56 protein-coding genes (2 of these 56 only partly in view) are annotated in these 57671 nt (G+C 68.4%); 19 read left to right on the forward strand and 37 right to left on the reverse strand.

Annotated features, from left to right (window positions below; translation table 11 throughout):
* On the reverse strand, positions 1–88 hold the 5' portion of the coding sequence (locus tag ACWF0M_RS22570; RefSeq protein WP_452237649.1) for a hypothetical protein. It extends 425 nt beyond the left edge of the window; the window shows 88 of its 513 coding nt (coding positions 1–88); it begins with the start codon at positions 86–88; its stop codon lies beyond the left edge, outside the window.
* A gap of 121 nt (positions 89–209) precedes the next feature.
* On the reverse strand, positions 210–986 hold the full coding sequence (locus tag ACWF0M_RS22575) for a sulfite exporter TauE/SafE family protein (protein ID WP_452237650.1): 777 nt from the start codon (positions 984–986) through the stop codon (positions 210–212).
* 104 nt (positions 987–1090) lie between these two features.
* On the opposite strand from ACWF0M_RS22575, the gene ACWF0M_RS22580 reads away from it, so the two are divergent.
* Positions 1091–1474 carry a YciI family protein gene (locus ACWF0M_RS22580; protein WP_452237651.1) on the forward strand — a complete coding sequence of 128 codons (384 nt, stop codon included), beginning with the start codon at positions 1091–1093 and terminating at the stop codon, positions 1472–1474.
* A gap of 2 nt (positions 1475–1476) precedes the next feature.
* Entirely contained in the window at positions 1477–2688 is a 1212-nt protein-coding gene (locus ACWF0M_RS22585) for an RNA polymerase sigma factor (protein WP_452237652.1), read from the forward strand.
* Here the strand turns inward: ACWF0M_RS22585 and ACWF0M_RS22590 are convergent.
* From ACWF0M_RS22590 to ACWF0M_RS22675, 18 genes are all read right to left on the reverse strand, one after another.
* Entirely contained in the window at positions 2652–4028 is a 1377-nt protein-coding gene (locus ACWF0M_RS22590) for an FAD-binding oxidoreductase (RefSeq protein WP_452237653.1), read from the reverse strand. The genes ACWF0M_RS22585 and ACWF0M_RS22590 overlap by 37 nt on opposite strands.
* A 112-nt stretch (positions 4029–4140) precedes the next feature.
* Positions 4141–4485, reverse strand: coding sequence for a hypothetical protein (locus tag ACWF0M_RS22595; RefSeq protein WP_452237654.1), 345 nt, complete (start codon positions 4483–4485; stop codon positions 4141–4143).
* A gap of 244 nt (positions 4486–4729) precedes the next feature.
* The gene (locus ACWF0M_RS22600; RefSeq protein WP_452237655.1) at positions 4730–6493 is read right to left on the reverse strand and encodes a proline--tRNA ligase; all 1764 of its coding nucleotides are present in this window, start codon (positions 6491–6493) and stop codon (positions 4730–4732) included.
* Positions 6494–6606: 113 nt separating this feature from the next.
* Positions 6607–7905 carry a M14 family zinc carboxypeptidase gene (locus ACWF0M_RS22605; protein ID WP_452237656.1) on the reverse strand — a complete coding sequence of 433 codons (1299 nt, stop codon included), beginning with the start codon at positions 7903–7905 and terminating at the stop codon, positions 6607–6609.
* A 91-nt stretch (positions 7906–7996) separates the two neighbouring features.
* Positions 7997–8821 (reverse strand): GNAT family N-acetyltransferase, encoded by an 825-nt coding sequence (locus ACWF0M_RS22610; protein ID WP_452237657.1) that lies wholly within the window; start codon positions 8819–8821, stop codon positions 7997–7999.
* A 107-nt stretch (positions 8822–8928) separates the two neighbouring features.
* On the reverse strand, positions 8929–10197 hold the full coding sequence (locus tag ACWF0M_RS22615; protein ID WP_452237658.1) for an MFS transporter: 1269 nt from the start codon (positions 10195–10197) through the stop codon (positions 8929–8931).
* A 17-nt stretch (positions 10198–10214) separates the two neighbouring features.
* The gene (locus tag ACWF0M_RS22620; RefSeq protein ID WP_452237659.1) at positions 10215–10697 is read right to left on the reverse strand and encodes an N-acetyltransferase family protein; all 483 of its coding nucleotides are present in this window, start codon (positions 10695–10697) and stop codon (positions 10215–10217) included.
* Positions 10694–11329: a VOC family protein gene (locus ACWF0M_RS22625; protein WP_452237660.1), complete on the reverse strand. Its 636-nt coding sequence runs from the start codon at positions 11327–11329 to the stop codon at positions 10694–10696. Before ACWF0M_RS22625 ends, ACWF0M_RS22620 begins: the two co-directional genes overlap by 4 nt.
* The gene (locus ACWF0M_RS22630) at positions 11326–11490 is read right to left on the reverse strand and encodes a ribbon-helix-helix domain-containing protein (RefSeq protein ID WP_452237661.1); all 165 of its coding nucleotides are present in this window, start codon (positions 11488–11490) and stop codon (positions 11326–11328) included. Before ACWF0M_RS22630 ends, ACWF0M_RS22625 begins: the two co-directional genes overlap by 4 nt.
* Positions 11491–11683: 193 nt before the next feature.
* Positions 11684–12016, reverse strand: coding sequence for a thioredoxin (gene trxA / locus ACWF0M_RS22635; RefSeq protein ID WP_452237662.1), 333 nt, complete (start codon positions 12014–12016; stop codon positions 11684–11686).
* Positions 12013–12375 (reverse strand): MerR family transcriptional regulator, encoded by a 363-nt coding sequence (locus ACWF0M_RS22640; RefSeq protein ID WP_452237663.1) that lies wholly within the window; start codon positions 12373–12375, stop codon positions 12013–12015. Before ACWF0M_RS22640 ends, trxA begins: the two co-directional genes overlap by 4 nt.
* Positions 12376–12435: 60 nt before the next feature.
* The gene (locus ACWF0M_RS22645) at positions 12436–14049 is read right to left on the reverse strand and encodes a thiamine pyrophosphate-binding protein (RefSeq protein WP_452237664.1); all 1614 of its coding nucleotides are present in this window, start codon (positions 14047–14049) and stop codon (positions 12436–12438) included.
* Positions 14046–14822 (reverse strand): cyclase family protein, encoded by a 777-nt coding sequence (locus ACWF0M_RS22650; protein WP_452237665.1) that lies wholly within the window; start codon positions 14820–14822, stop codon positions 14046–14048. The genes ACWF0M_RS22645 and ACWF0M_RS22650 overlap by 4 nt, the downstream gene beginning before the upstream one ends.
* A gap of 84 nt (positions 14823–14906) precedes the next feature.
* Positions 14907–15455, reverse strand: a complete 549-nt coding sequence (locus ACWF0M_RS22655) for a nucleosidase (RefSeq protein WP_452237666.1) — start codon at positions 15453–15455, stop codon at positions 14907–14909.
* 2 nt (positions 15456–15457) lie between these two features.
* On the reverse strand, positions 15458–16606 hold the full coding sequence (gene ispG / locus ACWF0M_RS22660; protein WP_452237667.1) for a flavodoxin-dependent (E)-4-hydroxy-3-methylbut-2-enyl-diphosphate synthase: 1149 nt from the start codon (positions 16604–16606) through the stop codon (positions 15458–15460).
* Positions 16607–16612: 6 nt separating this feature from the next.
* Entirely contained in the window at positions 16613–17920 is a 1308-nt protein-coding gene (locus ACWF0M_RS22665; RefSeq protein ID WP_452237668.1) for a M50 family metallopeptidase, read from the reverse strand.
* The gene (gene dxr, locus ACWF0M_RS22670; protein WP_452237669.1) at positions 17917–19128 is read right to left on the reverse strand and encodes a 1-deoxy-D-xylulose-5-phosphate reductoisomerase; all 1212 of its coding nucleotides are present in this window, start codon (positions 19126–19128) and stop codon (positions 17917–17919) included. The genes ACWF0M_RS22665 and dxr overlap by 4 nt, the downstream gene beginning before the upstream one ends.
* Before the next feature lie 17 nt (positions 19129–19145).
* Positions 19146–19979 carry an FHA domain-containing protein gene (locus tag ACWF0M_RS22675; protein ID WP_452237670.1) on the reverse strand — a complete coding sequence of 278 codons (834 nt, stop codon included), beginning with the start codon at positions 19977–19979 and terminating at the stop codon, positions 19146–19148.
* An 81-nt stretch (positions 19980–20060) separates the two neighbouring features.
* On the opposite strand from ACWF0M_RS22675, the gene ACWF0M_RS22680 reads away from it, so the two are divergent.
* From ACWF0M_RS22680 to ACWF0M_RS22695, 4 genes are read left to right on the forward strand one after another with little or no spacing between them, the layout of a single operon-like run.
* Positions 20061–20753, forward strand: a complete 693-nt coding sequence (locus ACWF0M_RS22680) for a type 1 glutamine amidotransferase (RefSeq protein WP_452237671.1) — start codon at positions 20061–20063, stop codon at positions 20751–20753.
* 21 nt (positions 20754–20774) lie between these two features.
* A complete protein-coding gene (locus tag ACWF0M_RS22685; protein ID WP_452237672.1) occupies positions 20775–21350 on the forward strand; it encodes a DUF1707 SHOCT-like domain-containing protein in 576 nt (191 codons plus the stop codon).
* A gap of 35 nt (positions 21351–21385) precedes the next feature.
* Complete coding sequence (locus ACWF0M_RS22690; RefSeq protein ID WP_452237673.1) at positions 21386–22549, forward strand: acyl-CoA dehydrogenase family protein; 1164 nt, start codon at positions 21386–21388, stop codon at positions 22547–22549.
* Positions 22550–22590: 41 nt separating this feature from the next.
* Positions 22591–23022, forward strand: coding sequence for a group II truncated hemoglobin (locus ACWF0M_RS22695; protein ID WP_452237674.1), 432 nt, complete (start codon positions 22591–22593; stop codon positions 23020–23022).
* On the opposite strand, the gene rny is transcribed toward ACWF0M_RS22695, so the two are convergent.
* The 6 genes from rny to recA form a co-directional block, all read right to left on the reverse strand.
* The gene (rny, locus tag ACWF0M_RS22700; protein ID WP_452237675.1) at positions 23023–24762 is read right to left on the reverse strand and encodes a ribonuclease Y; all 1740 of its coding nucleotides are present in this window, start codon (positions 24760–24762) and stop codon (positions 23023–23025) included.
* An 86-nt stretch (positions 24763–24848) separates the two neighbouring features.
* Positions 24849–25037 carry a hypothetical protein gene (locus ACWF0M_RS22705; RefSeq protein ID WP_452237676.1) on the reverse strand — a complete coding sequence of 63 codons (189 nt, stop codon included), beginning with the start codon at positions 25035–25037 and terminating at the stop codon, positions 24849–24851.
* Between the two features lie 517 nt (positions 25038–25554).
* A complete protein-coding gene (locus ACWF0M_RS22710) occupies positions 25555–25989 on the reverse strand; it encodes an antitoxin (RefSeq protein WP_452237677.1) in 435 nt (144 codons plus the stop codon).
* Positions 25990–26456: 467 nt separating this feature from the next.
* Complete coding sequence (locus tag ACWF0M_RS22715; protein WP_452237678.1) at positions 26457–26849, reverse strand: MmcQ/YjbR family DNA-binding protein; 393 nt, start codon at positions 26847–26849, stop codon at positions 26457–26459.
* 23 nt (positions 26850–26872) lie between these two features.
* Positions 26873–27367, reverse strand: a complete 495-nt coding sequence (locus ACWF0M_RS22720) for a regulatory protein RecX (protein WP_452237679.1) — start codon at positions 27365–27367, stop codon at positions 26873–26875.
* Between the two features lie 1621 nt (positions 27368–28988).
* On the reverse strand, positions 28989–30062 hold the full coding sequence (gene recA / locus ACWF0M_RS22725) for a recombinase RecA (protein ID WP_452237680.1): 1074 nt from the start codon (positions 30060–30062) through the stop codon (positions 28989–28991).
* Between the two features lie 250 nt (positions 30063–30312).
* Between recA and ACWF0M_RS22730 the strand changes: the two genes are divergently transcribed.
* The 3 genes from ACWF0M_RS22730 to ACWF0M_RS22740 all read left to right on the forward strand — a co-directional run bounded on the left by ACWF0M_RS22730 (position 30313) and on the right by ACWF0M_RS22740 (position 33999).
* Complete coding sequence (locus ACWF0M_RS22730) at positions 30313–31104, forward strand: hypothetical protein (RefSeq protein ID WP_452237681.1); 792 nt, start codon at positions 30313–30315, stop codon at positions 31102–31104.
* A 61-nt stretch (positions 31105–31165) separates the two neighbouring features.
* Positions 31166–31726 carry a GrpB family protein gene (locus ACWF0M_RS22735; protein WP_452237682.1) on the forward strand — a complete coding sequence of 187 codons (561 nt, stop codon included), beginning with the start codon at positions 31166–31168 and terminating at the stop codon, positions 31724–31726.
* A 167-nt stretch (positions 31727–31893) separates the two neighbouring features.
* Positions 31894–33999 (forward strand): MMPL family transporter, encoded by a 2106-nt coding sequence (locus ACWF0M_RS22740; protein ID WP_452237683.1) that lies wholly within the window; start codon positions 31894–31896, stop codon positions 33997–33999.
* 31 nt (positions 34000–34030) lie between these two features.
* Here the strand turns inward: ACWF0M_RS22740 and ACWF0M_RS22745 are convergent, their stop codons facing one another.
* Together ACWF0M_RS22745 and ACWF0M_RS22750 are read right to left on the reverse strand one after the other, a co-directional pair.
* Entirely contained in the window at positions 34031–34225 is a 195-nt protein-coding gene (locus ACWF0M_RS22745) for a DUF3046 domain-containing protein (RefSeq protein WP_130379664.1), read from the reverse strand.
* Positions 34222–35376, reverse strand: a complete 1155-nt coding sequence (locus tag ACWF0M_RS22750) for an LppM family (lipo)protein (protein WP_452237684.1) — start codon at positions 35374–35376, stop codon at positions 34222–34224. The genes ACWF0M_RS22745 and ACWF0M_RS22750 overlap by 4 nt, the downstream gene beginning before the upstream one ends.
* Before the next feature lie 122 nt (positions 35377–35498).
* On the opposite strand from ACWF0M_RS22750, the gene ACWF0M_RS22755 reads away from it, so the two are divergent.
* The 3 genes from ACWF0M_RS22755 to ACWF0M_RS22765 all read left to right on the forward strand — a co-directional run bounded on the left by ACWF0M_RS22755 (position 35499) and on the right by ACWF0M_RS22765 (position 41505).
* On the forward strand, positions 35499–40145 hold the full coding sequence (locus ACWF0M_RS22755; protein ID WP_452237685.1) for an ATP-dependent helicase: 4647 nt from the start codon (positions 35499–35501) through the stop codon (positions 40143–40145).
* A gap of 11 nt (positions 40146–40156) precedes the next feature.
* Positions 40157–40942, forward strand: coding sequence for an Fpg/Nei family DNA glycosylase (locus ACWF0M_RS22760; RefSeq protein ID WP_452237686.1), 786 nt, complete (start codon positions 40157–40159; stop codon positions 40940–40942).
* A 101-nt stretch (positions 40943–41043) separates the two neighbouring features.
* Positions 41044–41505, forward strand: a complete 462-nt coding sequence (locus ACWF0M_RS22765) for a DUF4262 domain-containing protein (protein WP_452237687.1) — start codon at positions 41044–41046, stop codon at positions 41503–41505.
* An 8-nt stretch (positions 41506–41513) separates the two neighbouring features.
* Here the strand turns inward: ACWF0M_RS22765 and ACWF0M_RS22770 are convergent, their stop codons facing one another.
* The gene (locus ACWF0M_RS22770) at positions 41514–41801 is read right to left on the reverse strand and encodes a helix-turn-helix domain-containing protein (protein ID WP_130379674.1); all 288 of its coding nucleotides are present in this window, start codon (positions 41799–41801) and stop codon (positions 41514–41516) included.
* Between the two features lie 163 nt (positions 41802–41964).
* Complete coding sequence (locus ACWF0M_RS22775; RefSeq protein ID WP_452237688.1) at positions 41965–42474, reverse strand: CinA family protein; 510 nt, start codon at positions 42472–42474, stop codon at positions 41965–41967.
* 389 nt (positions 42475–42863) lie between these two features.
* On the opposite strand from ACWF0M_RS22775, the gene ACWF0M_RS22780 reads away from it, so the two are divergent.
* Entirely contained in the window at positions 42864–44210 is a 1347-nt protein-coding gene (locus ACWF0M_RS22780; RefSeq protein ID WP_452237689.1) for a DUF2332 domain-containing protein, read from the forward strand.
* Between the two features lie 39 nt (positions 44211–44249).
* Here ACWF0M_RS22780 and pgsA read toward each other — a convergent pair whose 3' ends face one another.
* The 7 genes from pgsA to ACWF0M_RS22815 form a co-directional block, all read right to left on the reverse strand.
* Positions 44250–44873 (reverse strand): CDP-diacylglycerol--glycerol-3-phosphate 3-phosphatidyltransferase, encoded by a 624-nt coding sequence (gene pgsA, locus ACWF0M_RS22785; RefSeq protein ID WP_452237690.1) that lies wholly within the window; start codon positions 44871–44873, stop codon positions 44250–44252.
* Positions 44870–46681: a MiaB/RimO family radical SAM methylthiotransferase gene (locus ACWF0M_RS22790; protein ID WP_452237691.1), complete on the reverse strand. Its 1812-nt coding sequence runs from the start codon at positions 46679–46681 to the stop codon at positions 44870–44872. Before ACWF0M_RS22790 ends, pgsA begins: the two co-directional genes overlap by 4 nt.
* Before the next feature lie 51 nt (positions 46682–46732).
* Positions 46733–47497: a helix-turn-helix domain-containing protein gene (locus ACWF0M_RS22795; protein ID WP_452237692.1), complete on the reverse strand. Its 765-nt coding sequence runs from the start codon at positions 47495–47497 to the stop codon at positions 46733–46735.
* 114 nt (positions 47498–47611) lie between these two features.
* The gene (locus ACWF0M_RS22800; RefSeq protein ID WP_452237693.1) at positions 47612–48178 is read right to left on the reverse strand and encodes a hypothetical protein; all 567 of its coding nucleotides are present in this window, start codon (positions 48176–48178) and stop codon (positions 47612–47614) included.
* Positions 48179–48182: 4 nt separating this feature from the next.
* On the reverse strand, positions 48183–50807 hold the full coding sequence (locus ACWF0M_RS22805; protein ID WP_452237694.1) for a DNA translocase FtsK 4TM domain-containing protein: 2625 nt from the start codon (positions 50805–50807) through the stop codon (positions 48183–48185).
* 73 nt (positions 50808–50880) lie between these two features.
* Positions 50881–51669 carry a DUF4184 family protein gene (locus ACWF0M_RS22810; RefSeq protein ID WP_452237695.1) on the reverse strand — a complete coding sequence of 263 codons (789 nt, stop codon included), beginning with the start codon at positions 51667–51669 and terminating at the stop codon, positions 50881–50883.
* Between the two features lie 31 nt (positions 51670–51700).
* Complete coding sequence (locus ACWF0M_RS22815) at positions 51701–52216, reverse strand: DinB family protein (protein WP_452237696.1); 516 nt, start codon at positions 52214–52216, stop codon at positions 51701–51703.
* Between the two features lie 214 nt (positions 52217–52430).
* Between ACWF0M_RS22815 and ACWF0M_RS22820 the strand changes: the two genes are divergently transcribed.
* The 6 genes in view from ACWF0M_RS22820 to ACWF0M_RS22845 are tightly spaced (at most 10 nt apart) and all read left to right on the forward strand, a layout consistent with a single transcriptional unit that may run on beyond the window.
* Positions 52431–53588 carry a hypothetical protein gene (locus ACWF0M_RS22820; protein ID WP_452237697.1) on the forward strand — a complete coding sequence of 386 codons (1158 nt, stop codon included), beginning with the start codon at positions 52431–52433 and terminating at the stop codon, positions 53586–53588.
* Positions 53581–54324 (forward strand): amidohydrolase family protein, encoded by a 744-nt coding sequence (locus ACWF0M_RS22825; protein WP_452237698.1) that lies wholly within the window; start codon positions 53581–53583, stop codon positions 54322–54324. The genes ACWF0M_RS22820 and ACWF0M_RS22825 overlap by 8 nt, the downstream gene beginning before the upstream one ends.
* Complete coding sequence (locus tag ACWF0M_RS22830; protein WP_452237699.1) at positions 54321–55076, forward strand: amidohydrolase family protein; 756 nt, start codon at positions 54321–54323, stop codon at positions 55074–55076. The genes ACWF0M_RS22825 and ACWF0M_RS22830 overlap by 4 nt, the downstream gene beginning before the upstream one ends.
* Positions 55073–56425 carry an extracellular solute-binding protein gene (locus tag ACWF0M_RS22835; RefSeq protein ID WP_452237700.1) on the forward strand — a complete coding sequence of 451 codons (1353 nt, stop codon included), beginning with the start codon at positions 55073–55075 and terminating at the stop codon, positions 56423–56425. Before ACWF0M_RS22830 ends, ACWF0M_RS22835 begins: the two co-directional genes overlap by 4 nt.
* Before the next feature lie 10 nt (positions 56426–56435).
* The gene (locus ACWF0M_RS22840; protein ID WP_452237701.1) at positions 56436–57326 is read left to right on the forward strand and encodes a carbohydrate ABC transporter permease; all 891 of its coding nucleotides are present in this window, start codon (positions 56436–56438) and stop codon (positions 57324–57326) included.
* Position 57327: 1 nt separating this feature from the next.
* Positions 57328–57671 carry the beginning of a carbohydrate ABC transporter permease gene (locus tag ACWF0M_RS22845; protein ID WP_452237702.1) on the forward strand. The gene runs 565 nt beyond the window's last position, so only the first 344 of its 909 coding nucleotides appear in the window; it begins with the start codon at positions 57328–57330; the stop codon falls past the right edge of the window.

The following is a 57671-nucleotide window of genomic DNA, read 5'->3' on the forward strand; positions in this document are numbered from 1 at the left end:
CGACGTTGTCCCGCCCGTTAGGTACCGGTTCCGGCCCGTCGACGAACGCCACGACCGCGTCCGCGATCGACGCATACAACTCCCCCACGTCCCCCACTCCCCCCGGCGGCCGGCCGTCGACGGGTCGAACCACCCACGGCCAGTAAAGGACGGCGAGCCCACGCCTGTACAGACACAGGCGGCAGGCCTCAGGGGTCAGGTGTCAGGTGTCAGGTGAAGAAGATGTCATAGGCGAGGCGGAGGATGAGGGCTGAGACTACGAGCAGGAAGATCACTCGGACGAACTTGCTGCCGCGGGCGACCGCTGTTCGGGCGCCGAGGAGGCCGCCGAGCATGTTGGCGGTGCCCATGATCAGGCCGAGGCGCCACAGTGGTGCGCCGTTCAGTGTGAACACTGCGATCGCGCCGAGGTTCGTGGCCACGTTGGCGATTTTCGCCTTCGCGCTCGCTTGCAGGAAGTTGTACCCGAGCAGTCCGACCAGCGCGAAGATCAGGAACGATCCGGTGCCTGGGCCGACCGCGCCGTCGTAGAAGCCGATCAGCACGCCGACGCCGCTGGCTGCGAGGTAGTGGTCGCGACCGTCGAACCGCAGCGCGGTCCGGGCGCCGAGGGACGGCTTCAGCGCGGTGTAGATCGCGACTGCCACGAGCAGCACCAGGACGATCGGCTTGAACCATGACATCGGGATCCTGGTCGCCACCAGCGCACCGGCCGCGGCTCCGAGGCCGGCCAGGATCGCCATCGGGATCACGGTTTTACGGTCCGGACGCACCTTCACACCGAACGTGACCGCACTGGTCGCCGTACCGAACAGCGACGAGATCTTGTTGGTGGACAGGATCTGCGCCGGCGACGCGTTCGGCAGCCCGAGCAGCATCGCGGGCAGTTGCAGCAACCCGCCACCGCCGACCACCGCGTCGATCCAGCCGGCCGCGAAGGCGGCGATCACCAGGAACAGCAACGTCAGCAACGAGACATCAGGCACAGCGGCATTTCCTCACGCCCCGATGATCCGGTAAGGGCGTAGTACGGCTCAACCATTACACCGCCGAGTGAGAGCTATGACACCTCGTCCGGGAGAATGGCAGGGTGAAGTTTCTACTGCTGATCCACAACAACCTCGAAGCACTCAAGGGATTCACCGAGCAGCAGCTCGTCGAGATGTCCGGCGGTCGGGAGCACGTCGCGACGCTCGCGCGCGATCTGCTGAAGACCGGTGAGCTGGTGTCGGTCCTGGCGCTGAACGAGCCCGGTGAGGAGAAGGACGTCCAGCTCGTCGCCGGTACGCCGGTGATCTCCGACCGGCCGTTCTTGGAGACGAAGGAGTACCTGGCGGGCGCGATGGTGCTGCATTGCGCGTCGGTGGAGCGGGCGCTGGAGCTCGCGGCACTGATCCCGCTCGCACAGTTCCGTCGCGTCCAGCTCCGGGAGATCCGGCTCGACCAGGACGACTTCCTCGGGCAGCTCGGCTAAGAGTGAGTGAGCTCGAGGGGGCGATTCGGGCGGCGGTGCCGCGGGCGCTGGCCGTGCTGGTCCGACGGTACGGCGTGTTCGACCAGTGCGAGGACGCGGTACAGGAGGCGCTGCTCGAAGCGTTCGTGCAGTGGCGCGCGAACGGCGTACCCGAGCAGCCGATCGGCTGGCTGATCAGCGTCGCGTCGCGGCGGATGATGGACGGCTGGCGGCGGGACAACGCGCGCCGGCAACGCGAGCTGAACGATTTCCTCCGCGCGCCGGATCCCGCACCCGAGGATTACCACGAGGACTCCGACGACACCGTGCGGTTACTCGTGCTCTGTTGTCATCCGGCGCTGACTCCGGCCTCGCAGATCGCGCTCACGCTCCGCTCGGTCGGCGGCCTCACGACGGCCGAGGTGGCAGCCGCTCTCCTCGTCAGCGAGACCACGGTCGCCCAACGCATCAGCCGCGCGAAGCGACAGCTCAGGGACGCACGTTTCGAGCTCCCGACGGCGGACGAGTACGACGAGCGGCTGCGCGCCGTACTGCAGGTGCTCTACCTGATCTTCAACGAAGGCCACACGGCCAGCGCCGGCGACTCGTTGCAGCGCGTGGATCTGGCCGAGGAGGCGTTGCGGATCACGCGGTCGCTGCAGCAGGCCGTCAGCGGCCCGGGTGAGGTGACCGGGCTGCTGGCGTTGATGATCCTCACGCACGCCCGCCGGGACGCACGGACGGGGCCGGGCGGCAACCTCGTACCTGCGGATCGGCAGGACCGTTCTCGCTGGTACGCCGACGAGATCGCCGAAGGCACGCGGCTCGTCGAGGAGACGTTGCGCTCCGGCGCCGTCGGCCCGTACCAGTTGGAGGCGGCGATCGCGGCCGTGCACAGCGAGGCCGACTCGGTCGAGACCACCGACTGGGAACAGATCGCCGGCCTGTACCGGATCCTCGAGAAGGTCGACCCGAGCCCGATGGTGACGCTCGGATCCGCCGTCGCGGTCGCGATGACCGAAGGCCCGGACGCCGGCATCGCCATCGTCGAAGGCCTCGCCGACGACCGGTACCTCGGAGACCACCACCGCCGACTGTCCGTCCTCGCGCATCTCCACGAGCTCGCCGGCCGCCCGGACCTGGCCAGCTCCAACTACCTCGCGGCGCTGGAGCGGACCCGGAACACGGCCGAGCAGAACTATCTCCGCGACCGCATCGCCCACCTCATCAGGTGACGGCGGCCGCCCGTCCACTCGGGACGCGGCGGCACGCTCAGCGCGCTGCGGAACACATGGCCCGGGTCGACCGACTGCTTGAGGGCAGCCAGCCGGGTGCGGTGCTGCTCCGGGAAGCAGCTGTCCAGGTCGGCGTCCGTCGGGTCGGAGATGAAGTTCAGGTAGGCGCCGTCCGGTTTCATCGACCGCCACAGCGCATCGAACTCCTTGGGCTGCTCGGTGCCCTGCTGCTCGGGCGATCCCATCAGCACCGAGTTCACCAGGAACCGCGCATCGCGGTGCGCGAACGCGGTCGCGTCGGCGGGCATCGCGCCGTACGCACCGCCGAGGGACCGGATCTCGATCGCGAGTCCGGGGATCCGCGGGCGGGCCTCCAGCAGCCGTTGGCTCAACTTCGGCGACCACGTGTTGTAGAAGCCGTTGCGGATCCGCGGGCGCCAGTCCGCGGGCATCGACATGTGCGCGAACACGTCGGCGTACGGGACCTCGGCGACCTTCTCGGTGATCAGCGAGCCCAGGCGACGCAACGGTTCGAGCGCCGCGATATCCGTCGTACACACCTGAATGGCGACCGGGACCTGCCGGTCGGCCATCATCGTCGGCGCCAGTTGCAGCGACGACGTGAGTCCTTCGGGAGCGTCGTACTCCGCCCAGCCGTTCAGCACCTGCTCCGCCTGCGTCCACGGGTACAGCAGGGTGCCGAAGTGCACGGTCGGTCGGTGGACGGCGGTGATGTCGTACGACGTAACCACGCCGAGGCTGCCCGCGGCGCCGCGGAGTCCCCAGAACAACTCCGGATCCGTGGCCGCGTCCACCCGGCGTACCGAACCGTCCGCGGTGACCACCTCGGCGGACACCACGTTGTCGATCGCCAGCCCGTGCTTGCGGACCATCCACCCGATCCCGCCGCCGGCCATCAACCCACCGACGCCGACGCTCGCCGTGTCACCGGACGAGATCGCCAGACCGACCTTGCCCAGCCGCTCGGCGACCCGCCCCCAGGTGGCGCCGGTGCCGATCCGCACCACGTCGTCCGGAAGCAACCTGACCTCGTCCATCGGCCGTACGTCGATCACGACGCCGCCGTCGTTCGTGCCGAACCCGGCCGCATGGTGGCCGCCGCTGCGGACCGCGATCGGCAGGTCGTGCATCTCGGCGTACTTCAACGCCGCCACCACGTCGTTCGCGCCCGCACACCGCACGATCACCTTCGGCCGCCCCTCGGCCGTCATCACGCGCCCGGCGTCCGGGTAGCCCGGGTCCCCGCCCACAAGTACGTCGCCCGTGACGGCCCGCCGCAGGCCGTCGATCCCCCGCCCAACCAGCACAGATTCCCTCATCGCCAACTCCTCAACTCCCGGACGCCCGTTCAGGCGCCACACCCCGGGATCGAAGCCAACCGACGTTCCTCGACATACTCGACCAAGAAATCTCCAGGCCGATCGGCCGTACCTAGCTCGGACGTGCCCGGAGGAGCGCGGGCACCGCCGAAGTCGCGGTCAGGTACTGACCGAGCTCGGGGTCGATCAGGCCACCGAGCGCGCTGACCTTGGCCGCCTCCCGAGACAAGTTCTCAGCGATCAGCGGCTCGTGGTGCGCGACGCGGTTGCGTAGCCGGTTGAGCGCCGCAACCTTGGTGTCCACGTCTCGCTTGCGGTCCGTGCCGGGCGGGAACGCCTGGTGAAGGTACGGCACCCAGACCGATTTCTCGTGGCGGAGGAGCTGAGAAAGCGCGAGCGCACGGGACAGATCGCCGCCGGATGCGCTGCGGTACTTGGCAATCCGAGCCGCACTCAACCATCGGAAGACCCAGGGGCCCACGGGTGGTGTGGCGGGATCCGTGGATACCACGGAGGCTTGCTCCTTCCGGTGATATCATCGACAACGAAAGCCCCGGTGGACCGCTGACTCAGGTCATGTCGCCGGGGCCACGTCTTTCCCGGGCGGGTTTCGCTGACACAGGCAGAAGCACGCTGTGGACCACAGGCACACGCAACGGATGACGTCGGGCCCCACCGCTTGGGTGGGGCCCGATGGCATGTCAGCTGCGGACGGTGGTGATCAGGTGGTTGACGACGTCTGCTACTGGGATGTCGGCGCGGGTGCCGGTTCGGCGGTTCTTGACCTCGACGGTGCCGTCGGCGAGGCCCTTGCCGACGACGGCGATGGTGGGTACGCCGATCAGCTCGGCGTCCTTGAACTTGACGCCGGGCGACACCTTCTCGCGGTCGTCGTAGATCACCGTCAGGCCCCGGGACTCCAGCTCGGCGGCGAGCTCGGCTGCCTTCGCGAAGAGCTCCTTGTCCTTGCCGGTGGCAACCAGGTGTACGTCGGCGGGCGCGATCTCCCGCGGCCAGACCAGGCCGAGCTCGTCGTGGTTGCCCTCGGCGATCGCCGCCACCGCGCGGGTGACGCCGACGCCGTACGACCCCATGGTGACCGTGACGAGCTTGCCGTTCTGGTCGAGGACCTTGAGGTCGAGCGCGTCGGCGTACTTGCGGCCGAGCTGGAAGATGTGGCCCATCTCGATCCCGCGCGCCGCCTCCAGCGGACCCGAACCGTCCGGCGCCTCGTCGCCGTCGCGGACCTCGGCGGCCTGGATCGTCCCGTCCGCGGTGAAGTCGCGACCGTGCACCAGGTTGACGACGTGGAACCCGGACTTGTCCGCACCGGTCACCCACGCGGACCCCTCGGCAACCCGCGGATCGAGCAGGTACCGAATGCCGGACGCGTTCTCCTTGCCCAGCACGCCCGGCCCGATGTAGCCCTTCGCCAGCGACGGGTACTTCTCGAAGTCCGCCTCCTCGAACGCGACCACCTCGGCCGGCTCAACCTGTGCGCCGAGCCGCTTCTCGTCGATCGCGCGGTCCCCGGGGACGCCGATCGCGAGCGGCTCGCGGGTGCCGTCGGGGTGCACCAGCATCACGAGCACGTTCTTCAACGTGTCCGCGGCCGTCCACTCGCGGCCGTCGGTCCGCGCGTGCTTCGCGTTCAGCGCGTCTACCAGCGTGTCGATCGTCGGCGTCTCCGGCGTGTCGACGACCTCGGCGGCCGGTACGGCGGACGCGTCGACAGGCGCCGACTGCGGCACCACGACCGCCTCGACGTTGGCGGCGTACCCACCCGGGGAGCGGACGAAGGTGTCCTCGCCGTTCTCCGCGATCGCGAGGAACTCCTCGGACCGCGAGCCGCCCATCGCGCCGGACATCGCCTGCACGATCACGTAGTCGAACCCGAGCCGGTCGAAGATCTTGATGTACGCCTCGCGGTGCTTCTCGTACGACGCGGCGAGTCCTTCGTCGTCGACGTCGAACGAGTACGAGTCCTTCATCACGAACTCACGCCCGCGCAGCACACCGGCCCGCGGCCGTGCCTCGTCGCGGTACTTGTTCTGGATCTGGTAGATCGACAGCGGAAGGTCCTTGTACGACGAGTACAGGTCCTTCACGACCAGCGTGAACATCTCCTCGTGCGTGGGACCGAGCAGCATGTCGGCGCCCTTGCGGTCCTTCAGCCGGAAGATGTTCGGCCCGTACTCCGTCCAGCGGCCGGTGGCCTCGTAGGGCTCGCGGGGCAGCAGCGCCGGGAACACCAGCTCCTGCGCGCCGATCGCGTCCATCTCCTCACGGACGATCCGCTCGACGTTCCGCAGCACCCGCAGGCCGAGCGGCAGCCAGGTGTAGATGCCGGGCGCGGCACGCCGGATGTACCCGGCGCGGACGAGCAGCTTGTGGCTCGGGACCTCCGCGTCCGCCGGGTCCTCGCGAAGGGTGCGGAGGAACAACGACGACATACGCAAAATCACGGGAGTCTCCAAGCGTGCAAAGTCGATAAACCGGACGTCACAGAGAATATCGGTCCGGCGGACATGCTCTCACCACGTTATCCACAGGCCCAAACCGGCGTACCCGACAGTGATCAGGGCAGTTGGCCGTACGGCGCCGCCGCAGCCTTCGCGGCGTAAACCAACGCTGGTTTCAGCAACGGCCAGAACGTCGAGTCAACACACGAGTACGCCGGCAGGAATCCAGCGCACGTCCCCGAATCCGGCCCGATCTCGAACGTGTACGACGGCACGCCGCGCGTCCCGTACAACCAGTCGTCGGTCGCACCGGGAGCGAAGTACCCGACCCCACCATCCCCGGTCGACACCGGATACCCCGTGAACGCGCCCATCTTCTTGCCCAGAGCCACCAAGGCGGCCTTGTTCGGCGCGTCCTTGTTGGTGTATCCCCACGGCGCCAGGATGTCGTTGCCGAAGCTGTGCAACGTCAAGAAGACACCGGTCGTGGTCGCGGCGGCAGGGTCGTCCACATCGCCCTTGGTGTCGGGAAAGACCGTGTCCAGCAAGCCCTGGATCGCTTCGGTCTCCGGCTCGGACAACTCCTTCGGCCCCGGGTACGTCTCGTCGCAAGGACCACCCTGGTCCACATCCCACTGGAACGACGAGTTGCGATTCAGGTCGACGCCCGCGTCCGACGCCGGGCAACCGCCCGCGCTGTCGTCGACGTTCTTGCGCTGCAGCATCGGGCGGGTCGGGTTCGACGCGACCACGTCCACGCCGTCCGGGTTCGCGATCGGCACCACCCAGAGTTCGCGGGTGTCCAGCAGCGCGGTGAGCTCGGGATCGACGCCGTACGACGAGACGAGCAGGTCGATCCACTTGTAGGCGATCTCGCCGGTCGCGATCTCGCGCGCGTGGATCTGCGTGTGCAGGACGAACTTCGGCTTCTTCCCGGTGCTGTTCAGGGCGCAGTCGCCGGTCGTGAGCTTGGTGATGCACAGGGCCTGGATGTCGTGCCCGCCCTGTCCCTGCGCCTTCTTCCACGAATCGCCGATGTCGTAGAGCTTCACCAGGTCCGGGTGCGCCGCGGCGACGGCCGCGTTGTGCTCCTCGTGTCCAGCGGTCGTGTGATACCCGCCGTAGTACGTCGCCTCGTCGGCCTCGGTCCGCGGCACCGGCTGGTACACGTCGCCGGTCTTCTCCAGTACGACGCCTCGCGCGCGCAGCCGTTGTACGTCGATCGGCGTCGCCACCACCGTCGCGGTGTCGCCGTGCGCGTGGTCGATGTCGTACCCGTCTCGGATCAGATCGCCGATCGTCGTACCGGCGGGGACCCGCAGCGAGTAGTAGGCGACGTCCGGTGGGGCCGCCGACGCTGTCGACGAGGTGAGGACGAGAGCAAAGCTGCACAGAAAAACGGCAAGCTTTCGCATGCTGAAGTGTTCCTTCCGCTGGGCGGTGCGGCGTAGAACGTCCAGCCAAGCCCACGGCCGGTCACGTCTGCATCACGGAGAGCATGCAGTCTCAGAACAGAATCGTCGCGAACGTCTCGATCGTGCGGAACCCGACGCGCTCGTACGCCGCCCGCGCCGGGAGGTTGAACGCATTCACATACAGCGTGACGACGGGCGAGATCTGCCGGGCCAGCTCGACCACGGCCGCCATCCCGGGCGCGGCCAGCCCACGGCCGCGGTACTCCGGATCCACCCACACGCCCTGGATCTGGCACACGCCGGTCCCGACCGAACCGACCTCGGCCTTGAACACGACCCGCCCGTTCTCGATCCGCGCGAACGCGCGCCCGGCCCGGATCAGCTCCGCGACCCGCGACCGGTAGAACGTCCCGTCCGGGCCGGTCTGCGGCGGTACGCCGACCTCCTCGGTGTACATCGCCACGCACGCCGGGTACAGGATCGGCAGCTCGACCGGCTCGACCGCTCGGACCAGCGGATCCGGTGCGATCGCCGGCGGCCCTTCGATCACCATGAACGGCTGGTCGTCACGCACCTCGCGGGCAGGCCCCCAGTGCGGCTCGAGAATGTGCCACAGCTGCTCGACCGCGCGCGCCGGCCCGAGGATCTGGAAACAGTTCCGCCCTCGCCGCATCGCGTACGCCGCGAACGCCCGGAGCGCAGCGTCGTCGGCGCCGACCGGGACCATGTTCCCGCCCGCGTGGCACAGGGCCTCGAGCGCGCCCTTCTCGACGTACCCCCAGACCTCGGCTCCACGCCGCGGGTCGAGTCCGGACGCCTGCACGAGGCTGTCGACGAACACGTTGATGACCGGATCGCGGGCGATGACCGCGCGCGCCGCCGCGAGGTCGCGAGGACCGAGAACCCGTACGCCCACGGGCAGAACCTAGCGGATGATCGACGCGACCGTATGCAATGGGGCCGTGATTGCGGACCTGCGCCACTCATCAACCCGGCTCTACCGGCACCGGCTGAGCGTGCCGCCTAGGGGATGTCGGCGGTTGGTGAGTGCTGGGGGTCCGCGGCGATCCGGCGCAGTGGCGACGTCCACGCGACGACCACTCCCGCGCAACCGAACAGCCCCATCAGAACCATCCCGGTCCGCGGCCCGAACGCGTTGCCGAGCAGCCCGCCGACAACCGATCCCAACGTCCACCCGACGCCCCAGGACAGCATCCGGCCCGCCGTGTTGACCCGGCCGAGCAGGTTCTCCGGCGTCACCTGCTGCCGGTACGACACCGCGTTCACGATCACCAGCACGTACGCCGAACCCCAGACCAGCAACGCCAGCGAGGCCATAACCCAGTTCGACGACAACGGCGAGAGCACACCGAGCAGCGCCGACACGGGCAGCGCGTACAACGTGATCGCCGCCGGCGGCATCCGCTTCAGCAACCGCGGGAGGCTGAGTGCGGCGATCAGCCCGCCGATCCCCCACACACCCCAGACCAGTCCGAAGCGGAGTCCCGACGTACCGATGTCCAGGACGCGGTCGCACCACACCACGATCAGCGCCATGAACCCGCCGCCCGCGAACGACTGGATGCTGCCCACGATCGTCATCGTGCGCACCCCCGCGTGCCGGACCAGGTAGCGCAGACCGTCACTGATGTCGTTGAACACCACCTTCGGCCGCAGCGGCGGCTGCCCGTCGCGGGACTCGGACATCGCCCGCACGATCCCGCGGACGGCGAACGCGGACGCCGCGAAGCTGAGCGCGTCGAGCGTGAGCAGACTGGCCGGATCGAGTACGGCGAGGAGCAAGCCGGTCGCCGGTGGGACGAGCAACTCGATCACGCTCGACGCCGTCCAGACCGCGGAGTTCGCCTGGGCGACCCGGGCGCGGCCGACGAGGACGGGTAGCGCGCCGAAGTTCGCGCCGTCGAAGAACGTGTAGACGGCCTGCACGGTGAACGCGACGATGAGCACCTGTACGACGGTGAGCACGCCGAGCAGATGCGCGACCGGCACCGACCCGACCAGGACCGCGTTGATGGCGTCCGCGGTCACCATCGTGCGCCGCCGGTTCCAACGGTCCGCGAGCGCGCCCGCGAACAGACCCGCCAAGAGGTACGGCGCCGACTCCAGGCCGGTCACGACCGCGGTCAGCACGGTCGATCCGGTCAGCCGGTAGACGAGCACCGGCAACGCGATCGCCGTCACCATCGACCCGGTGATCGACAGGCTGCGCGCCAGCCAGTACCGCCGAAAGTCCGGGTCGTCGCGCAGCCGGTCAGGCATCGTCGTCGTCATGGCGGAATCCTGCAGGTTCAGGTCCGGTCGAGGTCAAGACTCATCCACATCAGTTCGACGCCGAGATCCCGGTCGGGCGTACGCCGTGGCTCCGCGAAACCCTGCGAGCGGTAGAAGCCGATCGCCTGCTCGTTCGCCACGAGCACGTCGAGCAGGAGTTCCGGCGTACCGTCCGGCAGGGCTGCGATCGCGGCGTCGAGGAGTGCCTTGCCGACGCCCTTGCCCTGGTGGTCGGGCACCACGTACAGCTTCCACATCACCCAGAAGTCGGCCTCGCGTCCGAGCCCGGTCATGCCGACGAGCGCGTCGCCGTCGACCGCGACCAGCGTGATGCCCTTGCTGATCCCACGTTCGACCGCCTCCGTCGACCACCATTGGGCGAGGCCGTCGGTGATGAACTCGTCGGACACCAGGCCGCCGTACGCGACCGGCCAGGTCGTGAGGCCGATCTGCCTGATCGCGTCGACATCGCCACGCGCGGCACGGCGTACGGCGATCATCCGTGCACCACGACGAGCTGTCCATCCGGGTCCACGATCTCCAGGCCGGCCTCGGTCCGCGATCCGCCGACGCGGGCCTGCACGTCGTCGAGGTCCTCGGTCGTGGTGAGGTCGAGCCGTACGGCGAAGTCCCCGTCCGCCGGCCCGAAGCGGATCGCCGTCGGCACACCGACCGCACCGAGGAACCGCTGCCAGGGCGCCTCGTCCGCTCCGGTCAGGTACGGCGTGACCGACCAGCGATCGTCCGGATCGGCGTCATGCAGCTTGTACCCGTACAGATCGTCGCTGCGCTCGTCGACCCAGATCACCACCCCTTCGGGCCCACTGACCGACAGCACCCGCCCGTACGCCTCGTCGAAGACCGTCGCGTCGACGAACCCCACCTGCTCCAGCCGGTCCTTCAACTCGTCGACCTTGTCCGCCTCGAACGACAACGTCGTCTGCCCCGGCTGCCCGCCCGTCGAGCTCGACGCCGCATCGTGCAACGCGACCATCCCGCGACCGGTCAGCATGTCGACCCATCCCCCGCGCTCGGACTCGATCCGCGACCGCAGCCCCAGCGCCTCCAGGAACGCGCGCATCGCCGCCACGTCCGCCGTGAACCGCAGCGGCCTGATCACCACGTTCTTCATCCCTGAGCCTCCCCGTGCTTGTCGAGATACTCGGCCAGCGCCTGCTCGACGAGCGCGGACAGACTCGCCCCGTCGTCGATCGCCTTGTGCTTCACCCGCCGCACCAGCTCCGGTGGCAGATACACGTTGAACTGCACCTTCTTGCCGCCCGCGTCCACCATGGCTATATTGCTAGCATCCTAGACACCTAACTGTCAATCCTCAGGGAGTTCGACGACTTCGGCGCCCACGGCGTACTGGTCGAGCTCTGTACCTCGCGCTAGCGGATCGCCAGGCCATCACAATTGCCCGTAGCCGACGCGGCCGAGCGTGACGCGTTCCGCGGGACGCCAATTGTGATGGCCTGGGGGTCCGTCACACCGCGGCGAGCAGGGCGTCGTCGATCTCCTTCAGGAGCTTGGCCTTCGGCCGGGCGCCGACGACGGACCAGATCATCTCGCCGCGGTGGAACAGGATCAGGGTCGGCAACGCCATCACCCGGTAGCCGGCGGAGATCGCCGGGTTCTCGTCGGAGTTCAGCTTCACCACGGTCAGCTGTTCGTTGCGTTCGGCACCGATCTGGGCGAGGACCGGGGCGATCTGGTGGCACGGCGGGCACCACTGCGCCCAGAAGTCCACCAGCACCGGCTTCTCGGACCGCACCACCTCGTCGAAGGTGGCCTCGTCGACACTCTGCAGATCGCTCATCTCGTCCTCCAGTTCTCGGCATCGGTCAGGAGGTCGGTCAGCCGCTCCCGCAGGTCGGTCAGTTCCGCGATCCGCCGGTTCACGTCCGCGATCCGGGTCCGGTACGCCGTCAGCGAAGCCGGGCACACGTCCGCGCGCGCATTGCCGGCCCGCAGGCACTCGATGAACGGGTACGTCTGCTCCGCGGTCAGTCCGAGGCTCAGCAGCGCCTTCACCTCACGCACCACGACCACGTCGTCCGGCTCGTACGACCGGTACCCGTTGGCCTCCCGCCGCGGCTTGAGCAGCCCCTGCGCTTCGTAGTACCGCACTGCTTTGACCGTCACACCGGCCTCGGCCGCCAGATCGCTGATCCGCATCCCGCCTCCTTCATCCCGACGCTAAACCTTGCCCCGGGGGTCAAGGTCAAGCCAGGATAATCAGTGCCCGCGGAACGCCTCCTCCAACCACCACGACGGGTGCTCCGCCACGACCTTCGCGTCCACGAGCATCGGCGCGGACCGCGGCCCGTTCAGCCAGTCCTCGACTGCGGTGAGATCTTTGGCGGTGCGCACGGTCGCGGCCTCGAAGCCGTACCCCCGCCCGATCGCGGCGATGTCGGTCGGCGGGAACGTCACAGTGTCCAGCGGGTGCCCACCCGGACCGAAATGGTGCACCTCGGCGCCGTACGCGTCGTCGTTGTACACGACCACGAGCATCGGCAGGCCCAGTCGGCGTACGGTGTCGAGCTCCGCGGCGCTCATCAGCGCACCGCCGTCACCGAGTACGGCGACCGGCAGGCGATCCGGCTGCGCCAACGCGGCACCGATCGCGGTGGCGAGCCCCAGCCCGATCGACTGGAACGCCTGGATGAAGCAGAGGCCGTTCTCGTCCGGCACCGACAGGCAGACGCTCGGGTAGCCCATGAAGTTGCCGGAGTCGACCGCGATCACGCGTTCGGCGGGAAGGACGTCGTCGAGCGCGAGGCTCAACGTCCGAGGGTCGATCCGCTCCTCCGTGCTCTCGTCGTCGAACGCGACGTCCCGCCAGCGCACGCTCCCGAGCTCCGCGGTGCGATAACCCACCTGCTGATCGCCGTACGTCTCGAGGGCGAGCGTGGCGGTGAGCTCGACGTCGCCGGTGACACCCAACTGGATCTCGCGATGCACGCCGAGCGCGGACGCGTCGTCGTCGACCTGCACCACGGTCGCGTCGGGTCCGATCAGCTGACCGTGCCGCATCGTCCACATGTTCAGCGCGCAGCCCCAACCCACGACGAGGTCGGCGCCGCGGATCAGTTCGGCGGTACGAGGCGAGGAGAAGCCGCCCGAGATGCCGAGATCCCACGGGTTGCCGCGAAACAGGCCGTGAGCGACGGCCGAGGTCGCGAGCAGCGCACCGCAACGTTCCGCGAGCGCTTCGAGGGCCCTTCGCTGTCCACGGGCCCCGCGACCCGCAACGAACACCGGACGCTCCGCCCGCTGCAGCAGGTCGGTCAGTGCGGCGACCTCGGCGGCGTCCGGCGCCACCGCCTCTCGCCAGGGTGGCAAGACAGCTGGTGCCGCGTCGGGAATCTCCAACGCCTGCAGGGAAAGCGGAACGTTCAGCAGCACCGTACGTCGTTCGCGCACGGCCGTCGCCACCGCTTCGTATGCCTCGGCGACCGCAGTCTCCGCCGAGGTGATCCGCACCGGCAGCGCACCCACCGAGCGGGCGAGCGCCTCCTGGTCGACGTAGAAGTTGGAGCGCGGCTCGGTGACCTCGGCCGCGACCACGAGCATCGGCGTACGGCTCTTCGCCGCCTCGGCGATCCCGGTCATCGCGTTCGTGAGCCCGCAGCCCTGGTGAACCGACAGCGCGGCGACCGTACCGCTCATCCGTGAGTACGCGTCTGCCATCGTGGCCGCGCCGCCCTCGTGCCGCGCGGCGACGAACCGCGCGCCGGCGGCCACCATCGCGTTCGTCAGGTGGAAGTTGCCGGACCCGACCACGCCGAACACCTGGCGGACGCCCGCAGCCGCCAACGTCCGGCCGACGGCATCCGCGACGTTCATCCGCGTTCGACCAGCGCGAGCACCCGAGCGGGAGCGCCGGATCCGCCGACGATCGGCAACGGTCCGGCGATGACGACGGCGCCGGTCGGCGGGAGTTGGGCGAGGTTCTGCAGCTGCGTCAGCCCGTACTTGTCGCTGCCCATCAGGTACGAGTGGCAGGGGAACGGCGGATCGAACGAGTGCGCCTTCCCGGCGTCGGTGCCGACGGTCTCGACGCCCATGCCGAGTACGGGCGACTCCTGCGCGACCCACCGCGCGCACTCGGGCGAGAGGCCCGGCGTGTGCGGTCCGTTCTCGTCGGCGTTCAGGAAGGCCTCCTGCGAGTGCGATCGCGCGTCCCACCCCGTGCGTACGAACAGCCAGCCACCCGCGGGCAGCGGGACGTTCTCTGCCTCCCAGGCCTTCAGGTGGTCGACCTCGACGAGGAAGTCGGGGTTCTGCTCGACCTCGGCGGTGAAGTCGAGTACGACGACCGGCGCGATCAGCCGGTTCGCCGGGACCGAGGCGATGTCGGCGAGATCCTTGCCGGTGACCCAGTGGTTCGGGGCGTCGAAGTGAGTGCCGGTGTGCTCGCCGCTGGTGAAGTTGTTCCAGTACCACGCCGGCCCGCGGTCGTCGTACCTGCTGATCTCCGCCAGCGCGAACGGCGCCGTCTGCCCGAACTCCGGCGGCAACTGGATCACCGGCGTCGACGCAGACAACGGCGACGTCAGATCGACCACCTCGACCGCTCCGTCGGCCAGCGCCGCAACAAGAGCCGACAGAAGCGACATACGAACCTCCAGGCGAGTGACGAACAGATGCCTGACGCTAGGGCGTCAACCCTGATCCCGTCCAGGAATCCGTGCCCCCGTGGCTCAGCGGGCGTTCTCGCTGACCCACTCCCCCAGCACCTTCGCACTCGCGTCCACGAGGGCCGGCCAGTCCAGCGCCGCCTCGTCCGCCGAGTCCGACACATGCTTCACGACGCGCACCGGTACGCCGTACTCGCGGCACGCGTACACGACGCCGTACGCCTCCATGTCCACCAGATGCGCCCGCTCCGCCAACCGAGCCCGTACGACGGGATCCGTCACGAACACGTCCCCCGACGCAAGCACCGTCCCGTCCCCACCCGCAACCTGCAACTCGTCTTGCGGATCCAGCCCGATCGCCCGAACCGCCTCCGCATTCACATCGTGATTGATCACAACACTCGGCAAAAACAACCCACCCAACCCATCCCGCAACGCCCCGGTGGTCCCGACGTTGAGCACGACAAGGTCGCTGGTGTCCCGCTCCGCCAGGGCTCGACTGACGGCGACCGCAGCCGCCGTCTTCCCCACACCGGTCACCAGGACAGGCAACCCCGCCGGCACATACCGAGCCTCACCAGCAACAGCGCTGACCACCAGGTACTCGGTCACGATCAGCTGACGGAAACAGTCGGTTCGCCGGGTTCGGTGGTTTCCATTGATTCGGCGATGCGCATGGCTTCTTCGATGAGGGTTTCGACGATGGCCGATTCCGGGACGGTCTTGATGACCTCGCCCTTGACGAAGATCTGGCCCTTGCCGTTGCCGGAGGCGACGCCGAGGTCGGCTTCGCGGGCCTCGCCGGGACCGTTCACGACGCAGCCCATAACGGCGACGCGGAGCGGGACCTCCATGCCCTCGAGGCCGGCGGTGACCTGCTCGGCCAGGGTGTAGACGTCCACCTGGGCGCGACCGCAGGACGGGCAGGAGACGATCTCGAGCTTGCGCTCCCGCAGGTTCAGCGACTGCAGGATCTGCAGGCCGACCTTGACCTCCTCGACCGGCGGCGCGGACAGCGACACCCGGATCGTGTCACCGATGCCCTTGGACAGCAGTGCGCCGAACGCGACCGACGACTTGATCGTGCCCTGGAACGCCGGCCCGGCCTCGGTGACGCCGAGGTGCAGCGGCCAGTCGCCGCGCTCGGCGAGCATCTCGTACGCCTGCACCATCACGACCGGGTCGTTGTGCTTGACCGAGATCTTGAAGTCGTGGAAGTCGTGCTCCTCGAACAGCGACGCCTCCCAGACCGCCGACTCGACGAGCGCCTCGGGCGTCGCCTTGCCGTACTTCTCCAGCAGCCGCTTGTCCAGCGAGCCCGCGTTCACCCCGATGCGCAGCGACGTACCGTGGTCCTTCGCGGCCTGCGCGATCTGCTTGACCTGGTCGTCGAACTTGCGGATGTTCCCCGGGTTCACCCGTACGGCGGCACACCCGGCCTCGATCGCCGCGAACACGTACCCGGGCTGGAAGTGGATGTCGGCGATCACCGGGATCTGCGAGTGCTGCGCGATCTCCGCCAGCGCGTCGGCATCCTCCTGCCGCGGGCAGGCGACCCGGACGATGTCGCAACCGGCCGCGGTCAGCTCGGCGATCTGCTGCAGCGTCGTGTTCACGTCGTGCGTCTTCGTCGTCGTCATCGACTGCACCGAGACCGGCGCGTCGCCGCCGACGAGCACCTTGCCGACCTTGATCTGGCGGGTCTTGCGGCGCGGCGCGAGGGTTGGGGGCGGCAAGGCAGGCATGCCGAGGTTGATGCTCATGTTTCCTTATCCGTTGAACAGCTTGATGGGGTTCACGATGTCGGCGATGACGAGCAGCACGCCCATCACCACGATCACACTGGCCGCGACGTACGCGATCGGCAGCAGCTTGGCCACGTCGACGTACCCGGGATCCGGCCGGCCGAACAGCTTGGCGAAGCCGCGCCGGATGCCTTCCCAGATCGCGCCGATCATGTGGCCGCCGTCCAGCGGCAGCAGCGGGATGAAGTTGAACAGGGCAAGGAACAGGTTCAGCGAGGCGAGCAGCATGATCAAGCTCGCGAACTTCGCGCCCACATCCAGGTTGCTGGAGGCGATCTCACCCGCGACCCGGCTCGCGCCGACGACGCTCATCGGGCTGTCCTGGTCACGCTGGCCGCCGACGATCGACTTCGCGACGCCGACCAGCTTCTCCGGGAACCGGCCGAGGGCCTGCACGGTGGCGACCGTGTACTCACCCATCTTGTCGAAGGCGTAGCCGACGGACTGCCGCTCGAGCTTGTTGTCCGGTGAGACGCCGAGGAATCCGACCGACACGGTCTTGTCCGACCCCGGCTTGTCCAGGACCTGGTTGACGATCGTCTTGGTGTGCAGGGTGAGCTGCTGGCCGTTGCGCTCGACAACGATCGTGGCGGGCTTGTCGGTGTTCGCCCGGATCAGCGGGGTCAGCTGGTCCCAGCTGCTGATCGTGGTGCCGTTGAACGCGACGATCTTGTCGCCGACCTGGAACCCGGCCTGCTTGGCCGGCGACACCTTGTCGGTGTCGGTGCATTTGCGATCGGCCTTGGCCTGGTTCGCCGGGATCACACAGTCGGTCACGGTGGAGATCGTGGTCTGCGCGACCCGGTCGCCGTACAGCGTGAAGAGACCGGTGAAGAGCACGGCGGCGATCAGCACGTTGACCAGCGGCCCGGACGCCATCACGATCAGCTTCTTCCACCACACCTTCTGGTAGAAGAGCCGGCCGTCGTCCTCGGGCGCGATCGTCTCGTACTCCGCCGTCCGCGCGTTCTCGACCATCGACTGGATCGGGCCGGTGTTGGCCTTGCGCACCTTGGTCGGGTCCTGGCCCTTGGCGGGCGGCATCATGCCGATGATCCGGACGAAACCGCCGGCCGGGATCGCCTTGATGCCGTACTCGGTCTCGCCGCGCTTGACCGACCAGATCGTCCGCCCGAAGCCGACGAAGAACTGCGTGACCTTCATCCCGAACGCCTTCGCCGGGAGCATGTGGCCCATCTCGTGCAGCGCCACGGAGATCAGCACCCCGAGCACGAACAGCACGATGCCGAGGATGGTGAGAAGCACACTCATGCCTGCTGAGTCTCCTGTACGCCGGTAATGTCACGCGCCCGCTGCCGGGCCCACGCGTCCGCCGCGAGCACGTCGTCGACGGACAGTTCCTCATACGAGGGTACGTCGTGATCGGTCACCACCCGTGCCACTGTGTCGACGATCGCCACGAACGGCAGCCGGCCGTCCCGGAACGCCTGGACGCAGACCTCGTTCGCCGCGTTGAAGACGGCCGGAGCGGTCCCGCCCCGGGCTCCCGCCTCGCGGGCCAGCTGGATCGCCGGGAACGCCACGTGATCGACCGGCTGGAACGTCCAGGTGCTCGCCTCGGCCCAGTTCCACGGCGGTGACGCGTCCGGTATCCGGTCGGGCCAGCCCAGTGCGAGCGCGATCGGCACCGTCATCGTCGGTACGCCGACCTGCGCGATCGTGGAGCCGTCGAAGAACTCGACCATCGAGTGGATCGCCTGCTGCCGGTGGACGACCACGTCGATCCGGTCCATCGGGATCCCGAACAGCAGGTGCGCCTCGATCAGCTCGAGGCCCTTGTTGACCAGTGTGGCCGAGTTGATCGTGACGACCGGGCCCATCGCGAAGTTCGGATGGTCCAAGGCCTGCTCGACGGTCACGTTCGCCAGCTCGCTTCGCGGCCGGCCGAGGAACGGGCCGCCGCTCGCGGTCAGCAGCAGCTTGCGGACCTCGTCCGGCGAACCGCCGCGCAGGCACTGGGCGATCGCGCTGTGCTCGGAGTCGACCGCGACGATCTGCCCCGGTTTCGCCAGCCGGGTGACGATCGGCCCGCCGATCACCAGCGACTCCTTGTTGGCGAGCGCCAGTGTGTTCCCGGCGTCCAGCGCGGCCAGGGTCGCGTGCAGCCCGACCGAACCGTTGATGCCATTGAGTACTACGTCACACCGCAGTGCCGCGAGCTCGCTGGAGGCATCCGGCCCGGTGACGATCTTCGGGATCCGGAACTCGCCCTGCGCATACCCCTTCCGCTGCGCCTCGGCGTAGAACGCCAGCTGCAGATCCTGCGCGACCGTGGCCTTGGCCACGGCCACGACCTCGACCCCGAACTCGAGCGCCTGCTCCGCGAGCAGCCCGACGTTGTCGCCGCCGGCGGACAGCGCGAGCACGTGGAAGCGGTCCCGGTTCCGTCCGATCAGCTCGAGCGCCTGAGTACCGATCGAGCCGGTCGAGCCGAGGATGACGACGCTACGCGGGTTCACGGCGCCATTCTTCCAGGTCACGCGAGCAGTAGCCGGAACGGGAGCGCTCCGAGCCGGATCTCGTCCCCGTGGGTGACCATGGCGGTCTCGATCGGTACGCCGTTCACCAGCGTCCCGTTCGTCGACCCCAGGTCCCGCAGCTCGTAGCTGGTCGCGTCGATCCGCAGGAGCTCCGCGTGGTGCCGGCTGACCTCGAGGCGGTCGAGGATCAGGTCACAGTCCGGTGCGCGGCCGATCCGGGCCAGGTCGAGCAGCGGTACGACGTCACCGTCCGGTCCGACCAGTGCGGGCTGCGATCCGGTTTCCAGGGCGTCTGCGATCTCCGTCACGCCCGCGGTCCGGATCGACAGCGAGACGATCAGGTCGTCGCCCTTGTCCACGTGCAGGTTGTGCTGGGCGCCGTACCCCTGCAGCAGGTCGCCGTACTCGTCGATGACCACGGCGGACACGTGGTAGTACCCCGGCGGCAGCTGTGCGTACGCCGCTGCGCCGAGCGACGTGGTCAGTACTACCCCGTCGTACTCGCGGTGGCTGATGTCGGTGATCGTGATGAGGACCGGGCTGTTGGCAGTCAGATGTGCCTCGGCGCCGGTGTCGCCCGGGGTGAACTCGACAGTGATCATCGGAGCGGGCCGGAGCTCGTCCAGCCCGACCAGGCGGTCCACCGCGAGCACTGTGCCGGTCGGAACGGACAGCGGCACGTACTGACCGTGTGACCGCACCAGTACGTCGAGCTGCGGTCGCGGCCACCCGTTGCGGCGTGCGAGCAGGTACGCGCTGACCATGCCCTTGCTGAAGATGAACGCGACATCTCCGACAACAGCCCGCACGAATCCGCTGACAGGTTCCATCGGCACCCCCACAGTGCATCAGTATCCCGGAATCCCTACTCCGGTACGCCGCAGCTCGGTGTGCCGCCGTACCGTTGCCCAGTGACTTCTGTGCTCATCATCGAGAACGACCGGGACAGCGGACCGGGCCGGCTGCTCGACTGGCTGGACGAGCGTGGGATCTCTCCCGTCGTCGTCCGGGCCTGGGACGGTGAGCCCGTACCCGAGAGCGTGGACGGTCATGCGGCGCTCATCCTGCTCGGCGGCGGCATGCTGCCCGACGAGGACGAGCGGTCGCCGTGGCTGCAGGCGGAGCGGTCGTTGCTGCGCGACGCGCACGGGCGGGTGCCGGTGCTCGGGATCTGCCTGGGTGCGCAGTTGCTGGCGCATACGTTCGGCGGCGAGGTGCAGGGGAAGTACGGGCAGCCCGAGAAGGGTGTGACCTCGTTGATGGTGCTGCCCGCCGCCGCGGACGACGTACTGCTGGCTGGTCTGCCGTCGACCGTGCGAGCCGTGGAAAGTCACCAGGACCAGATCACGCGGCTGCCGGAGGATGCGGTGCTGCTGATGTCCAGTGAGCGGTGTACGAACCAGATGCTGCGCATCGGGCAGAGCTGGGGTGTGCAGTTCCACCCGGAGGTGGAAGCAGACCGGGTACGGCGGTGGGCGCCGGAGCGACTGCGGTCGCTCGGGTTCGACCCGGAGGCTGTGGTGGCGGACGCGGAACGGTACGCCGTCGAACTGGAGAAGACCTGGTCGACTGTGGTGGGCCGATTCCTGTCTCTCGTCGGCTGATGCGGCGCTACCTTTGGGTTCATGAGTCTGGAGCAGCCGCCGCCCGGTCACCGGGCATCCGACAACGACCGTGAACGCGCCGCCGCTGTCGTCCAGGAAGCACATGGCGACGGCAGGCTGGACTTCGAGGAGCTCGACGAGCGACTCACCCAGATCTACTCGGCCAAGACCCAGCTGGAGCTCCGCAACGCGACCGCTGATCTGGTGCCGGTCTCCCACGGCAGCTCCCAGGACCTGACGCTCCGGGCCCGGCACAGCGCACAGAAACGCGAGGGCGCGTGGGTCGTCCCCGAGCGGCTGACCGCGATCGCGGAACACTCCTCGGTCAAACTCGACTTCACCGACGCCGTCGTGCACTGGTCCGACATCCACGTCGACGCGCAAGCCATCCACAGCTCGGTGGTGATGGTGATCCCCGAAGGCTGGAGCGTCGACATCGACCAGGTCGAGGCCAACCACAGCAGCGCCAAGAACAAGGCCGTAGCCCCGCGCCCCGGCGGCGTCCGCCTCCACGTCACCGGCAAGGCCCACCACGCCAGCGTCGTAGTCCGCCACCCCCGCAAGCGCCACTGGTGGTGGCCCTGGTACCGCAAGTGAGGTCTGCCACAGCGCTGACCAGCTAGCGTGAGCACATGGGTGCTTCTTTAGATCTGGTGGATGTCGACTCCTTGCTGACTTCGGAGGAGGTTGACGTTCGGGGGGCTGCGCGGCGGTTCGCGGACGAGCGGTTGCGGCCGTCCTTGCCGGAGTGGTTCGAGACGGGGTCGATTCCTGCGCGGCAGCTGGCGAAGGAACTCGGGGCGCTCGGGTTCCTCGGGATGCACCTGACCGGGTACGGGTGCGCCGGGCTCGGACCGGTCGCGTACGGGCTGGCCTGTCTCGAGATCGAGGCGGCCGACTCGGGCATGCGGTCGCTGGTGTCCGTGCAGGGCTCACTGGCCATGTACGCGATCTGGAAGTACGGCAGCGAGGAGCAGAAGAGCGAGTGGCTCCCCCGGATGTCCGCGGGTGAGGCGATCGGCTGCTTCGGGCTGACCGAACCGGACTTCGGCTCGAACCCGGGCGGGATGCGCACCAACGCCCGCCAAGAGGGTGATGACTGGGTCCTGAACGGCTCGAAGATGTGGATCACCAACGGCTCGGTCGCCGACGTCGCGGTGGTCTGGGCCCGGACCGACGACGGTGTCCGCGGCTTCGTCGTACCGACGTCGACGCCCGGGTTCTCGGCGCCGGAGATCAAGCGGAAGATGTCGCTGCGCGCCTCCGTCACCTCCGAGCTGGTGCTCGACGACGTACGGCTGCCGGCGTCCGCGATGCTGCCCGAGGCGCGTGGTCTGTCCGGCCCGCTCGGCTGCCTGAACGAGGCCCGGTTCGGCATCATCTTCGGCGCGATGGGCGCGGCGCGGGACTGCCTGGAGACCGCGATCGCGTACGCCGGCGAGCGGATCGTGTTCGACAAGCCGCTGACGGCGTACCAGCTGACGCAGGCGAAACTGGCCGACATGGCGGTCGAGCTGAACAAGGGCATCCTGCTCGCCGTCCACCTCGGCCGGCTGAAGGAGAAGGGCACGCTGCGGCCCGAGCAGGTGTCGGTCGGCAAGCTGAACAACGTCCGCGAGGCGATCGCGATCGCCCGCGAGTGCCGCACGATCCTCGCGGCGAACGGCATCAGCGGCGAGTACCCGATCATGCGGCACGCCAACAACCTCGAGTCCGTCCTCACCTACGAGGGCACGTCCGAGGTCCACCAACTCGTGATCGGCCAGGCCCTGACCGGCCAGTCCGCCTTCCGCTGATTCGCTTCCCCTCGCCACGATCTCCGGGTAATCATGTAATCATGACGATCTACGATCACCTGGGCGGCGACGACGCACTCCGCCGCGCGGTCGACATCTTCTACACGTCGGTCCTGGCCGACCCGATCCTGCAGCCGCTGTTCGGCAACGGACGCCCGGAGCACGTGGACCACCTGACCGCGTTCATGGCCGAGGTCTTCGGCGGTCCCGCCCGCTACACCGACGAACTCGGCGGATTCGACCACATCATCGCGACCCACCGTGATCTGCGGATCGCGGAGCCACAGCGGCAACGGTTCGTCGAACTGATGATCGCCGCCGCCGACAAGGCCCGCCTGCCGACGGACGAACGTTTCCGCGCAGCGTGGAACTCACATGCCGAGTTCGGCTCGCAGGTTGCGATGCAGAACTCCAACGCCGAGACCGACGACGAACTCCACCCGCTCCGCGAGATGCCCCGCTGGAACTGGTAGCTACTTGGCGACTTCGGTCGCCCGGGACTCCCGTACGACGGTCACGCGGATCTGACCAGGGTAGGTGAGCTCCTCCTCGACCTGTTTGGCGATGTCGCGAGCCATCACCTGCGCCGCGATGTCGTCGACCGCGTCCGGCAGCACCATCACGCGGATCTCCCGGCCGGCCTGCATCGCGAACACCTTCTCCACACCCTCGTGGTGCATCGCGATCTCCTCGAGCCGTTCGAGCCGCTGCACGTACGCCTCCAGCGACTCGCGCCGCGCACCCGGCCGGCCACCGCTCACCGCGTCCGCCGCCTGCGTCAGCACGGCCTCGACGGTACGGACCTCGACCTCGTTGTGGTGCGCCTCGATGCAGTGCACGACGTCGTCGTTCTCGCCGTACTTCCGCGCCAGCTCGGCACCGACGATCGCGTGGCTGCCCTCGGACTCGTGCGTGAGCGCCTTCCCGATGTCGTGCAGGAACGCACCGCGCTTGCACAGCTTCGGATCCAGCCCGAGCTCGGCCGCCATCATCCCCGCGATGTGCGCCGACTCGATCAGATGCTTCAGCACGTTCTGCCCGTACGACGTCCGATAGCGCAGCAGCCCCATCGTCCGGACCAGCTCCGGATGCAGATCGGTGATCCCGACGTCGGCCATCGCGTCCTCGGCGGCCCGCTGACACAGCTCGGCGACCTCGCCCTTGCTGCGTTCGTAGATCTCCTCGATCCGGCTCGGGTGGATCCGGCCGTCGAGCACCAGCGAGTCAAGGGTCAGCCGCGCGGTCTCCCGCCGGACTGGATCAAAGCACGAGAGAAGGACCGCTTCCGGGGTGTCGTCGATGATCAGGTTCACACCGGTGGTCTGCTCGAACGACCGGATGTTGCGGCCCTCGCGCCCGATGATCCGGCCCTTCATGTCATCGCTCGGCAGGTGTACGACGGACACGACCGACTCGCTGGTCTGCTCGGACGCCAGCCGCTGCACCGCGCCGGTGATGATCTTGCGCGCCTTCACCTCGCCCTCGTCCAGCGCCTGCCGCTCGATGTCGCGGACGATCGTGTGCGCGTGCCGCTTCGCCTCGTCCTCGATCGCCGCGACCAGCTCGGCCTTCGCCTGCTCGGTCGTCAGGTTCGCGACGCCTTCGAGAATCCGGCGGCGCTCGTCCTCGAGGTCCTTGATCTCCTGCTTGCGTTGCTCCAGGTCCGCCAGCTGCGCGGCCAGCTCGGTGTGGCGTTCCTCGATGCCGCGGTGCTGCTCGTCGAGCCGCTCCTCGCGTTCGGTCAGCCGGTGGTCGCGGCGCTCCATCTCCAGCCGCTGCTCCCGCAGATCGTCCCGGATCGACTGCGCCTCCGCCTCGGCCTCCCGTCGTACGTCGGACGCCCGCTGCTCCGCATCCCGTCGTACGTCGGTCGCCCGGTCCTCCGCGGCACGACGGATCTCCTCGGCACGCTGCTCAGCCGCCTCGGCACGCGTCCGCAGTACGGCGGCGTCCTCCTCGGCCTGCCGACGTACCAGCTCCGCCGCGGACTTGGCACCGGCCGTGAGCTGCGCGGCCTGGAGCTGAGCGGCCTCGAACTGCTGCGCGGTCTCGAGCTGAGAGGCCTCGCGCTCGACCGAGTGGCGCTGAGTGGCCTCCTGCTGGGAGGTCGAGATGTCCGCAGCCTTTCGGCGGGAGAGAGTGAGGCCGATCCAGGCCAGCAGTCCGGCGATCAGCAATCCGATCAGGGCAAGGCCAACGGACATCGCGGTCATCGGCGTCTCCCCCTCTCCTTCGAGTCCCTAGGCGGGACTGTGGCCATCGGTCGAAGGGATCAGCCACCCGGCCGTTCGGTAAGGCGTCACCGGGGTACGGCGGTGCCGGCGCCGCCTCGGCTGAGGCGGTACCCGGTGCTGCCACTTCCGGCGATGCCGACGGTGCTGCTGCGCACTCGCTGCTGCTGTGCTGCCAGCGTGCTCGCGGTCCGCGAACCCCCGTCCGCCGACTGCATGGACGCCGCATCCGCAGCCGTCCAGCGTTGCTTGCTCACCGTGCGTCGCCGGTTGAACCCTCGGAGACCACGATGGCGCCGCTCGCGTCCCGTCCGGCTGCTGCCTTTCAGGTATTACGTGCGGTGCCGTCTATCCGACCGCGTCTGCACGACGCCGTCGTCCTTCCTTCAGCTCGGTCGAGCGTGGTTGCGTTTCCCGGCCGGTCGGTAGTTTCGCCAACCCGCCGTTCCTTATATCCGCCACCGTTCCGGTGGATTCGTCCCTTCCTGATGCCGAGGCTAGGCGCGCCCCACCACCCGGTCAAGACGGACACCCACCGACGCCACCGCCGATCTCGCCTCACACCACCACAAGACCACCCTCCGACGTGGTCTACTCCGGATCCGTAGGCGGCCTGTACCTCTCCTAAACCAACCCACCAGCCGAACGGGCCTGGCCGCGCCCCACCAGCCGATCCGCGTTGGTTGTGCCGGATCAGCCGTGCCTTGCCACCTGTGCCTCGCCAGCCGTGCCGCGTTTGGCTGTGCGCGCTGACCTTTCCGTGGAGCCGCTGGGCTAGTTGCTTGTGCTGCTCCCCTGGGACCCGGCCAACCCGCCGGACGCGCCGTCCGCGTCAGCAGCCGACTCGCTGGGCGCCGGTTCAGCCGTACCCGCCGAGGCCCCCGCAGGTGGTTCAGAAACCGTCTCAGTGGACTCAGAGGCGGCCGCAGTGGGCTCAGATGCAGCTGCAGTGGACTCGGACGTTGCTGCCTCAGGCGTCGCCGTCGAAGCGGATTCCGTGCCCGCCTGGCTCGGGGTCTCTTCGGAGGTCTGCTTGTCGACGAAGCCGCCGACCTTCTGCTGGACTGCGTCGACCTTCTCCGCGTACTTCCCGCCGGTCTGCTTGTCGATCAGGTCGCCGGCCTTCTCGACGCCGGCCTTGATCTTGTCCGGGTTCTGCTTGACGACATTCCGGAGCCAGTTCTTCGCCTGTTCCTGGAAATCGTTCATTGCACCCTCCGCGGTGTCTGGGGCGGATCGACGGAAAATCCCAGCCTACGGTCCGGAACAAATACCGGCCCTACCTCGGATAACACACCGTCACGCCGCACCCGTCAACGCCCCTCGCCGCAGCCCACCCCCCAAACCCCCATCACCCTCCGTAAACCCCACCCCGACAACACCCCCACCCACCCGTACGACGACGTACGCCGGGACCACCGGCGACCGCGCTGAGTCTGCCTGGACGACCGCGCTGAGACTGCCGGGGCGACCCGTGCTGAGACCGCCTGAGCGACCGCGCTGAGCACCTCACCGGAGCCCGATCGTGCTGGCAGTCGCCTGGAGAACGCCTCCGCGCCTCCAACGCCTCCAACGGGGTGATGACTCGGATCGGGGTGATGAATTCGGATCGCGGGTGGTGAGTCGGATCGCCGGGTGATGAACTCGCTCGCGGAGTGGTGAGTCGGATCGCGGGGCTATCCGTTCCCGAGGCGCGCCTTGGCGACGTCCGCCGGCGCGTGCACCAACCACGCGTCGAGCAACGCTTCCTCCAGGACGGCCTCGGACACCGCATCCAGCTGAACAAGCACCGCGGCGTACCCGTTGAAATGCGGAATCGTGAAGAACCCGTCCCCCGCCCGCGCCGCCAGCACGGCTTCCTTCTCCGCAAGATCCTCAACCGCCAACGCGACGATCGGCCCACTCGGCGGCGTCTCGTCCCCGAACCGCTTCAAATCCGCCTTACTGAACGGCCGCTCCCACGCGTACGCCTTCCCCCCGACCTTCCACGTCCGCATCCCGTACCGAGTGGTCTCCTCGGTCCCCGGCAACCCCAAGACCACGCGCTCCACATCACCCAGGCTCGTCACCCGACCGACGCTACCGCCAGGAACTACTCGGGTTCGAGACCGGAGGAGTCCAGGAGCGGAAACTCTTCATGGCCGGCGTCGAGCTCCTGTTTGACGATGCTCATCGCGAGACCACCCGGATACCCCTTGCGCGCAAGCATTCCGAGCAGCCGCCGCATCGCCACCTGCCGCTCCAGCGAACGCATCGACCGCAGCTTCCGCCGTACCAGCTCGCGAGCCGTCTGCTCTTCCTGCGCAGGATCCAGCTCCTCGAGCGCATCCCGCGCCAACTGATCGTCCACCCCGCGCCGTCGCAGCTCCTGCGCCAGCGCCCGCTTCCCCAGCCCACGCCCGCGATGCCGCGACTCCACCCACGCATTCGCGAACGCGGCATCATCGATCAACCCGACGTCCGTGAACCGATCCAGCACCGCATCGGCCACCTCGTCCGGAATCTCCCGCTCAGCCAACACATGAGCCAACTCGGCCCGCGTCCGCGGCTGCCCCGTCAGCTTGTCCAGCAAAATCGTCCGAGCCACCGAGTACGGATCGGCCTCCGCCCCATCGCGCTCCGGATCCCCCGTCCCCTCAGGCTCATCCCCGACAGACCGCTTCCCCCGCTGCCCAAACCCCCCACCAACCCGCCGCCGCGAACTCCCCCGCCCAGCCCCACCCCGACCCGCCCCGGCCCCGGCCCGATCAGAACGTCCGTCAACACCGGCCGAACCCACGCCAGCGCTCGCCGAACCCACGCCAGCGCTCGCCGAACCCACTCCGGAACTCGCAGCACCCGTCCCGCGCCTCGCAGGACCCGTGTCGCCGGGCTGGCTGCGCTCGCCAGTACTCGCGGAGCCCGTGCCGGTGAGCAGGGGACTCTCGTTAGCACTCGCTGAGCCGGCGGCAGCGTTCCTGGTGCGCTTGGCGGCTGGTGGTGCGTCGCCCATCGCGCTGGCTGGCGTCACAGTCGACGGGTCTGCGAACTGACGCGCCGACGCCTCTCCGGGTGCGGCGGCTCCAGTCGCGGATGTACTACCGGCCCCCGCCTCGCCGCGGCTCGCCTTCGGACGGCGGCCTGGAGAGCCGGTCCGGGGTTCGGATGTGTTGTCTGCCGGCCCAGACGACGTGTCGTCTGCAGAGATGGGGGCCGAGGCGATCGCGGGAGTAGGTGCGTCGATCGGGTCTGACCACGGGTCGAAGGCGTCGGTTGTGCCGAGGTCGCCGCGTGCGGCTGACGTCGTCGGGTCAACTGCCGGTGCAGGCGTCAGTTTCGGGCTGTCGACCTCGGTGGTGCGGGGACGGTTCGAGGTACTGCGATTCACGCCGTCGGCGGGCTGGGCGGGCGCATCGTCCGCAAAGGCCTGGGCCTCGGCCAGGCGTGCCGCTGCCTGGGTCTCGAAGGCCTGGATGGATCGCTTGTTCTCATCGCCCCACGGATCAATCGGAGTCGCGTCTGAACCACGTCGCGACGTGCCCCGACGGGTCGTCGAAGAAGTCCGTTCAGCATCAGGCTCCGGGCGGCTGCGTGTCTGGCGCGAACGCGACTCCCGCTCGCCCGATTCGCCAGCTTCAGGCGAAGGCTCGTCCCACGGGTCGACGGTGCCGGCGGTTCGCCTGATGGAACCGGTACGTCGCGTCGTACTCCGCTCCGACTCGCCGCTGTCCAGGAAGTCGTCGGAGTCCCCCCACGGGTCGGCAAGGTTCGCGCCACGACCTCGAGTACGACGACTTCCTCGCGTCGAACCGGCGGAGGAACCGTCGCTGTCACCAGACGCACCCGCTGGGCTGCCTCCACTGCCCGGACGAACGTCGCCCGACGAGGACGCCGATCGCAAGGCATCACGCTGCGCGGACACCTGCCGAGCCGACGTACGCCGGTACGACGTGCGCTCGGCGGCAACTGTCTCTGTCGCAGGTGGCTCGGCGGCAACTGTCTCTGTCGCAGGTGGCTCAGTGGCAGGTGGCTCAGTGGCAGGTGGCTCAGTGGCAGGTGGCACCGCGGTGGCAGGTGGCACCGCGGTGGTCCCGGCCGCGGTCGCTCCTTCGGCCAGGAGTTTGCGGGCCAGGGCGAGGCGTTCGTCGTGGGGTAGAGACAGCGCCGCGGGGGCAGCGTCGTCGGCAGCTGAGGGCTGCCGGGGGACGCTGCCACCCGCGGAGGGTCGGTCAGAAGTCGACATCGACCTCGGCCGCGGCCTCGTCGGCCGGCTTGTCAAGGGTCGGGCCGATGCCCATCTTCTCCTTGATCTTCTTCTCCAGCTCGTTGGCCAGATCGGGGTTGTCGCGCAGGAAGTTCCGCGCGTTCTCCCGGCCCTGGCCGAGCTGATCGCTCTCGTACGTGAACCAGGCGCCGGCCTTGCGGACGAAGCCCTGATCCACACCGAGGTCGAGCAGGCTGCCCTCACGGCTGATGCCCTGGCCGTAGATGATGTCGAACTCGGCCTGCTTGAACGGCGGGGCCACCTTGTTCTTCACGACCTTGACGCGGGTCCGGTTACCGACCACGTCGGTGCCGTCCTTCAGCGACTCGATCCGGCGCACGTCCAGCCGAACCGAGGCGTAGAACTTCAGCGCCTTACCACCGGTCGTCGTCTCCGGGGAGCCGAACATGACGCCGATCTTCTCGCGCAGCTGGTTGATGAAGATCGCGGTCGTGTTCGTCCCGCTGACGGCACCGGTCATCTTCCGCAGTGCCTGGCTCATCAGCCTGGCCTGCAGACCGACGTGGCTGTCACCCATCTCACCCTCGATCTCGGCCCGCGGCACCAGCGCGGCCACCGAGTCGATCACGACGATGTCGATCGCGCCGGAGCGGACCAGCATGTCGGCGATCTCCAGCGCCTGCTCACCGGAGTCGGGCTGCGAGACCAGCAGCGCGTCGGTGTCGACGCCCAGCTTCCGCGCATACTCCGGGTCGAGGGCGTGCTCGGCGTCGATGAAGGCCGCGATCCCGCCGGCCCGCTGAGCGTTCGCGACCGCGTGCAGCGCGACCGTCGTCTTACCGGAGGACTCCGGACCGTAGATCTCCACCACACGACCGCGCGGCAGACCGCCGATCCCGAGCGCGATGTCGAGCGCGATCGAACCGGTCGGGATAACCTCGATCGGCGGCCTGTTCTGCTCGCCCAGGCGCATCACCGAGCCCTTGCCACACTGCCGCTCGATCTGTGTCAGCGCAGTCGCAAGCGCCTTCTCACGATCCGCTTCCTTGCGCTCCGCGCTCACCGCTGCACCAGCCATCTGACTGCCACCTGACCCATCTGATAATCCGGGGCCGCCGCCGGCCATCCGAAGGAACTTTTGTTGTCGCCAGAGAAGGTATTCGTTGCCTCGGACAGTTTTCGCCGCGACTTCGAATCTGTGGACAACTCGGCCGTCCAACCACCTTCCGAGCACCAAAGTATCCCGAACACGTGTTCGAATCACAACTGACACGCCGAAGCCTGTTCCGGCAACCATCCTGACCCAGCCGATCCCTACCCTTGCGGACGTGACAGACCGTCCCGACGTACCCGATTCCGCCGTGGTCCTCGCGATCAGCCGGGTGGAATTCGGGATCGACATCGTGCTCGACGCGCTCCGCTCGCAGGACCCGTTCGGCATCCGCAGCTACCTGACCGAGTACTCCGACCAGGACAAGCCCAACCTGGCCGAGAAGGGTCTGATCCTCGCGATCGACCGGCTGCTGCAGATGAAGGTGCCCGGCCACGAGGAGTGGCCGACCCTCCCGCTGGCCAAGCGCTGCGACTGGTGGGTCGAGCGCCTCGGTGGGTTCGCCGCGGTCGTCGCCGGGCTCCCCCGGCTCAGCGGCGCGGCGGCGGACCGGCTGCCGATGAAGGACACCCTCGGTGCGGCCGTGCAGGCGATGGTGATCGGCGCGGTCTGCCGCGAGTACGGCGTGGAGGCGCACGCCGACCGTACGTCGATCATCATCCGCGTCCTCACCGACCGCCCGATCACGCCGGACGAGGTCCTCAAGTACGACGACCCGGAGATCGCCGGCAAGGACGTCTCCGAGCAGTTGGGGCTCGACGAGGTCGCAACGGACATGGGGCTGCGCAAGGGCGTCCGGCTGGTCTGGCGGTTGAGCAAGCTGTTCGGTGGACTCAGCGAGGTGTTCGAGGACCGCCCGCGCGGCAGCCTGGGTGCCCGGTTCGTCGGGAAGCTCCCTGGCGTCGGAGTAGTCGGCGGCTTCTTCGACGAGCGCAAGGGCATCAAGAAGGCGGCGTACGAGGCGGCGGACCTGCTCACCACGAGCGCGTTCCGGGTCAAGCCGGTGTAAAAGGCTGGGACCTGCCACCGCATGACTGGGATGATCTCCGCATGACTGGGATCGTCTTCGCATGACCGGGATCGTCATCGCGCGGCCGGACGACACCTGGCCCGCGCAGTACCAGAAGACCGCGCAGCAGATCAGCGGACTGCTCGGTGAGTTGGCCCAGCGCATCGACCACATCGGCTCCACCTCGGTGCCTGGCCTGCCGGCCAAGGACATCCTCGACATCCAGGTGACAGTCGGCGCCGAACCGGACCTGGACGACGTCGCCGAGCGGATGGCCGCAGCGGACTGGGAGCTCCGCCCGCCGCGGCGGGACCACCCGGTGCCAGGGCTGCCCGCGGACGACATCCAGTGGGTGAAGCGGATGCTGGTCGAGCCGATGTACCGGCGCCGGGTCAACCTGCACATTCGCGTGGCAGGGCGAGCCAACCAGCGATACGCGCTGCTGTTTCGCGACTACCTACGCAGTCATCCGGAAACGGCACGCGCGTACGCCGTCTTCAAGCAGCACGCGGCCGCGCTCCAGCTCGGGGTCGGCGACTACAGCGACCTGAAGGACCCGGTCTGCGATCTCATCTACCTACCGGCCGAAGAGTGGGCCGCCCGCACCGGATGGGCACTCTGAGAGCTGAACCAGTGCTCGTGCAGGCAAGAGGACGCACGGTGAGCGCAGTACTACCGAGCGGTCGTTGACCCTGTCTGACGCAGCCACCAGGCTGGTTGGGGGGACGTCGTGATCGGTCCGGCGTGCGGGCGGATGTCTCTCCAGGGGGCGTGGTTCGGGTGCGCGGAGTGGGACGGCTCGCGGCGTTGCCGTGCGGCAAGGTGTCCAAGTGGATCGTGCTGGCGCTGTGGATCGTCGCAGTAGGGGTGTCCTTCAGTCCGGCGGGCAAGCTGACCGGTGCGCAGGAGAACGACGCTGTCTCGTGGCTGCCCGGTAAGGCCGAGTCCACCGAGGTCTTGAAGGCGACCGAGCAGTTCTCGTCCCCGGACGAGATTCCGGCTCTGCTGGTATACGAACGCTCGTCCGGTATCACTCCTGCTGACCAGCAAGCGGTCGCCCGACAGGTGGCGCAGTACGGCGACCTGCAGGACGTCGACCGTGACGTCGTCGGGCCGATCCCGTCTGAGGATCGCAAGGCGCTGCAGGTGCTCGTACCGATCAACGCCGGCTCTGGAGGCTGGGAGACCATCGGTGCGCGCGCCGACGACATCAGGCGGATCGCGGCGGACAGGCCGAACGGACTGTCCTTCCACGTGACCGGACCAGGCGGATTCGCCGCCGACTCGCAAGAGGCCTTCGCAGGTATCGACGGCAAGCTCCTGTACTCCGCTGCAGCCGTAGTGATCGTCATCCTCTTACTCACCTACAGGAGCCCGGTGTTGTGGCTGCTGCCGCTCCTGTCCGCAGGTGTCGCACTCTTTGCTGCACAGGCCGTCATCTACGTCCTGGCGACTCGAGCGAACCTGACCGTCAACGCCCAGAGCGCGGGCATCCTGACAGTCCTTGTGTTCGGCGCGGGGACGGACTACGCCCTGCTGCTGACAGCCCGCTACCGCGAGGAACTCAGGAAGCATCAGGACCGGCATGAGGCGATGGCAATCGCTCTGCACCGGTCCGGTCCGGCGATCTTCGCATCAGGATCCACAGTGGTAGCAGGCATGCTCTGTCTGCTGTTCGCCTCGATGAACTCCACCCGCGGGCTCGGTCCGGTCGCAGCAGTCGGCATTGTGATCGCCCTGCTCGCGATGCTGACCTTGCTGCCCGCACTGCTCGTCATCTGTGGTCGTTGGGTGTTCTGGCCGCTCCGTCCGACGTACGGATCGGATGACCACACCGAGACGAGCGTATGGGGTCGCATCGGCCGACGGATCGCCGTACGGCCGCGGCTGACCTGGATCACCACGTCCGTACTCCTGGGCATCGCCGCCCTCGGCATCCTGACACTCGACGCCAATGGCCTGTCCAACGAGGAGTCCTTCGTCGGTACGCCGGACTCCGTCGTCGGAGAGAAGATCGTGGCCGCCCACTTCCCGGCCGGCGCGGGCAACCCACTGGTCGTGGTGGGCAAAGCTGACAAAGCCGCCGAGGTCCGTACGGCGATGTCGTCGACGCGAGGCATTGCGGCGGTGGCGGAGCCGCGGGTTGCCGGCGGACTGGCGTACCTCGAGGGGACCATGACCGACGCGGTGGACACGCAGGCCGCGAAGGACACTGTCGATCGCGTCCGGACGTCCGTCCACGCGGTGCCGGACGCCGACGCGCTGGCCGGCGGCGGTGCCGCAATCCTGCTGGACACGCAGCGGGCGTCCGCCCACGACAACAAGCTGATCATCCCGGTGGTGCTCGCGGTGGTGCTGGCGATCCTCGCACTGTTGCTGCGGGCACTGGTCGCGCCGGTGATGCTGGTAGCAACCGTCGTACTGTCGTTCGGCGCGGCACTCGGGATCAGCTCACTGGTGTTCAAGGCACTCGGCTTCGAGGGTGCGGACACGTCGTTGCCGCTGTTCGTCTTCGTCTTCCTGGTTGCCTTGGGCATCGACTACAACATCTTCCTGATGACGCGCGTGCACGAGGAGGCGAAGATCCACGGCACCCGGCGCGGTGCACTGATCGGGGTGGCCGCGACCGGTGGGGTGATCACGTCGGCCGGACTGGTGCTGGCTGGGACGTTCGCGGTGCTGGCGACGCTGCCGGTGGTGGCTTTCGCGGAGATCGGCATCGCGGTCGCGCTCGGCGTACTGCTCGACACCATCGTCGTCCGTTCCGTGCTGGTCACGGCGCTGAACCTGGACATCGGCCGGCACCTGTGGTGGCCGAGCCGACTGGCCCGTCAGCGCGATCCCGGGCCGGCCGACAGCCTGCCTGAGGGCGAGTCGACGCTGACCAGGACCTGATCGAGTGGCGTGGCTGATCAGCGTGGGCTGGTCAGCGTTCGCTGGGCGGAAGGTTGAGGTGCGCCCACACGGCCCGCCAGACGAACTTGGCGGCCTCACCGTCGGCCAGGGCCTCGACGACCGTCCGGCCGCCGAGTTCCTGGACCACCTGGGTCTCCGCCCAGGTCCGTGCATACGCGGGCCCGAGATGGTGGTCCATCCGTGCCCAGAATTCCGTCAGTCTCATGCCTGCCCGTCATCGTCCTTCGGCGGCGGTCCCCAACCGCCCTGCTGCCCCTGCTGAGGCGCCGACGGACCACCCTGCTGGCCCCAACCACCCTGCTGCGGCGGCTGCTGACCGTAACCCTGCGGCGGCGGACCAGGCTGCTGGCCAGGCTGTTGATCTTGACCAGGCTGCTGTCCCCAACCACCCGGACCCTGCTGAGGTGGCTGCTGCGCGCCACCCTGCTGAGGCTGACCAGGGTACTGCTGCGGACCAGGCTGACCCGGCTGCTGCGGCTGACCCGGGTACGGCCCCGGCTGACCGCCGTACGGACCAGGCTGCCCCGGCTGACCGCCGTACTGACCCGGCTGACTGCCGTACTGACCGGGCTGGCCCGGGTATTGCCCACCGGGACCCGGCTGGCCGTACTGCTGCTGCCCGAACCCGGGCTGCCCCGGGTACTGTCCCTGGCCGTACTGACCCGGCTGGCCCGGGTACTGCCCCGGATACTGCTGGCCGTAGCCCTGCGGCCCCTGCGCCTTGCGACTACGCAGGATGAAGAACACCGCCGCGGCGATCGCGAGCAGCACGAGCACGATGATCAGGATCAGCGCCCAGGTCGGGAACCCGCCACCGGCCTCGGAGGTCAGCGAGATCTTCCCGAGCTTGTCGAGGCTGTCGTACGTCGCCGTACGGCCGCTGACATTCGCACCGCTGTCGTGCTCGAGGATCTTGCCCGGCATGGTGATCTTGAAGTTCACCTCGGGCTGGCTGCCGCCGGACGGCAGGTTGCTACCCAGGTTGCCGGCCTCGACCGACACCTTGACCTTGTCGCCGTCCTTGGTGAAACCGACGCCTTCGCCGCTCGAGCTGCCCATCTTGTCGAACGGCACGTTCTGGAAGGTGCAGTTGGAACCGACGTACTTGTCGTCCTCGTACGACTTGCACTCGACGCCCTGGGTGGCCGTCGACTTGATGCTGCTCTCGATCTGCTGGCGGATCTTGTCGAGGGACTGGCCGCTGGACTGCAGCAGCTGCTTGTCGACCCCGATCTTCATGTTCCCCGAGACCGTCTCGTTCGACCCGACCTTGAGGTCGGCGTCGAGCTTCACGCACCCGGTCAACCCGACCAGGCAGGCCACGATGACGAGGGCTGCACGTACGCGGTTCATCATGCCGCCGATCATTCCAGACGAAGGGGACAACCTGCGCACCGGACGGAAACCGCCTGCTCACGGTGGGCGATCGGACGGCGCGTGAGAGCGGCGGGTGAAAACTGTCGGCGGCACCCGGCAAGATGGTCGGCGTGAAGAAGACCAGCGCGTTGAGCCGGTTCTCGCCCGCGACCCGGGCGTGGTTCGGCGACGTTTTCGAGGCGGCCACCCCGGCCCAGCTCGAGGCGTGGGACGCCATCACCGCGGGCCGGGACGCGCTGGTGGTCGCCCCGACCGGTTCCGGGAAGACGCTGGCCGCTTTCCTGTGGGCGCTGGACCGACTCGCCACGACACCGCCGCCGGCCGATCCGAAGTTGCGCTGCCGGGTGCTCTACGTGTCACCGCTGAAGGCGCTCGCAGTCGACGTCGAGCGGAACCTTCGCGCGCCGTTGATCGGTATCCGGGAGACCGCCCGCCGGCTCGGTGAGGCGCCGATCGACGTCGAGGTCGCGGTGCGTTCGGGCGACACCCCGGCCAACGAGCGACGACGGTTCGCCACGCGGCCGTCCGACGTACTCATCACGACACCGGAGTCCCTCTTCCTGTTGCTGACCTCGCAAGGCCGGGAGTCGCTCCGCGGGGTCGAGACCGTCATCGTCGACGAGGTGCATGCGGTCGCCGGGACCAAGCGGGGCGCGCATCTCGCGCTCACCCTCGAGCGGCTCGACACGCTGCTGCCGCAACCGGCGCAGCGGATCGGTCTATCGGCGACGGTGCGGCCGGTGGAGGAGGTCGCGCGGTTCCTCGGCGGCGAGCGGCCGGTGACGGTCGTGCAGCCCAAGTTCACGAAACAGTGGGATCTGAGCGTCGTCGTACCGGTCGAGGACATGGCCGAGCTGGCCGCGACCGAGGTGGAGACGTCAGGGTCCGCGGCCGGTCCGCAGCAGCATGCGTCGATCTGGCCGCATGTCGAGGAGCACGTCTTCGACCTGATCAGTCAGCACAGTTCGACGATCGTCTTCTCGAACTCGCGCCGCCTGGCCGAGCGACTGACCGCCCGGCTGAACGAGATCGCTGCCGAGCGCGCGGAGTTAGAACTGCAGGAGCTCGGCTCGCCTGCGCAGGTGATGGCGCAGTCGGGTGGATCGCTCGCGGCTCCGCCGTTGATCGCGCGGGCCCATCACGGCTCGGTCAGCAAGGAGCAGCGCGCTCTGATCGAAGAGGACCTGAAATCTGGTCGGCTGCCGTGCGTCGTGGCGACGAGCAGCCTCGAGCTCGGCATCGACATGGGTGCCGTGGATCTCGTGATCCAGGTCGAGGCCCCACCATCCGTTGCCAGCGGACTGCAGCGCGTCGGTCGTGCGGGTCACCAGGTCGGAGCGGTATCGCGTGGAGTGCTGTTCCCCAAGTTCCGCGGCGATCTGATCGACACCGCCGTCGTCGTGCAGCGGATGCGCGACGGCCTGATCGAGAGCCTGCACATCCCCGCCAATCCGCTGGATGTTCTCGCGCAGCAGATCGTGTCGATCGTGGCCCTGGACTCCATCGACGTCGACGAGCTCTTTTCTCTGGTACGACGGTGCGCGCCGTTCGCGACCCTGCCGAGATCGGCGTACGACGGGGTGCTCGACATGCTGTCCGGTCGGTACCCGTCCGACGAGTTCGCGGAGCTGCGGCCGCGGATCGTGTTCGACCGGGTGAGCGGTGAGATCTCGGGTCGGCCGGGCGCGCAGCGGCTCGCGGTGACGAGCGGTGGGACGATTCCGGATCGCGGGCTGTTCGGGGTGTTCCTGGTCGGCGAGTCGACGAACCATCGGGTGGGCGAGCTCGACGAGGAGATGGTGTACGAGTCGCGGGTCGGCGACGTGTTCACCCTCGGCGCGTCGAGCTGGCGGATCGAGGACATCACGCACGACCGCGTGCTCGTCTCCCCCGCGCCCGGTCAGCCGGGCAGATTGCCGTTCTGGAAGGGCGATGCGGTCGGGCGGCCGGCTGAGCTCGGTGCGGCAACCGGTGCGTTCGTTCGCAAGATGGCGTCGTTGCCTGCGGCCAAGGCGGTCGAGCGTGCGCGGACCGCAGGCCTGGACGAGTACGCCGCGAACAACCTCGTCTCGTATCTCGCCGAGCAGCGTGACGCGACCAGCCGCGTGCCGGACGACGTGACGATCGTGGTCGAGCGGTTCCGCGACGAGCTCGGCGACTGGCGGGTGTGCGTGCACTCGCCGTACGGCGGTCAGGTGCACGGCCCGTGGGCGCTGGCGATAGCGGCGCGACTCCGGGATCGCTACGGCATGGACGCGCAGTCGGTGTCCGGCGACGACGGGATCGTGCTGCGCCTGCCGGAGACGGACGAGCCACCGCCGGGCGCGGAGCTGGTGCTGTTCGATCCGGCAGACATCGAGGATCTCGTGACCACCGAGGTGGGCGGGTCGGCGTTGTTCGCGGCACGGTTCCGCGAGTGTGCCGCGCGGGCCTTGCTGCTGCCACGACGCAATCCGGGACGCCGGTCACCGCTGTGGCAGCAGCGGCAGCGCGCCTCGCAGTTGTTGAGTGTTGCGAGCAAGTTCGGGTCGTTCCCGATCGTGCTCGAGACACTGCGCGAAGTCTTGCAGGATGTCTACGACCTGCCTGCGTTGAAGGATCTGCTGACCGGGATCAGTGAGCGCCGGATCTCGGTCGTCGAAGTCGAGACGTCGGAGGCATCGCCGTTCGCGAAGTCGTTGCTGTTCGGCTATGTGGGCGCCTTCATGTATGAGGGCGACAGTCCGCTCGCCGAGAAGCGTGCCGCTGCGCTCGCGCTCGATCAGAGCTTGCTGGCTGAGCTGCTCGGGCGGACCGAGCTGCGTGAGTTGCTCGACGCCGAGGTCGTACTGCGGACCGAGGCCGAGCTGCAACGTCTCGCCGAGGACCGCCGAGCGCGTGATGCCGAAGGGTTGTTCGACGTACTGCGGATGGTCGGTCCGCTGTCGTTGCCGGAGGCAACCCAGCGGTGTGTCGACGGTTCGGATGCCGAGTCCTGGCTGACGTCCCTCGCGGCCGCGCGTCGCGTCGTACGCGTGCGGATCGCTGGCGAGCATCGCTGGGCGGTCGTCGAGGACGTGGCTCGATTGCGTGACGCGCTCGGCGTGCCGTTGCCACCTGGCGTTGCGGAGGCGCATGCAGAACCTGTCGCAGATCCGCTTGGCGACCTGGTGTCTCGGTACGCGCGGACGCACGGACCGTTCCGCGCGATCGATCTCGCGACCCATCTCGGCATCGGAGTCGCGGTCGTCACCGACGCACTACGGCGGCTGGGTGCGGCCGGGCGAGTCGTCGAAGGCGAGTTCCTTCCGGGCGGGATCGCACTCGAATGGTGTGACAGCGAAGTCCTCCGGCTGCTGCGACGGCGATCCCTCGCCGCGTTGCGGAAGGAGGTCGAGCCGGTCGATCCCTCCGCGCTGGCGCGATTCCTGCCGGCCTGGCAAGGCATCACGAGCAGCCGCGGACGCGGGTACGACGTACTTCTCGGAGCGGTCGAACAGCTCGCGGGATGCGCGGTGCCGGCGTCCGCGCTGGAGTCGATCGTGCTGCCGTCGCGGGTGCCCGGGTATCAGCCGTCGATGTTGGACGAGCTGACTGCGACCGGTGAGGTGGTGTGGGCCGGTGCGGGTTCGCTGCCCGGGACGGACGGATGGGTGTCGCTGCATCTGGCGGACAACTGCGACTTGACGCTGCCTGACCCGGATCCGGCGTTCGAGCTCGGCGAAACGCATCAGGCCGTGCTGGACGCGTTGTCCGGCGGCGGTGCGTTCTTCTTCCGGCAGCTGAGCGACGTCGTCGGATCCACCTCCGGTGCGATCGATGACGAGACGCTGGTCGGCGTCCTCTGGGACCTCGTCTGGTCAGGGTCGCTGACGAACGACACGTTGACGCCGGTCAGATCGCTGGTCGGTGGTGGCCGCGGCAGTCACCGAACACGTCGTGCGACTCCACGCGCGCGTCCGGGTCGCCCTGGCCGGCCAGGACGACCCGCGATGCCGTCGCGGAGTGGTCCGCCGACGGCTGGCGGCCGGTGGTCGTTGCTTCCGGCCCGCAGCACGGATACGACCCGGCGCGCGCATGCCGCGGCCGAGACCCTTCTCGATCGCTACGGCATCGTGACGCGGGGTTCGGTGATCACCGAACGGACGCCCGGTGGATTCGCGGCCGTCTACAAGGTGCTCAGTGCCTTCGAGGAGTCCGGGCGGTGCCGGCGCGGGTACTTCGTCGCAGGCCTCGGAGCTGCCCAGTTCGCATTGCCTGGAGCGGTCGATCGGCTGCGCGCGCTCGCCGAGCTTCCGACTTCGACGAAGCCTGACGGACCGTTCGGTCCTCCGGGACGGTTCGGGCCTGGTGGCGCGCGGGCAGGTGGCGCCGCTCGCCGGAAGAACGAGGAGCTGACCGCGCGCGCCGTCGTACTGGCTGCGTCCGATCCAGCAAACCCGTACGGCGCCGCGTTGCCATGGCCCGAGCGGGAAAGTGCCGGCGGTCATCGTCCGGGCCGGAAGGCGGGCGCGTTGGTCGTGATGGTCGACGGGCAGCTGATCGTGTACGTCGAGCGTGGCGGGCGGACCGTGCTGAGTTTCACGGAGGATCCCGATCTGCTGCAGCCGGCCGTTGACGCATTGGCCCTGTCGATCAGGGACGGTCAGCTCGGCAAGCTCAGTGTGGAGACAGCTGACGGTGAGCAGGTACGCCATACCGCGTTCGGGGACGCTTTGGCCAAGGCCGGCTTCCACGCCACGCCACGCGGTCTGCGGCTCCGGGCGTGAAGTAGTCGGTCATGCCAGAAGGAGACACCGTCTGGCGAGCCTGCAAGCGGCTGAACCAGGCCCTCGGCGGGCAGGAACTCGTTCGCACAGACTTCCGGGTGCCATCGCTGGCGACGACCGATCTGAGCGGACGGACAGTGCTGGAAGTCGTTGCGCGGGGCAAGCACATCCTGATGCGAATCTCCGGTGGGCTCACGCTGCACAGCCACTTCCGGATGGACGGCAGCTGGCATCTGTACCGACCCGGTGAGCGTTGGCGCGGCGGACCTGACCACGAGATCCGTGTGGTCCTGGAAACCGCACCCTGGACGGCCGTCGGCTACCGGCTGCCGGTGCTCGAGCTCGTCGCCTCCGACAACGAAGGCACCGTTGTCGGCCATCTCGGCCCGGATCTCCTGTCGCCGTCGTTCGATCGCGCCCTCGCGATCTCGAACGTCGAGTCCGATCCGGGGCGCACCATCAGCGAGGCGCTGCTCGACCAACGCAACCTCGCCGGAATCGGCAACTTCTACCGCACCGAGGTCTGCTTCCTGCTCGGTCTGCACCCGTGGCGCCCGGTCGAGGCTGTCGATGTCCCCGCCGCGATCGATCTCAGCCGCAAGCTGATGAAGGCCAACGTTCGCAACGGCACCCAGGTCAGCACCGGCGTCGACCGGCCGGGACAACGCTCCTGGGTGTTCGAACGCGCCGGCAAGCCCTGCCTCCGATGCGGTACGACGATCCTCACGTCTTCCCTCGGCGAGCCGACGCGCGAACGGGTCACCTACTGGTGCCCGGTCTGCCAGCCCGAAGCCTGATTCCTGTCGGAAACTGCCCTGTGGACAACGCCTCCGGAGGGCGAGAACACGGATACCTTCTCTGGCGCATCGAACAACTGTTCGAGCGAGAGGAGATGACGATGTGCGACAAGTGCGGCGGCCTGGACGACGAGAGGTACTCGCGGCAGCTCGAGCGGAACATTCAGACGTACGGGTGGACGATGCAGTTCATCGAGGGTGACGGCGGCCGGAACCCTGCCTTCGGGTACACACTCGGCCTCAGCCTGTACCGGCATCCGGAGATCATCGTCTTCGACCCGGAGCCTTGCTACGCCTACCTAGGGCTCACGCCGCTCGCCGAGGCGGTGCTAGACGGCGCGGCCTTCGACGAGGGCGACGACCTGCGCGGCTTCTTCCCGCCTCCGCACACCGCCGAACTCCTGCGGTTTCCCGACTCGGCGCACCACCTGTTCACCGCCAACACGATGTTCCGGCGGCCAGGTCAGCCGCCGCTGCCGGCCCTGCAACTCGTCTGGCCGAACCGCATCGCACTGATCCAGCCGTCCAGCACGGAGTCGACTCCCGACGGAGGCGTCCGATGACCCGCGACTCAGGCCGCGGCCACGACCTCGGGCTCGATGGTCGGATGCGCCAGCACCAGGGCCTCTTCACGAGCCAGGTCTTCGCTGACCTCGGCGAACACCGTCGACAACGGCACTTCCAGCGCCATGCAAATGGCCGCCAGCAACTCGCTCGAAGCTTCCTTCTGACCGCGCTCGACCTCGGACAGATAGCCGAGGCTGACGCGTGCGTCGGCGGATACCTCGCGCAGAGTGCGCCCCTGGCGCAGCCGCTTACGCCGCAGCACGTCGCCCAGCAGGCCACGAACCAGCACCATGAGGTTTCTCCCTTCCGCCTGTCCGGCCGCGTCTACTCGCACGGTAGCTCGACCGTAGGAACCAACGGTACCTGTTGCTGGGTCACTACCTCTCGCAATGTCCACCTTCGGTGCGCCGTGCCAGTCTGCCTTACCTGTCACCATGCTGGTCCTAACACCTCGATCAGTCGAGATCTTCCGCCACAAGTTCTGCTCCGAGTTCCAGGACCGCCTGCACACTCCCCCGGCGCACAGCTGCCCGGTCACCGCCCAACTGCAACTTCCGCACCTGCACCGAGCTCGGTCCGGCCGCGGCGACGTACACCGTGCCGGCCGCGACACCCGCCTGCGGGTCCGGTCCGGCCACACCGGTCGTCGCGAGCCCGTAGTCCGCCTCCAGACGCTCCCGCACGCCGCTGGCCAGCGCAGCAGCCGTATCCGGGTGCACCGGCCCCACAGCAGCCAGCAGATCCTCCGGAACGCCCGCAAGCTTGGCCTTCAGGTCAGTCGCGTACACGACAACGCCACCCCGATACACAGCCGACACCCCCGGCACATCCGTCAGAACCGCCCCGACCATCCCACCAGTCAACGACTCAGCGGTAGCCAGCGTCACGCCACGTTCCAGCAACAACCCCACCAACCGCTCAACCGCCACCTCAACACCAACACCACCACCAACGGCCACGGCCACCTCCCACTCTCAACACCCACCGCCACTGAACACCCACCACCCAACACCACACACACCACCAACCCCCCAACCTCGACACGCACCCCGCCCCAGTCAGCCTCGGCCCGGTCAGCCTCGGCCCCGTCAGCCTCAGCCCGTCAGCGTCAGCCCGACGGCTCCACCCGCCACCTCCCCAGCCAGCTCCAGCCGTCAGTTCCACGCGTCGGCCCGCGCAGGTGTCGGGAGTTGCCTGGGGTGCGCCGATGCGCCGATGCGCCGTCCGCCGTCCGCCGTCCGCCGGTCCGCCGGTCCGCGGGTGCGCGCGTGCGGAGGTGCGGAGGTGCGAGGGTGCGGGGGGCGTGCGGGTGCGGGGGTGGGGGTGGGGGGTGCGCGTCACTAGACTCCTTCGGATGTCGGAGGCTGGTGGTGGAAGTGCGAAGGGCGGGGTGCGCGGGCGAACTCTCGCGGAGGTCTATCGGCGGTTCGGTGAAGTCGATGCGCTGAAGATTTCGCCGCTGTACGCGCGCATGGCGATTGCGCTGAGCGAGTCAGCTGACGCGCTCCGGGTGATCGAGAACGCGCCGCCACGGCGGCGGCATCCAACGGCAATCCTCGCCGCACTCCATTACCTCGCCCTCTCCGGACAGGCCCCCGACCTGGCTGCAGCCTTCGCCGCCGCAAACACCACTACCGCAAACGCCAGCACCGCAAACGCCACCGCCAAGACAGGTGCAGGCAGTGGACCTGCGAGCCCTCCCGGTGCCGATGCGACAGGTGCGGGTGCCGGTGCGGTAAGTGCCGGCGCTGGCGCGGCAGGCGCGGGTGCCGGTGCGGCAAGTGTCAGCGCTGGTGCGGGTGCCGATGCGGCACGTGCCCGTGCCGGAGCGGCAGGTGCCGGTGCCGATGGGGCGGGTGCGGGTGGTGGGCTGGATGGGGTTGGGGCGGTGGCTGTGCGGGTGGTTCGGGGGCTTGGGGGTTTGGTGTTGGAGGTTGCGGCGGGGCGGAAGGTTCGGGGGGATGAGGGTGGGCGGCATGCCGTGGTGTATCCGGCTGTTGCTGAGGTGGCGCGGCGGGTTGGGGCGGGGTCGGTTGGGCTGATTGATGTGGGGCGGGCGGCTGGGCTGAATCTGACCGTCGATCGGGTGGGGATCGCGTACGGCAACGGGCAGTCGTTGGGTGATGCAGGCTCTGGGGTGCAGGTTTCGGCGTCGGTGGTGGGCGATGGGCGGGTGCCAGAGCTCGCGATGCCGAAGGTTGCGGCTCGGGTCGTGGTTGATGGTGATCCGGTGGATGTGACTGACGTGGACGAGGCGCGTTGGCTGCGGGCGTGTGTGCCGCCGGATCAGGTGGAGCGGTTGGCGCGGCTCGAGGCGGAGTTGGCGTTGGCGGAGGCGGCTCCTCCGGTGCTGGTGCGGGGTGGTGTTGTCGAGGCTCTTCCGGAGGCGATCGCTTCGGTGCCTGACGACGTACTCCCGGTGGTGATCACGACCTGGGCGTTGTCGGGGTTGGATCTTGAGGGGCGGTTGCGATTCCTGCAGCGGCTCGACGAGGCGGCGACTCGGCGGCCGGTCGCCTGGGTGTCGGTGGAGGGGGTTGGAGTCGCTCCGGGGATTCCGACGTTCGGCGATCGGCGGGCTTCGGGGCACAGCGTTATGGGATTGGGTGTGTTCGAGCACGCGTCACTGCATGCCGCGGCGGTCGGCCGTTGCTGGCTGCGCGGAGAGATGCTCGCCTGGCTCGCCGACTCACCCGCATAACCCACCTCCACCCAGCCGGCTGTGGCAGGTGGCGCGGGTTTAAGGGAGGGGGCGTTTGGCGGCGGCTCTGAGGCGGAGGGCTCGGGAGAGGTAGTCGACGCCGGTGACGAGGGTTACCACGACGGCGGCGGCCATGATGGCTACTGCTGGCCAATGGATCACGGCCAGGTGTTGCCATGGGAGGAGGTACAGACCCAGGGCTACGGCTTGGAGGACCGTCTTCAGCTTGCCGCCGCGGCTGGCGGGCATGACGCCGTGGCGGATGACCCAGAAGCGGAGGGCTGTTACGCCCCACTCGCGGACCATGACGACGATCGTGACCCACCATGGGAGTTCGCCTAGATACGAGAGGCCGAGGAAGGCGGCACCGGTGAGGGCCTTGTCTGCGATCGGGTCGGCGATCTTGCCGAAGTTCGTGACCAGGTTCCAGCGGCGGGCGATGTCACCGTCGAAGCGGTCGGTGACGATCGCGACGACGAAGGCGGCCGTCGCGAGGAGGCGGTCGCCGGTGGTGTGGCCGCCGTCGCGGAGCAGGAGCCAGACGAAGAGCGGTACCAGGATCAGGCGGAGGACCGTGAGCGCGTTCGGCACGTTCCAGGCGCTGGGCGCGTGGAGATGGCCGCCGGCTGCGTGCGGCGCCGGGTTGGTCTCCGGGTTGGTCACGCGGTCAGGTTAGCTGCCGGGCGGGCGTCTGGGGCGTTCACGAGTGCCGCGAACTCGGCGATCAGGTCGACACCGTCGTTCGACACCACCTTCGCGGATACCAGATCCCCGACCCGGATCCCGTCCGGGAGGCCCGTCACCGTTGTCATTCCGTCCACCTCGGGACCCTGGTGCGCCGCACGACCCTCGGCTGTCCGCCCGGCTCCGAGAGATCCGGCCGAGTCGCCGGCGTGTGCCGAGTCCGTCGAGCTCGCGACGTCGGCGGAGGCTGCGGAGCCCCTCGCGTCCGTGGCGTCCATGTCGAGGGATTCGACTAGGACCTCTAGGAGTTCGCCGATCCGGGATTCGGCGCGGGAGGACGTCAGGTCCTCGGCCAGGCGGGTGACGCGGTCGAGGCGGTCGGCGATGGTGTCTTCGTCGAGTTTGCCGTCGTACGTCTCGGCCTCGGTGCCGTCCTCGTCGGAGTACCCGAAGACGCCGATCGCGTCCAGGCCGGCCCGGGACAGGAAGTCGCAGAGGATGTCGACGTCCTCTTCGGTCTCGCCGGGGAAGCCGACGATGACGTTGCTGCGGATGCCGGCGGTCGGGGCTGCGGCGCGGACCTGGGCGATGAGTTCGAGGAAGCGTTCGGAGTCACCGAAGCGGCGCATCCGGCGCAGGAGCGGGCCGGAGGCGTGCTGGAAGGACAGGTCGAAGTACGGGACGACGCCGGGGGTGGCGGTCATCGCGGTGATCAGGGTGGGGCGCATCTCGGCGGGCTGCAAGTACGAGACGCGGACGCGGGTGATGCCGGGGACCTGGGCGATCTCGCCGACCAGAGTCTCGAGCAGGCGGAGGTCGCCGAGGTCCTTGCCGTAGGAGGTGGAGTTCTCGGAGACGAGGAAGAGTTCGTGTACGCCGTTCTCGGCCAGCCACTCGGCTTCGCGGAGTACCTCGGCCGGGCGGCGGGACATGAAGGCGCCGCGGAACATCGGGATCGCGCAGAACGCGCAGCGGCGGTCGCAGCCGGAGGCGAGTTTCAGCGGGGCCATCGGGCCGCCGTCGAGGCGACGACGCATGACGCGGGGGCCGCTGGCGGGAGCGGTCGCGAGGTCGGGGGCGTCGATCTTCAGCTCTTCCGGTGCGCCGGTGACAAAGCGTCCCTTGAGTTCGCTAGGGGCGTCCGAGCCGACCGGCCGGAGCGCGTCGGGGATGTGGGAACCCAGCGCGGGCGTCCGCTCATCGGCAGCCGCACCGGCGGAGGTACCGGCGGAGGCACCGGCGGACGCGGTGCCGGCGGACGCGCCGGTCGAGGTCTCGGCGGGGGCGTCGGTGGCGGCGTCTGTGGCGGCGGGGTCGCCGTGGCCGGGGATGGCTACGCCGGGGCTTGCGTGGCGGTCGGCGGGGGCCAGTGGGAGGAGTTTGCGACGGTCGCGCGGTACGTGGGACTGGTGCTTGCTGCCGGCGAGGATCGCGCGGAGGCGGTCCGAGATGTCGGCGTAGTCGTCGAAGCTGAGTACGGCGTCGGTTTCCGGCAGGGCCTCCGCGAGTTGCTCGCCGTACCGCTCGGCAAGGCAGCCGACCGCGACGACGGCCTGCGTGCGGCCCGAGTCCTTGTAGTCGGCGGCCGCGAGCAGCGTGTCGACGGAGTCCTTCTTCGCAGCCTCGACGAATCCGCAGGTGTTCACCACCACCGTGTCCGCCTCGGCGGCGTCGTCGACCAGTAGGAATCCGCCGGCTTCGAGCCGGCCGGCCAGTTCCTCGGAGTCGACATCGTTACGGGCACAGCCCAGCGTGACCAGGGCGACGGTGGTGGGTGGCGTAGTCATCCCCACGAGTATGACGCGCTGTGCACGTCCGTACCTAACTCGGAAGCCCGATTACCCGTTGCCCGTGGTCTTGCTGAGTGTGCCGTTGGGGTGCGCGGTGAACTTGTACAGCTTGGTGGGGATCCGCTTGCCGTTCAGTACGACGATGAGGTTGCCGGGGTTGCCCACAGTCACCCGTACGTCGCCGGAGCTCGTGACTGATTGGGCGATGCCGGGGCTGAGGCGGCCCTGGAACAGGCGGCGGTTCTTCTTGTCGCGGACCGTCAGGTATGTGCCGTCGCCCTGTGCCGTCAGCGTCAGCGAAGTCCTGAGCACCGGCGGTTTGGCCGAGGTCGGCCTCGACGTCGGCCGCACTGTCGGCTGCGGTGAGGCCTTCGGGGTCGGCGTCGTGACCGTTGCCGTGGTGGTCGCGGTCCTGGACGCGTTGGCCTCGATGTCGCTCGGCAAACTGAAGAGCCGCACCGTTCCCCAGCCCATCAGGATGACCAGGATCGCGCCGACCACGAGCGCCCAGCGCGGGCGGGCCGGGCGGAGTGTCGGGGCCTTGACCGCGGCGCGTTCCTCACGCCGGGACTTCTCCTCCTCGACGGCGTGTTCGGCGTCGAAGGTGGCGAGTAACGGAGCAGGGTCGGCCTTGACCACGCGAGCGATCGACCGGATGTGCCCACGGGCGTAGAAGTTCCCGCCGCAGCGGGAGAAATCGTCGGCCTCCATGGCGATCAGCAGCCCGGACCTGATCCGGGTAGCGGCGCTCAGTTGCTCGATCGTCATGTCGGCCCGTTCGCGGGCCGCCGTGAGCTCGCTGCCGATGCTCACGTCCCCACCATCCTCTCCTCGTCCGACCTGTTCGCGGACATCGACAGCCGGTGAGTCGATATCAACAGCACGACATCAACTCAACGGCCTGGGTTCGACGGAGTCACGGACGAGTCAGAGTTGTTCCCTGACCGGACATCTGGCATCGGCCAGCATGTGCAGTGCCTGCACCACTTCCCCGTTGGACGGCCGAGCCGTCAACCCGAACGGTATCGCGAGTGAGGATCCGGTCAGACGGCGGTTGGCGTCGGTTGTCTTGCGGGTCGAACTCGGCATCGCACCGAGGACCGGCCCGGGATCCTGCAGGTGTACGGCGATCCGCCCGTCGTCGAGCGGATGCCGTCGCTGCAGCACCGTCACCTCTTCGATGTCCTCCCACCGGGTACCCACCCATTCGCTGCCGATGCGCAGCCGGATGCCGACGTCGTCGGCGACCAGCATGTCCCCGACGGTCAGCGCCCGGGCACACACCACGGCGAGTACGGCGAACGCGGCCGCCACGATCCAGCGCAGGATGCCGGCCGGACTCACGGACGCGGATGCCGCGAAGCCGATCGCGACCAGCGCTGCACCGACGGCGAGCCCGCCGTGTACGCGTTGCGAGGCACGAACGGTGAACGGCACGGGCTTGGGGTCGACGTCGAATCGTTCCTGCCTGGGCAGTGCGCTCGCGGCGGTCACGGTCTCACTCTCCTCGGAGGGTGGTGATGAAGTCCTCTAGGTCGTCGGGCTTGACCAGGACGTCCCTGGCCTTGGAACCCTCACTGGGACCGACGACGCCGCGGCTCTCCAGGATGTCCATCAGCCGGCCGGCCTTGGCGAAACCGACGCGGAGCTTACGCTGCAGCATCGACGTCGAGCCGAACTGGGTGGAAACAATCAGCTCCGCCGCCTGCACCACCAGGTCGAGGTCGTCGCCGATCTCGTCGTCGAGGTCCTTGCTCGGCCCGGCCACCGCGGTGACGTCCTCGCGGTACGTCGGCTCGAGTTGCGTCTTGCAGTGCTCGACGACGCCGTGGATCTCGCTCTCCGTAACCCACGCGCCCTGGATACGCATCGGCTTGCTCGCGCCCATCGGCAGGAACAGGCCGTCACCCTGACCGACCAGCTTCTCCGCACCCGGCTGGTCGAGGATGACCCGGCTGTCGGCCAGCGACGAGGTCGCGAACGCGAGTCGGGACGGCACGTTCGCCTTGATCAGACCGGTGACGACGTCCACCGACGGACGCTGCGTGGCGAGCACCAGGTGGATGCCGGCGGCCCGGGCCAGCTGGGTGATGCGGACGATCGAGTCCTCGACGTCGCGTGGCGCGACCATCATCAGGTCGGCGAGCTCGTCGACGATCACCAGCAGATACGGGTACGGCGTGAGCACGCGCTCGGATCCGGGTGGCGGCTTCACCTTGCCGCCACGGACCGCCTTGTTGAAGTCGTCGACGTGCCGGAACCCGAACGCCGCGAGGTCGTCGTACCGCATGTCCATCTCGCGGACGACCCACTGCAGCGCCTCGGCCGCCTTCTTGGCGTTGGTGATGATCGGCGTGATCAGGTGCGGGATGCCCTCGTAGTGGTTCAGCTCGACCCGCTTGGGGTCGACCAGGATCATCCGCACCTCGTCCGGCGTGGCCCGCATCAGGACCGAGGTGATCAGCGAGTTGACGAATACCGACTTGCCCGAACCGGTCGCACCCGCGACCAGCAGGTGCGGCATCTTCGCCATGTTCGCGACCACGAAGCCGCCTTCGACGTCCTTGCCGAGGCCGGCCACCATCGGGTGATGATCGTTGCGGGCGGTCGCCGACCGGATCACGTCGCCGAGGCTGACGATCTCCTTGTCGGTGTTCGGGATCTCGATGCCGATCGCGGACTTGCCGGGGATCGGCGACAGGATCCGGACGTCGGCCGACGCGACGGCGTACGCGATGTTCTTCGACAGCGCGGTGACCTTCTCGACCTTGACCGCGGAGCCGAGCTCGACCTCGTAGCGGGTGACTGTCGGGCCGCGGGTGTAGCCGGTGATCTGCGCGTCGATGCCGAACTGCTCGAACACCTCGGTCAGCCGGTCCACTACGGCGTCGGACGCCTTGGTCCTGGCCTTGTGGACCGAGCCCGGCTTGAGCATCTGCCCGTCGGGCAGGGTGTACGTGATGTCGCCGGACAGGCTCAGCTGCTCGACACGCTGCGGCAGCGGTGTGTGCGGCGGCGGCTCGGGCGCCGGTGCCGGCGGCTTGCTCGGGGCGGGCGCCTCGAAGGCGGGCTCGACCGCGGCAGCCGCAGCGATGTCGTCGGACCCGTCGACGTCGTACGGCTCCTCGACCACCGGCTGCGCCTTCGCCTTGCGGCCGCGCTTCGGGGTCTCCTCGAGCACCGGTGAGTCGTACGGCTTGATCGTCGGCTCGCCGTCCTCGTCGAGCTCGGCCTTGGCGCGCCGCTGCTTGCGGGTCAGCCGGACCGTGTCGTCGGTCGGAGCCGCGATCACGGACGGGGCGTCCTGGGGCAGCTCGGTGCGTCCCATCAGTACGTCGAACGCCGCCCGGAACCGCAGCGGGATCGCGTAGACCGGCGTCCCGGTGACTACCAGGGCGCCGAAGATCGACAGCAGCACCAGCAGCGGCGCTGCGACGTACTGCGTGAGCAGGTCGGAGAGGAACGACGAGACGAAGTACCCGATCGCGCCGCCGGCGTCACGCAGCGGTCCGTCGGCCGGGTTGCTCGGCCGCGGCAGACCGTTGGCGATGTGGATCAGGCCCAGTACGCCGAGGCACACCGCGGTCCACCCGATGACCTGACGGCCGGCTGGGCCGTTGCGGTCGGGGTGACGCAGCGTGCGGATCGCGATGACCACCAGCATCAGCGGGAGCGCCCAGCCGAGCATGCCGATGCTGCCGCCGACCACCGTCCGTACGCCGTCGCCGACGGAGCCTGGGAGGTCCCACCAGATCGCAGCGGCCACGACGACCGCCAGGCCGATCAGGAACAGGCCGGCGCCGTCACGGCGGTGCTCCGGCTCCAGGTCACGGGCGCTGTGGCCGATCCCCCGCACCATGCTGCCGAGCAGGTGCGCGATGCCGATCCAGACCTTCACCACCCCGCGGCAGAGCGCGAGCATGGCGGCCGCGAACGGGCCCGGTCCGCTGTTTTTGGGCGTGCTGGTCCGCGCTGCGGTGGATCCACCGCTGCGCTTCGTGCTCTGCCCACGCTTCTGGGCGCCTGACGGACGGGAGCGTCCACCGGCAGCCGAACGGGCCGTACTCGGCCGTTTAGCTGCCGATTTCTGCGCCCGCGCCGGGGAAGACGTGCGGGTCGCCATATAGATCAGGCTACCCCGACTACCCCTTGAGTCCCACGTGTCACACGCCGATCACGCTGGCTCATCCGTAGCGTCACGAACTGTGTGTCCGCCGTCGCAGTCGCTCCAGGTGCCACAGAACGACGTACGCGCCGACTGCGATCAGACCGCCGGAAACGAGCCCGATGAGCACCGTTCGTACGCCGGTCTCGCCGCCGAACCCGCCGTCGACCCTGCCCGCCTCCACGACCACTCCCCCGACCGCCAGACCGATCGCCACGACGTAGACGCCGTACCGCAGCCAGGTCGGCATGCGCTCGTCGACACGCTGCGGTGTCGTACGGCGGTACCAGCGATAGAGCCACACCGCGAGTACGAGGCAGCCGCCCAGTGTGCTGACGTACTGGAGGATGCGGTTCACGTCCCACCCGCCGACCACCTCTGCTCGGAAGACGCCCGGGAACTGGCGAACGAAGTACCCGTCGCCGTGGGTGAACGAGTCCCAGACCACGTGAGTCAACGCGCCCAGGACAGCCGAGACGACCGTCCAGAGCAGGAGCGTGGCACCGGGAGGCCGGAGTCGCTCCAGTGCAGGTAGACGCGCTGCGAGCGCGGGTGGGGCGAGAGCTGTGAGGGGTCGCCTCAATACCAGGGTGAAGACGGCGAGGAGCAGCAACGCCAGCAGCGGGTCCAGCCAGAAGGCTGAGGTGAACTCGTGGGTGAGCGTCAGCGTGAAGTTGCCGTTGATCCGCGTGGCGATCCGGTAGAGCGGGCCGACGTACAGCAGGTCGGGAGCCACTGCACCGGCGACCAGCGCCGACACCACGAAGGGCCGGCGGAACAGCGGGAGGACTGCCGCGGGGTGGGCGAGGGTGAACGGCACCCCCGCACCTTAGAAGCCCCCGAGGTCGTCGTTACGCGCCTGTGGTCCCGTCGAGTTGTTCCCGCAAGAGGTCGGCGTGGCCACAGTGGCGGCCGTATTCGCCGATCAGGTGGATGTAGATCATCCGCAGTGTCGACTCGGTGCCGTTGAAGGTGAAGCGGTCGTCCAGCGAGTGACCGGCGGCAGCGTCGTCGGACAGCTTCCACTCAGTGATCAGGCCGTCGTACGCCGCCTGCGCGTCAGCAGGGTCGATCAGCTCGAAGTCCGCGTCCTTGCCGAGCTCCGGCGCGAACAGCGGCTCCGCGGGCGAGTCTGCGAAGTGGATGCGGAACCAGATCCGCTCGACCTTGGTGAGATGCCGGATCAGGCCGAGCAGCGACAGGTTGGAGGGCGGCGACGGCCGCTCGGCCAACTGCTCAGCGGTCAGTCCGGCGCACTTGAACAGCAAGGTGGCGCGGTAGAAGTCCAGGTACCCGGCGAGCAACTCCCGCTCGGGGGCCACCAACGATCCGTCGGGCCGTTCCACCGGTGGTGCGATCCAAGTCATCGCACCATCCAAGCCGGTGCCTCGCCGGTCCGCGGAACCGGCCCCGGCATATTACCGCCAGGTGACCTGCAAGCGCTCTCATAAGCTTGCTGCGAAACCTCAGCGAAACAACGCGGCGTCTCACGGATTACGCTCAAATATCCCGAGGGATCAGTCTTCCCACAGACTGCAAGCGCTTGTAGTCTTTTGCAGTCAGACGATCAAGGGAGCCATCGTGAAGGTGCAGGCGCACGCGCTCAGGGACCGTCGCTTCGACGATTGGCAGCAGTCCGTCGCCGGCCGCTGGTCGATCGAGGACCTGCGCGCCGATCCGCGCTACCGCGACGACTGGATCTCGTTCGACTGCCTGTCCTGGGACGCCGATCGCGAACTGCTCTACCTCGGCCTGACGTCGATCAACACCGACATCTTCTGGACCTTCGAGCCCGGCACGCAGAAGTTCGAGTCGCTCGGCTACGACCGGGTCGGCGACCGTTTCGACGCCAAGTTCCACCGGTCGCTCGAGCGCGATCGCGACGGCTCGTACTTGGTGGCGACCGCGATGTTGCACGACATGGACCAGCAACGGCGGGCCGGCGGCGGGAAGCTGCTGCGGTACCGGCCGGCCGACGGCGGGTACGAACTGCTGGCCGTCCCGGTTCGGCGGCAGTACATCCAGTCGATCCTGCTCGACCCCGAGCGGCGCCTGGTCTACGGGTTCACCTATCCGGCAGAGCACCTGTTCGTGCACGAACTGCTGTCCGGGCAGACCCGGACGCTGGCCTATGTCGGCAATGCCCGGATGATCTGCCAGCCGCACAACGCGGTGCTCGATCCCCGCGGCCGCCTCTGGGGCACGTGGGGCGAGAACAGGGCCTTCGAGGACGACCTCGGATCGAGACCGATCAGGTACTTCTGCTACGACCCCGACCAGGACGCCTTCGAATGGTTCCCCTACGGACCACCGAAGTCGTGGGAGCGGGACACCGCGGCGGTCGACCACATGCTGCTGGCCGACGACGGCCTCATCTATGTCGGTACGACGGCCGGCGGCCTGAGCACGCTCGATCCCGAGACGGGACGGGCCGAATCACTGGGCAAGCCCTTCACCGGACGGCGGCTGGCGGGTCTGGTCCAGGCACGCGACGGCCACATCTACGGGGCCGGCAACGAGGGCATCGACGCCGAAGGGCGCGGCAAGGCGCGGATGTTCCGCCACGACCGGGCATCCGGCCGGACGGACGATCTCGGCCCGATCTTCGATCCCGCCCGCAACGACGGCGCGGTGAAGATCCACATGCTCGTCGAGGCCGAGGACGGCGTGTTCTACGCGGGCGAGAACGACAACCAGCTGCGTTCGTCGTACCTGTGGCGGTGTCAGCTCGATGACTGACGTGATCGACGGACACCGGCATCTCGGTCGCGGCGTGGACACCGTCGACGACCTCGATCACCTGCTCGCCGACATGGACGAGCACGGCGTCGCCAAGACCGTGCTGATTCCGGCCGACCGCGAGATCGCCGTCGACAACCGGGCGGGCAACGACGCGATGCTCGCCGCGGCGACCACCTATCCCGACCGGCTGTTGCCGATGGCAACCGTGAACCCCTGGTTCGGCGCGCAGGGGGTGGCCGAACTTCGCCGGGCCGTCTACGCCGGTGCGGTCGGCCTGAAGCTGCACCCAGCCCTGCAGGGCTTCGTGCTCTGCCACCCGATGGTCCATCCGTTGATCGCCGAGTGTCAGACGCTGGGCGTCCCGGTCTACGTGCACACGGGTACGCCGCCGTACGCACAGCCCTTGCAGCTTGTGGAGCTGGCCCGCACGTTCCCGAAAGTGACCTTCGTGATGGGGCACGCGGGCAGCACTGATCTGAAGGCCGACGCCATAACGGCGGCGGACCTGGCCGCCAACGTCGTCGTCGAGACCTCGTGGAGCCTGCCTGCTCGCTTGAGGCAACTGGTCGAGACGTACGGCGCGCACCGGGTGATGTTCGGGTCCGACGCGCCGTTGAGCTCGCTCGGTCTCGAGTTGGCCAACCACCGTGCTGCGGACCTCTCCGCACCGGACGCGGCCGAGGTGTTCGGCGGGACCGCGCGGCGGGTCTTCGGAGGAGGTGCGTCGTCATGATCATCGACGCGCACACCCATCTACCGCCCGACTCGTTCTACCCACCGGAGCTCGGAACGGGTCCGGAGGGATTCCTGGCCTTGTGCGACACCCAGGGTGTCGATGTGGCCTGGGTGTTCACGACCGCCGGCCTGAGCGATCCCGACCCGCACCACAACGACGTCGTACGGGCGTTCTGCGCCGCGGCACCGGACCGGCTCGTTCCGTTCTGCACTGTCTTCCCCCATCTCTCCGGCGCGGTGGACGAACTCCACCGGGCCGTCGAGGCGGGGGCGCGAGGGCTGAAGCTGCACCCTTGGCTGCAAGGCTTCTCGCCGATCGAGCCCGGTATGGACGACCTCGGTACGGCGCTCGAGACACTGGGGATCCCGGTGGTGTTCCATGACGGCACCCCACCCAACTCGTCACCGCTGCAGATCGCCGCGTTCGCCGAGCGTCATCCCGGCGTTCCGGTGATCCTCGGCCACGGCGGCCTGCACGACCTCTGGGTCGAAGCCGTGGCCGCGCTGCAGCGTGTGGACAACCTGTGGGTCATTCCGTCCGGGGCACCACCGGCGGGCCTGCGCCGGATGGTCGACGAGGTCGGCACCAGCCGGCTGCTGTTCGGCTCCGACGCCGGCTTCGGCGACCCGTACTGGCAGACCTTCCAGTTGAGCAAGATCCGTGACCTCCGGCTCTCCCCGGAGGCGGAGGCAACCGTCCTGAGCGGCAACGCCCAACTGCTCATGCAACCAGATCGAGGTTCGAGATGAGATTTCGCAAGCGCGCAACGGCGATCGTCGCTGCCCTGACCCTGGCCGCCGGCGCGGCCGCCTGTTCGGGGCCGGTGTCGGCCGGCGGGTCCAGCGGCGACTCCGGCGGCAAGACCAAGATCGTCTACTGGAGCATGTTCAGCACCGGCGAACCGCTGCAACAGCTGATGCAATCCGCCACCGACCGGTTCATGAAGGAGAACCCGGACATCACGGTCGAGATCAACTGGGCCGGTCGCGACGTCCTCACCAAACTGCAGGGTGCGATCAACGCCGGCCAGCAGGTCGACATCGTTGACCACTCCAACGACCGGGTCCGCAGTGCCGTGGTGCTGACCCACCAGGCCCTGAACCTCGACTCCTACCTGCAGCAACCGGCGTACGGCGCCACCACCGGCAAGTGGCTCGACGAGTTCGCGCCCGGATCGGTGCAGGCCTTCGCCGAGAAGGACGGGGCGTACGAGATCCCTCGCGACGTGTACGTCTCGGGCTTCTGGTACAACGCGAAGATGCTGGCCGACGCCGGCCTGAGACCGCCGGTCACCGGGATGACCTGGGACCAGTTCCTGCAGCTGATCCAGACGCTGAAGGCGAAAGACCCCGGCGTCTCGCCGCTCGGCGCCGACGGCAGCCTCGACTTCTACAACAACTGGTGGTTCAGCTACCTGGCGATCCGGCTGGCCGGTCTGGACTCGTTCCGCAAGGCGGCGTACGACAAGACCGGAGAGCTGTGGAAGCAGCCGGTCTTCCTCCAGGCGGCGAACATGGTCCGTCAGCTGCAGGACGCCGGCGACTTCCAGAAGGGCTTCGAAGGCTCGGTCTACCCGGCGGCGCAGGCCCAGTGGGTGAACGGCAAGACCGCGATGATGCTGATGGGCGCGTGGCTGCCGAAGGAGGTCGAGTCGCAGGCCCCGAAGGACTTCTCGATGGGCATGTTCGCGTTCCCGAACGTTGCCGGCGGCAAGGGCAACGATCTCGTCGAGTACTGGGCCAACGTGTACGCGGTGATGAAGAACTCCAAGCATCCGGACGCGGCCGTGAAGTGGGTCAAGTTCATGACGTCCGCGGCCGGCGCCGGTACCGAACTGCCGAAGGCCGGTTTCCCGACCGCTACCAAGAACGCGCCGACTCCCCCGACCCACCTCGCCCAGGCCGAGGTGCTGAAGACCTACAAGGTGATGGGTCAGCGCGGCGGCCTGAACGACGACATCCCGAAGTACATGACCGAGGTCTACAACCGCTGTGACGACCGCTTCTTCCTGATGCAGTCCGGCCCGTCGGACTTCATCAGCTGCCTGTCCGACGGCACGAAGAAGTTCTGGTCGACCAACACCCCGCCGAGCAGCTGAGGACCTGACCGTGAGACGTACAGGACGCAGAAGCGTGGTGGTGCCGTTCCTGTTCCCGGCGCTGGCTGTCTACACGCTGATCTTCGTGTACCCGGCCTTCGACGCCGTCCGGGTGAGCCTGTTCCAGTGGAACGGGTTCACCACCCGGATGACCTACATCGGGTTCGGGAACTACCGGCATCTGCTCTCGGACCCGACCTTCTGGGTCTCGCTGCGCAACACGGCGGTGATCGCCGTCGGCGGCGGTGCCGGCATCTTCGGCCTGGCGTTCCTCTTCTCCGCAATCCTGCAACGGGAGATCCGCGGCAAGAAGTTCTTCCGGGCGATCATGTTCTTCCCGATCGTGCTGCCGGGCGTCGGCGTCGGAATGATCTGGCAGTTCGTCTACAACCGGTCCTGGGGTCCGCTCAGCGCGTTCCTGGACGCGGTCGGGCTGGGCTCGCTGGACCAGACCTGGCTGGGTCCGAAGTTGATCATCCCGTCGCTCACGATCGCGGTGATCTGGACCTACATGGGTTTCTACCTGGTCATCCTGATGGCCGGGATCGACAAGATCCCGAAGAGTTACTTCGAGGCGGCGAAGATGGACGGCGCCTCGGACTGGCGGACGTTCTGGCTCATCACCCTTCCGATGACCTGGGACGTCCTGGTGGTCGCCATGGTGCTGTGGCTGATCTCCGCGATGAAGATCTTCGACCTCATCGTGGCGACCACCTTCCCCTCGCCGCCGCGGTCGGGTTTCACCATGACCATCTTCATCTGGGAACGGGCGGTCGGCGCGTACACCCCGGTCTTCGAGCTCGGCTACGCGACAGCGCTCGGCGTCGTACTGCTCGCCTGCGTCGTCGCCGGCGTCGCCGTACTGCGACTCATCACCCGTCGGGAACGGATCGAGTACTGACATGGACTCAGCGACACAAGTCGTCACATCGGCCAGGGAACGCCCGCTCGAGCGCGACACGCCTCGACTGACGCCGGCCCGGGTGATCGGGAACCTCCCGTACTACGTCGTGCTCGGGCTGTGGGCGGCCCTGACGATCTTCATCCTGCTCTGGTTGTTCAGCGGGTCGCTCAAGAACAACGTCGAGATCTTCGGCTCGCCGTGGGCGCTGCCCAAGGATCCGGCCGGTGCCGCGACGCAGAACTACGACGCCGCCTGGACCACCGGACACATGGGCCTCTACTTCATCAACAGCGTCCTGGTCACCAGCCTGTCGGTGGTGATCACGGTGGCGATCTCCGCACC

The sequence above is a fragment of the Kribbella sp. NPDC055110 genome (assembly GCF_053607525.1).

Excerpts from the sequence above, each read along its gene's own strand:
- ACWF0M_RS22590 (WP_452237653.1), bottom strand. The coding sequence starts at position 4,028 with ATGAGGGAATCTGTGCTGGTTGGGCGGGGGATCGACGGCCTGCGGCGG.
- ACWF0M_RS22605 (WP_452237656.1), bottom strand. The coding sequence starts at position 7,905 with ATGCGAAAGCTTGCCGTTTTTCTGTGCAGCTTTGCTCTCGTCCTCACC.
- ACWF0M_RS22615 (WP_452237658.1), bottom strand. The coding sequence starts at position 10,197 with ATGACGACGACGATGCCTGACCGGCTGCGCGACGACCCGGACTTTCGG.
- ACWF0M_RS22620 (WP_452237659.1), bottom strand. The coding sequence starts at position 10,697 with ATGATCGCCGTACGCCGTGCCGCGCGTGGCGATGTCGACGCGATCAGG.
- ACWF0M_RS22625 (WP_452237660.1), bottom strand. The coding sequence starts at position 11,329 with ATGAAGAACGTGGTGATCAGGCCGCTGCGGTTCACGGCGGACGTGGCG.
- ACWF0M_RS22630 (WP_452237661.1), bottom strand. The coding sequence starts at position 11,490 with ATGGTGGACGCGGGCGGCAAGAAGGTGCAGTTCAACGTGTATCTGCCA.
- trxA (WP_452237662.1), bottom strand. The coding sequence starts at position 12,016 with ATGAGCGATCTGCAGAGTGTCGACGAGGCCACCTTCGACGAGGTGGTG.
- ACWF0M_RS22640 (WP_452237663.1), bottom strand. The coding sequence starts at position 12,375 with ATGCGGATCAGCGATCTGGCGGCCGAGGCCGGTGTGACGGTCAAAGCA.
- ACWF0M_RS22645 (WP_452237664.1), bottom strand. The coding sequence starts at position 14,049 with ATGAACGTCGCGGATGCCGTCGGCCGGACGTTGGCGGCTGCGGGCGTC.
- ACWF0M_RS22650 (WP_452237665.1), bottom strand. The coding sequence starts at position 14,822 with ATGTCGCTTCTGTCGGCTCTTGTTGCGGCGCTGGCCGACGGAGCGGTC.
- ispG (WP_452237667.1), bottom strand. The coding sequence starts at position 16,606 with ATGAGCATCAACCTCGGCATGCCTGCCTTGCCGCCCCCAACCCTCGCG.
- ACWF0M_RS22665 (WP_452237668.1), bottom strand. The coding sequence starts at position 17,920 with ATGAGTGTGCTTCTCACCATCCTCGGCATCGTGCTGTTCGTGCTCGGG.
- ACWF0M_RS22675 (WP_452237670.1), bottom strand. The coding sequence starts at position 19,979 with ATGGAACCTGTCAGCGGATTCGTGCGGGCTGTTGTCGGAGATGTCGCG.
- ACWF0M_RS22685 (WP_452237672.1), top strand. The coding sequence starts at position 20,775 with ATGAGTCTGGAGCAGCCGCCGCCCGGTCACCGGGCATCCGACAACGAC.
- ACWF0M_RS22690 (WP_452237673.1), top strand. The coding sequence starts at position 21,386 with ATGGGTGCTTCTTTAGATCTGGTGGATGTCGACTCCTTGCTGACTTCG.
- ACWF0M_RS22695 (WP_452237674.1), top strand. The coding sequence starts at position 22,591 with ATGACGATCTACGATCACCTGGGCGGCGACGACGCACTCCGCCGCGCG.
- rny (WP_452237675.1), bottom strand. The coding sequence starts at position 24,762 with ATGACCGCGATGTCCGTTGGCCTTGCCCTGATCGGATTGCTGATCGCC.
- ACWF0M_RS22710 (WP_452237677.1), bottom strand. The coding sequence starts at position 25,989 with ATGAACGATTTCCAGGAACAGGCGAAGAACTGGCTCCGGAATGTCGTC.
- recA (WP_452237680.1), bottom strand. The coding sequence starts at position 30,062 with ATGGCTGGTGCAGCGGTGAGCGCGGAGCGCAAGGAAGCGGATCGTGAG.
- ACWF0M_RS22735 (WP_452237682.1), top strand. The coding sequence starts at position 31,166 with ATGACCGGGATCGTCATCGCGCGGCCGGACGACACCTGGCCCGCGCAG.
- ACWF0M_RS22745 (WP_130379664.1), bottom strand. The coding sequence starts at position 34,225 with ATGAGACTGACGGAATTCTGGGCACGGATGGACCACCATCTCGGGCCC.
- ACWF0M_RS22750 (WP_452237684.1), bottom strand. The coding sequence starts at position 35,376 with ATGATGAACCGCGTACGTGCAGCCCTCGTCATCGTGGCCTGCCTGGTC.
- ACWF0M_RS22755 (WP_452237685.1), top strand. The coding sequence starts at position 35,499 with ATGGTCGGCGTGAAGAAGACCAGCGCGTTGAGCCGGTTCTCGCCCGCG.
- ACWF0M_RS22760 (WP_452237686.1), top strand. The coding sequence starts at position 40,157 with ATGCCAGAAGGAGACACCGTCTGGCGAGCCTGCAAGCGGCTGAACCAG.
- ACWF0M_RS22765 (WP_452237687.1), top strand. The coding sequence starts at position 41,044 with ATGTGCGACAAGTGCGGCGGCCTGGACGACGAGAGGTACTCGCGGCAG.
- ACWF0M_RS22770 (WP_130379674.1), bottom strand. The coding sequence starts at position 41,801 with ATGGTGCTGGTTCGTGGCCTGCTGGGCGACGTGCTGCGGCGTAAGCGG.
- ACWF0M_RS22780 (WP_452237689.1), top strand. The coding sequence starts at position 42,864 with ATGTCGGAGGCTGGTGGTGGAAGTGCGAAGGGCGGGGTGCGCGGGCGA.
- ACWF0M_RS22790 (WP_452237691.1), bottom strand. The coding sequence starts at position 46,681 with ATGACTACGCCACCCACCACCGTCGCCCTGGTCACGCTGGGCTGTGCC.
- ACWF0M_RS22805 (WP_452237694.1), bottom strand. The coding sequence starts at position 50,807 with ATGGCGACCCGCACGTCTTCCCCGGCGCGGGCGCAGAAATCGGCAGCT.
- ACWF0M_RS22815 (WP_452237696.1), bottom strand. The coding sequence starts at position 52,216 with ATGACTTGGATCGCACCACCGGTGGAACGGCCCGACGGATCGTTGGTG.
- ACWF0M_RS22825 (WP_452237698.1), top strand. The coding sequence starts at position 53,581 with ATGACTGACGTGATCGACGGACACCGGCATCTCGGTCGCGGCGTGGAC.
- ACWF0M_RS22830 (WP_452237699.1), top strand. The coding sequence starts at position 54,321 with ATGATCATCGACGCGCACACCCATCTACCGCCCGACTCGTTCTACCCA.
- ACWF0M_RS22835 (WP_452237700.1), top strand. The coding sequence starts at position 55,073 with ATGAGATTTCGCAAGCGCGCAACGGCGATCGTCGCTGCCCTGACCCTG.